Genomic DNA, 57,671 nt, shown 5'->3' with positions numbered 1-57,671 from the left:
CGTTTTACTAGTATTTTTCGGTTTTGTCAATAGCAAAAGGCGGATTCTCTTAAGAGAATCCGCCTTTTGCTATTGACATGCTTCCATGTATTTTCCCAAAACATAACTCTTTACAAATACATGAATTATGAGTTAAATATAATTATGTGGTAAATACGCAAGTTAATGCAGGAGATCAAATTGTTCGAAATTTAAGGGTACTTATGTTCGTAACTGTGGCGCAATCTACATAGATGAGCGACTCTCACTGACGAATTGTGTGAAACCTTTTTATTTTTTTTACTTTTTTCCAAATTTAGGGTTTAAGACCGCTTTGGTCTAAACTATATATTTTTTTAATCATAAAAAAAGGGGGCAATCGAATGAGCAAGGGATTTAAGCTCTCGTCGGTATTCGCAGTGTTGCTCGCGCTATCATTGGTCTTATCTGCTTGTAACTTTGGAAGCAATAGCGGATCAGATGACGGGCAAACGCTTAACTTGATCGAATTGCAAGAGCCGCCAAGCTTGGACAGTGCGAAAGCGACTGACTCCGTATCCTTTACCATTTTGGATAACGTCTTGGAAGGTTTGTACCGAGCAGATGGCAAGGATCAACCGGTGTTAGCCATGGCTGCCGAAGAACCGAAAGTAAGCGATGACCAAAAAACTTGGACCTTCAAGATCCGCGACGCGAAGTGGAGCGATGGCAAGCCAGTCACCGCCAAGGACTTCGAATATTCTTGGAAGCGTGTGCTGGATCCCAAAACGGCTTCCGAGTATGTGCAAATGATGTACGTGCTTGAAAACGCTGAAGAATACAACACCGGCAAAGCGAAAGTGGAAGATGTCGGAGTGAAAGCCCTCGACGACAAAACACTGGAAGTGAAGCTGAAAACGGCGATCCCGTACTTTAAAGCTCTCTTAACATTCCCGACCTTCCTGCCGCAACGCCAAGACATCGTTGAGAAGTATGGCGACAAATATGCGTTGGAAGCGAAGAATATGGTGTACAACGGCGCCTTTGTCCTGTCTGATTGGAAACACGAAAAGAGCTTCCAATACAAGAAAAACGATTTGTATTGGGACAAAGCAAATGTGAAGTTGAACACCGTTAACGTCAACATCGTGAAAGACAGCGCGCAAGCGATCAACTTGTATGAAACAGGCAAAACGGACTTCGCCTATTTGGGTGCAGAATTCTTAGATAAGTACAAAAGTAGCAAAGAAAAATTTGTTATTGAAGAGTCTAGCGTTTGGTATCTTGAGTTCAACCAAAGAGAAAAAGAGTTCTTCAAAAACCAAAAAATTCGCCAAGCTTTCAGCTTAGCAATTGATCGTCAAAAACTGATTGACAGCGTCTTGAAAAACGGCTCTACTTTGCCAAGTGGCTTTGTGCATTCTGCAATTTACGCCACTCCGGATAAAAAATACCGTGACATTGTGAAATACGACTTCCCGTTTGATCCGGCAAAAGCAAAACAACTCTTGGCCGAGGGATTAAAAGAAATCGGTATGGACAAAGCTCCAACGGTTGAATTGCTGACGGATGACACCACCAAGGCAAAACGCCAAGCCGAGTTCTTTAAAGAGCAGTTCCGTGTGAACTTGGGTGTAAATGTGGAAATCGCTTCCGTTACCTTCAAAGAGCGCTTAAACCGCGGTAAAAACGGTAAGTTTGACATCGTGATTGGTGGTTGGAGCGCGGACTACAACGATCCGCTCACTTACCTGACCATCATGAAATCGGATGAAAGCTACAACCGTGGTAAATGGAAAAACGATGAGTATGACAAATTGATCAGAGCGGCCACAGTTAATGAAAACTACGAAGAGCGCTTGGAACAACTGAAGCAAGCGGAAAAAATCCTGATGGATGAAACGGGTATTGCGATGTTGTACTTCCGTAACCAATTGGGATTGAAAAAAGATTATGTGAAAAACTGGCCATGGCGCGTCATTGGTGCTCAATACAGCCTCAAAGAGGTGTCCATTGAGGGCAAGAAATAATTGCGCGCTAAAGGTTTGAATGAACGAAGGTATATGTCCGCATGCGGACATATACCTTCATCCTTGCTTATTGGAGATTGACGAAAGGATGTGAGTTGCGTGCTAAGGTATACGTTAAAACGCTTAGGTTACATGGTTGTCACGTTGTGGTTAATCATTACCATCACCTTCTTTATCATGCATCTGTTGCCGGGAACTCCCCTAAAAAATGAAGAGAAAATCCCGCCGCAAGTCAGGGAGCAAATCTTGGAACAATACGGGCTAAAAGATCCACTGCCTGTGCAATATGTAAAGTTTATGGGCAATCTCCTTCAAGGGGATTTGGGCAAATCGATGACGCTTGATGGCCGTAATGTGGCCGATTTTATTGTGGAAGGGTTTCCTGTATCCGCATTTGTGGGATCACAAGCGGTGATTTTCGGCACGTTGATCGGCTTGTTGCTTGGCACGATTGCCGGACTGAACCGAGGTAAGCTGGTTGACAACGCGGCTATTATTGTTGCCGTACTCGGTGTGTCCGTCCCCAGCTTTGTTATGGGTGGATTTTTATCTTACTTTGTCGGTGTGAAGTTGCAGTGGTTGCCGACTGGCTTATGGGAATCATATGAATCGTCTATCCTCCCGTCGTTAGCGCTATCATTTGGGGTCATCGCCCAGATCTCCCGTTATGTCCGCACGGAGATGGTGGAAGTGCTGGATCAGGACTACATGAAAACGGCGAAAGCGAAAGGGCTGAACCGTTCGACCGTCATTATCCGCCATGCATTGCGCAACGCGTTGATTCCTGCGGTGACCGTACTCGGACCGCTTGCGGTGAACATCATCACCGGGTCCCTCGTCATCGAGCAAATCTTCGCCTTGCCAGGCCTGGGCAAATTCTTTGTGCAATCGATTCAGCAAAATGACTATACCATGATCATGGGTGTGACCGTTTTCTATAGTGCACTCATCATCATTGTTATTTTCTTGGTGGACCTGCTGTACGGATTGATCGATCCGCGCATTCGCATTTCTGGGGCAAAGGAGTGATTGGAAGATGGAAAAGGCAAAAAATTTAAGTCCTGATTTATTTAAACCGGCGCAGATTGAAAAAAAAGAACAAGACGCCTTATCGAGAAAGTCGGTTGGCTATTGGCAAGATGTATGGGGCCGCTTCCGCTCCAACCTCGGTGCGGTGCTGGGATTGTCCTTGATTGTCCTTACCCTGTTATTAGCTATTTTTGGTCCATTGGCCAACAACTATGACTGGCAAACGCAAATGCTGGATGTCGCGAACAAAGAAAGTTTTTCGGACCATTATTTTGGAACGGACCACTTAGGCCGCGACATGTGGCAACGCGTGTGGTACGGGGCGAAAATCTCTTTGACCATTGCTTTCCTAGCGGCATTTTTGGATGTGGTGATCGGGGTCACATTTGGAGGAATATCCGGTTACTTTGGTGGCCGCGTAGATATGGTCATGCAGCGGATTCTTGAAGTCATGTACTCCATTCCAAACCTGATTGTGATCATTCTGATGTTATTAATTTTTGATCCGGGCATTGTCCCCGTGGCGATAGCGATGGCGATTACTGGTTGGGTGCCGATGGCACGCGTGGTGCGGGCGCAGGTAATGAAACTGAAATCACAAGAATACGTGTTGGCGGCGCGTACCTTGGGAGCGAGCCATGCGCGCATCTTGCTGAAACACCTGATTCCCAACGTGATGGGCCCTATCATTATCGCTGTCACCTTTGCGATTCCATCCGCGATTTTCTTTGAAGCCTTTTTGGCCTTTATCGGATTGGGGATTCGCCCACCAGAAGCGAGTTTGGGTGTACTGATTAACGATGCGTCTACCTATCTACAGATTTTCCCATATCAATTGATCTACCCGTCGGTGGTTCTGTCCATCATCATTTTGTCGTTTAACCTATTGGGTGATGGATTGAGAGACGCACTAGATCCAAGAATGCGGAAATAGGGGGGGAATCGATGATGAGCAAAATTTTGGAAGTCAAAGACTTGCATGTGTCTTTTAAAACATATAAAGGGGAAGTCAAAGCGGTTCGCGGCGTTGATTTCCATTTGAACAAAGGGGAAACCATCGCGATTGTAGGTGAGTCAGGTTGCGGGAAGAGTGTGACGTCGCAGACGATTATGCGGCTAATCCCCAATCCGCCAGGGGTGATCAAACAGGGGGAAATCATTTTTGAAGGCACTGATTTGACCAAAGCGTCAGAAAAGCAGATGGAGAAAATCCGGGGTTCGGAGATTTCGATGATTTTCCAAGATCCGATGACCTCCTTAAATCCGACGTTGACGATCGGCACGCAGATCATGGAAGGGCTGATCAAACACCAGAAGTTAGACAAAAAGACGGCGCGGGAAAAAGCGATTGAAATGTTGCGCCTGGTAGGGATCCCTTCGCCTGAGTCGCGATTGGATCAATACCCACACCAATTTTCCGGTGGGATGAGGCAACGGGCCATGATCGCGATTGCGTTGGCTTGCCAACCGAAGGTGCTGATCGCGGACGAACCGACAACGGCGCTGGATGTGACGATTCAAGCGCAAATCATTGACTTGATGAAAGCTCTGCAAGAGAAAACAGGTACTTCCATTATTCTGATCACCCATGATCTCGGGGTGGTGGCTGATATCGCCGACCGCGTTGTTGTCATGTATGCTGGCAAAGTAGTGGAAAGCGGAAAATTGGAAGAGATTTTCTACCAACCTAAACATCCGTACACATGGGGATTGTTGGGTTCCATGCCGCGCTTGGACTTGTCCCGCGACCAAGAATTGCTGCCGATTATGGGTACGCCGCCAAACTTGCTCGACCCACCCCAAGGATGTCCTTTTGCGGCCCGGTGCCAACATGCGATGAGTATTTGTACGCAAGAAATGCCCGAGCTGGATGAGGTGTCTTCCACACACCAGGTGGCATGTTGGTTACAACATCCGATGGCGCCCGAAGTCAAACCGCCAACGGCTGCAGTAGGAGGGAAGTAAGATGAGTAAAAACAAAGAAGTGATCTTGTCCGTTAAAGAACTCAAAAAGCATTTTGATGTGGGCGGCGGCCAAATCGTCAAAGCGGTCGACGGGGTCAGCTTTGATATCTACCGTGGCGAAACGCTAGGCTTGGTGGGTGAATCGGGGTGCGGCAAATCGACCATCGGCCGAACCTTGATCAGACTGTACAATCCGACGTCTGGTAGCGTCACTTTCAAAGGTGTCAATGTAAATGACTTAAAAGGCCCAGAGCTGAAGAAATTCAACCGCGAAATGCAAATGATTTTCCAAGATCCATACGCGTCCCTCAACCCGCGGATGAACGTGTTGGACATCATCGCCGAGGGTATCGACATCCATGGTTTGGCGACAGGGGAAGAGCGCCGCAAACGGGTCGTAGAGCTGTTGGAAACAGTCGGTTTGAATGCCGATCATGCTGAACGGTTTCCGCATGAGTTTAGCGGCGGCCAGCGCCAGCGGATCGGGATCGCCCGTGCGTTGGCGGTGGAACCAGACTTCATCATCGCCGACGAACCGATCTCCGCGTTGGATGTGTCGATCCAAGCGCAAGTGGTCAATCTGATGCGCCGCTTGCAAAAAGAAAAAGGGTTAACCTACCTCTTTATCGCGCATGATTTGTCAATGGTGAAATACATTTCCGACCGAGTCGGCGTGATGTACTTGGGTAGCATGGTTGAATTGGCGGAAAGTGACGCGCTGTATGATGAACCGTTGCACCCTTACACCGAGGCATTGCTGTCGGCGGTGCCGATTCCCGATCCAGAAGTGGCCAAAACGCGGGAACGCATTATTTTGGAAGGGGATGTACCAAGCCCCATCAACCCGCCGAGCGGTTGCCGCTTCCGCACGCGTTGCCCCAAAGCGATGGACATCTGCGCCACGGCGGTACCAGAGTGGAAAGAAGCGAAACCGAACCACTTTGTCGCATGCCATTTATATAACGAATGATCTATTGAAGCCCGGACAGTTAGAGGTCCGGGCTGTTTCATTTTATGAGCTTGAGAAAATGCGCCAAATTTCTTGCGCGGCTAGCAACACAAACAGAAGCACACCAGCCAACAACATCAGATTGGTTAACCACCGGTTACGATAAGCCGCATCCAGTTGCTTGGCGTTGAGCAGGAACAAGAGCGTGATGGCTAGAAAAGGCATGAACAGGGCCCCTAGCACACCGTACAGAATGACGAGACTGACGGGTTTGCCCCAGAATAGTAGAAGCATAGGCGGAAAGGTGAGCCAAGCGACATAAAAGCGGTAAGTGGGTGAGGTGGTGCTGATCGGGGTGGTGTCCGGTTCGCGTTTAATTTGGCGCATCCAGTCGGCGAAAAGGTAGGAGACGCCATTCCACACCCCTAGCACGGATGTGAAAGAAGCGGACCAAAATCCTAGCAGGAACAACCAGCGAACGGGAGTGCCAAACTTGTCGCCCAGCATCTGGGCCAAGGTGATCAGCCCTTTTTCATCTTGGATGACGATGCCAGAGCCATAGAGGAATTCTGCACCCACGATAAGCAACGACAAGGTGAAAATGGCCGTCAACGCATAGGCTAAGCCCGAATCAAGACGCATGACTGACAGCCAAGCCGGGCTGGACCAGCGTTTTTCTTTGATCCAGTAGCCATAAGAGGCCATGGTGATGGAACCGCCTACCCCGCCGATGAGACCGAGTACAAAAATGAAAGAACCGTCGGGGGCATTAGGAATGAGACCTGAAAAGATTTTCGTCCAATGGGGGAAGACCAACACTGCCGATCCTACCACTGTTACAAACATCAATCCAGTCAAAGCGGTCATCACTCGTTCGAACAATTGGTAACGGCCTAGAAAGATGAGGGCAAACGCAAGCAAGCTGTGCACGATAGCCCACGTGTTGAGCGATAATTGTGGAAACATTGCCGTCGCTGCCAGAGCGGTGGAGGTGGGGCCAGCGGCGCCATAGATGAAGCCCCATATCATGAGGTAAGCACCGAAATACACGAGCGTCCAGCGGCCAAGGGTGCGCCAACCCTGCAAAAGCGTTTGCCCTGTGACCAAATGGTAGCGACCAACCCCTTCATTCAGCGTGTATTTCAACAGAGAACCAAGCAGAATCGCCCAGATGAAGGCAACGCCATAATTCGTTCCGGCAACGAGAGCGGCGATCAGGTCGCCCGCGCCCACACCGGTGGCGGCCGCAATCAGTCCGGGACCGAGTAGGGGCAGTTTTTCCTTCAATGAGGAAGGGGGAAGTGGTGCATGCATGGCATGTCCCTCCTAATGATCTGAGTTGTGGCGAAATGTGACCGACAATGGCTTTTGCCGTTCACAGGGACTTTTATCCTCATTGTAGCAAACGGGCACCCGCTGTTAAACGCACTATTCGGAAAAAACGTCCGATTTCAAATAATACCTATCAATTTTCTTCCTTTTTATGTAAAATAAGAAAAACCCCTCTAACGCGTAGAGGGTTTTTGGTCTTAGAGAACTTGTTCAACTTCGCGCACTTCTGGAATTTCTTCCATCAATGCGCGCTCGATGCCGGCTTTCAGCGTGATTGTCGAGCTTGGGCAGCTACCGCAAGCGCCAAGCAGACGAACGCGGACGATTCCATCATCGGAAATTTCCACCAATTCCACGTCACCGCCGTCGCGCTGAATGTACGGACGCAATTTATCTAATACTTCTTGTACACGCTCTTGTACGTTCATGGTTAATAAACAACCCCTTTCCCATATAGATGGGTTCACTCAATAAAGCAGGTGAATCACATTCATTGTAGGTTACTTTCTTAACAAAATCAATGTCCATTTGGCATGCCTTTGTCAGTCGGGGCAAAACGGGATGTTCCGAAGTCGATCTTTTTAGTTGACATGTTTCTTGTTAAGATGAGTATATCGTCCTATATATTATGAGGATGACAATGTATGGAAGAAGGGGATTGACCGGCGCGCTTGCAGCCTGGCTTCGGCTTAACAGCTGAAACGCTCCCCATGCCCAGGCTGGCCCGCGTGTCGTGATAAATCGATCCACCCTCTTTCTGTATCATTTGGTTAAAGGGGCAACTCCTATGAAAAAAATGATTGTTGACGATATTAGAGAGTTGATTGGCCACACGCCGATGATGCGTTTGCATCGCATGGGGTTGGCCAAAGGGGTCGAGCTGTATGCCAAACTGGAGTATTTCAATCCTGGAGGCAGTGTCAAAGACCGCTTGGGCATGGGCCTGATCCGGGATGGGGAACGGAGCGGACGGCTTAAGCCGGGCGGTACGATCGTTGAGCCGACAGCGGGAAACACAGGCATCGGCTTGGCCTTGGCAGCAGTTGGCACTGGTTATCGCGTGATTTTTGTCGTGCCGGAGAAGTTTTCGGAGGAGAAGCAGGAGCTGATGCGCGCGCTGGGTGCGGAAGTGGTTAACACGCCGACCGCTGAGGGCATGATCGGAGCGATGAACAAAGCGCTGGAATTAACGAAAGAGATTCCCGGGGCTTATTGCCCTCAACAATTTACCAACCCTGCCAACCCACAGACGCATTATGAAACGACAGGGCCGGAGATCTGGGAGCAGATGGACGGCAAAATCGACATCTTCGTCGCCGGGGCGGGTTCTTCGGGTACGTTTATGGGGGTGGCACGCTATCTGAAGGAGAAAAACCCGGACATTAAAACGGTGATTGTGGAGCCAGAGGGTTCAATCATCGCTGGTGGGGAGCCTGGCCCGCATAAAACCGAAGGGATTGGGATGGAGATGTTTCCTGAGTATTTCGATTGGAATATGATAGATGAAGTGGTCACTGTATCAGACGAAGACGCGTTTCGGCTGGTGAAGGAATTGGCCGCGAAAGAGGGATTGCTGGTCGGCAGCTCTTCCGGTGCGGCTTGCCATGCGGCGTTAAGTTTGGCGGCAAAGGCACCGGAAGGGACTCGGATGGTCACGGTCTTTCCTGACAGCAGTGAACGCTATCTCAGCAAAAAAATTTACCAGGGTGGTGTATGAGATGAAATTGGATACAAAAATGATTCATGGCGGCGTCTTTGGCGACCCTCACACAGGCGCGGTTAGTGTGCCGATCTATCAAGTGTCGACCTACAAACAAAAAAGAGTGGGAGAACATGCGGGTTATGAGTACTCGCGCACAGGAAACCCCACTCGAGCTGCTTTGGAGACGTTGATCGCTGATCTGGAAAACGGAGCGAGAGGCTTGGCTTTCTCGTCGGGCATGGCGGCGATCTCCACTTTCCTGTCTCTCTTTAACACCGGCGACCACTTGATTGTGGGTGACGATGTGTACGGGGGAACGTACCGGGTGATCAGCCGTGTCTTCAACCGGATGGGTCTCAATGTTACCTTCGTGGACACCAGTGATCCGGATGCAGTGCGCGCGGCGCTAAAGCCCAATACGAAGGCGATTTATATGGAAACCCCCAGTAATCCGCTCCTTAAAGTGAGCGATATTGAAGCGTTGTCGCACATTGCGCGGGAAGCAGGCGCTTTGTTGGCCGTGGACAACACATTCCTCACCCCCTATTGGCAAAACCCGCTCGACCTGGGGGCTGACGTGGTGATTCACAGTGCCACCAAGTATTTGGGTGGCCACAGCGATGTGGTAGCTGGCATCATTGTGACCAAAGACGCGCAATTGGGGGAAGAGCTGCATTTTCTGCAAAATTCGATCGGCGGCATTCTCGGCCCGCAAGATTCATGGCTATTGATGCGTGGGATTCGCACCCTTGGCTTGCGAATGAAACAGCATGAACGAAACGCCCACATGCTGGCGACATGGTTAAGCGAGCATGACCGGGTGCAAAAAGTGTACTATCCCGGCCTCGCTCAGCATCCAGGACATGAAGTGGCGGCTAAACAGGCCCGAGGCTTTGGGGGGATCGTCTCCTTTGACGTCGGCAGTGCGGAACTGGCTGACCAAGTCATGGAAAAAGCGCGTTATTTTGTGTTAGCTGAAAGCTTGGGAGCGATCGAGAGTTTGATTTCCGTGCCCGCGCGGATGACGCACGCTTCCATTCCTGCCGAACGGCGGCGTGAGCTGGGGATCACCGATGGATTGATCCGTATCTCTGTGGGAGTGGAAGACGGAGAAGATTTGTTGATGGATTTGGAACAGGCTTTATCCTAATCTTCCAGGGGAAAGAGTTGACATCAATGAAAACGATAACCGTATTTGTGTATGGCGCTGAGCAGATTTGCCCCAGTTGCGTCAATTTCCCTTCAGCCAAAGAGACATCGTCTTGGCTGGAAGCGGCTTTAAAAAGGAAATACGGTGAACAAGTGGATGTGCGCTACGTGGATATCCATGAACCGGTTGGCTCGGCGGAAACGGTGGCGTTCGCCAAGCGGGTGCTGGATGAAGATCTCTGGTATCCGGTGGTCGTCATCGAAGGAGAGATTGTAGCGGAAGGAAACCCCAAATTGAAAGAAATCTGTCAAAAAATCGAGCGTGTGGGGGTAAAGCAATTAAGTTGAACCCGGAGAAAAAGTTCTGGCATCAGGCCAGAGCTTTTTTATTGTCAACCATAGTTGGAGGCGAGCCCCTCTGTGCAAAGCGCTGAATGAACACATGCTTAACCATTTGCCTCGATTAATTATATTGTTTTAATGGTAAATATTGATGGATTCAAAATCTATTATTGCTTCGAATAAAGAAATACAGGTAGGATAGGTTGTTATTCCTTTATATAGCAGGAGATTCATGATGTAGACAAATTTTAGATGTAGCAACTCTTTTAGAATTCTTTATTATATAAGATGTTGTGGTGCAATACGGATTGATTAACTCTTGAATAGGAGATGAGAAGAATGTGGCTCATCCCCATATTTATGGGCATTCTTTTATTTTTAGGAATTTGGGAAAAGCGGAAACACCAGAAGAATATTGATTCGATTCCGCTGCGTATCAACATCAACGGGATTCGCGGTAAATCGACCGTTACGCGCCTGATCACCGGGGTGATGGTGGAGGCGGGATACCGCGCAGTCGGCAAGACGACAGGAACGGCGGCGCGCATGATTTATTGGTACAAGGATGAAGAGAAGCCGATCAAAAGACGGTTGGAAGGTCCCAATATCCGCGAACAAAAAGTGGTGGTGGCTGAAACGGCTCGGATGGGAGCCAACTGTCTGGTGAGTGAATGTATGGCGGTAAATCCTGACTATCAGATCATTTTCCAAGAAGAGATGTTACAAGCCAATGTTGGGGTGATCGTAAATGTGCTGGAGGACCACATGGATGTGATGGGACCTACCCTGCGCGAAGTGGCTGACGCTTTTACAGCTACCATCCCATACAACGGTCACTTGATCGTGTCGGACGGGCCGTATGTTCCTTTTTTCAAACGCGTGGCAAGGCAACGTAAAACACAAGTACATGTTGCCGATAACTCCCGTATTTCCGAGAAATTTTTACGTCAATTTGATTACATGGTCTTTCCTGAGAACGCCGCTTTGGCGCTAGCGGTTGCAGAAGCGGTGGGGATTGATGAAGAAACGGCATTCCGTGGCATGCTTAACGCGCATCCCGACCCGGGTGCCATGCGGATTCTGCCATTGGAACATAGTGACACACCCTCTTACTTTGTGAATGGATTCGCGGCTAATGACGCGGCTTCCACCTTGAATATTTGGGAGCGGGTCAAAATGCTGGGCTATCCGACGCAAGATCCCATTGTGGTGATGAATTGCCGTCCGGACCGGGTGGATCGCACAGAACAGTTTGCTAGGGATGTGTTGCCGCACATGCAGATAGATACGTTGGTGGTGATCGGCCAAACGACGCAACCGATCGTGGAGGCCTATCAGGCGGGTCTCATTAAATGCAACACATTGTTGGATTTGGAAGACCAACCGACGGAAGCGATCATGAAGGCCATCAAGCCGAAGCTACAAAATCGGATGGTGTACGGAGTTGGCAATATCCACGGTTCCGCCGAACCGTTGTGCGAGATTTTTGAGCACATGAATCAGCAAGCGAAAGAAGAGCGAAACCGGGCCTACAAAAAGAAAGAATCCCCCGGGAAAAAGGTCAAAGTTGCGCAAATTGTCAGCTAGGAGGAAGATTTCGTTGTTCGGTTCAGATTTATACATTTCTTTGATTATCGGCGTTGTTCTCAGCCTGCTATATGCAGAAAAAGTGGGCGTCGTGCCTGCGGGCTTGATCGTTCCGGGGTATATGGGCCTCGTGTTCGATCAGCCCATCTTCGTTGGAACGGTATTGCTCATCAGCTTTTTGACGTATTTGATTGTGACGAAAGTGGTGGCGCGGTTTACCATCTTATACGGCCGCCGCAAATTTGCTGCGATGCTCATGGTAGGGATCGGGTTGAAACTGATTTTTGACTTGTTCGCTCCGATGGTTGTTCCTTATGTACCTTTTGAAATGCAAGAGTTTCGCGGAATTGGAATCATTGTTCCGGGGCTGATCGCCAATACCATCCAAAGGCAGGGATTGGTTCCGACAGTGGGCAGCACGTTGCTACTCAGTGGATGCACGTTCCTGATCATGTTTGTTTATCAATTGTTCTAGGAAGTGAAAGAAATGTTGACCTGGAGGCAAAAACTGCAACGATACATTAAGAAACAAAAGAAAAAAGCCACCGTTCACACCGTGATCGCTACGGTCTTCACGGTGGTGTTGATCAGCGTATTGAACGCTACCGACCGGCCTCAAGAAGTGTCAGTGAAAAAAGATCCCAATAGCGTACTGACCATCTCCATGGTTGGTGACATCATGTTCGGCCGGTATGTCGGCTATGCCATCGTTCCGCGGTTTGGTTATGATCATCTGCTCAAATACGTGAAGCCGTATTTTGCGGCATCTGATTATGTGACAGGGAATTTTGAAAACCCCATCACCAACCGCGAAGGATATCCGGAAGCGGATGTGCAGATTCATCTCAACACGAAGCCAGAAGCGGTCAACGCATTGAAAAAAGCCAAATTTTCTTCAGTCAGTTTGGCCAACAACCACATCAAGGACTATGGAAAACAGGGGTTGTTGGATACGTTAAGAGCGTTTGACGGGCAAGATATTGACACGGTGGGCGCTGGACGTGACTTGAAAGAAGCGAGCCGCATTTCGTATCAAACCGTCAATGGCATCAAAGTGGCCGTATTGGGTTTTTCCGATATCATTCCTAGGGATTATCGAGCGCGAAAAGACCGTTCGGGCATTGCGCCGGCGGACCCAGATGTGTTCTTCCCTCTGGTGGCCAAGGCGAAAAGCAATGCGGATCTTGTTTTGGTGCACATGCATTGGGGCTTGGAATATGACAGTGGCTATCATCCACGTCAACAAGGCTTGGCCCGCGCTTTGGTGGATGCCGGCGCAGATGTGGTGATCGGACACCACCCTCATGTGTTGGAACCGGTGGAAGTGTATAAACAAGGCGTGATTTTGTACAGTCTTGGCAATTTTGTGTTTGACCAAGGTTGGTCCCGCACCCGAGAAAGCGTGCTGGTTCAATACAAAATCTTGCATGGTGGGAAAAAAGCCAAGTTGGAACTTCACCCCATGGTGATTCGCGAAGGGCAGCCCCGTCCGCTAACGAGTTGGTCGAATGTGTACCGGCGTGAGAAAATCTTCAACCAATTGACAGAGGAATTCATGTACAGTGATAAATGGAACCAGACATGGACACGCGAAGGGGATTACATATCCCGGATCATTCCGCTGTCTGGTAAGGGAAGACAGCCTGCAGGCAAATGAGGCAGCAGGAAAAGAGGGGAAGGGAGAGAAACGTGAGCAATAAAAACATGCATATCCTTCTTTCCATCCTAGTTGTGGTAGGAATGATATTTGCTTATGTGTATGAAGGAAATAAATATAACCCCAAGGTGTTTGAACAAACGATCCCCGCTAAAAAAAATTATAAGTATGGCGTCGCCGCTGCCCATCCTGAAGCGGTGAATGTGGGGATGAAAGTGCTTGAACAAGGGGGTAACGCCGTTGACGCTGCCATCGCCGTCGGCTACGCGTTGGGCGTGGTGGAGCCGTTTGGTTCCGGCATCGGCGGGGGCGGCACGATGTTGATTCATCCGTACAGCAAGAAACAGAAGCCGATCGTGATCGATTACCGGGAAACCGCCCCGTTCACCGGGTTGATTCCTGCTAATGGTGTAGGCGTGCCCGGGTTTGTCAAAGGGATGGAGCTGGCGCATAAAGAATACGGGTCGATGCCAATGGATCGCTTGATCCAGCCTTCTGTCGAACTGGCTGAACGCGGGTTTGAGGTGACGGCGTTGTTAAGCGGTCGGTTGCGGGATGCCCAATTTCGCATGAATGTGAAACAGATGCCCCACTTTTATCCGGACGGCAAACCGATTCAACCTAAGCAATTGTTGCAACAAAAAGAGTTAGCTGCGACATTAAAGGCGATTCAAACAAATGGTGCCAATGCTTTTTACAGTGGCATTATCGCCAAGGATATTGAACTGGCATCTAAGGGTGTCAAGGCAAGTGACTTAAAACGTTACCAAGCAACCAAAAAAGAACCGTTGAAAGTGAAGTATAATGATTTTGAAATGGTGACAACCCCACCGCCGAGCGGAGGGCTGATGTTGGCGGAAGCTCTGTTCATCGCCGATCAGATCAATGTCGAAAAGACCAAAGACCTGTCGGCTGATTTTATCCATTTGCTCGGAGAAACGGAAAAACGCGTACAAGGGGCGCGCATGAGAAACATTGGTGATCCCAATTTTATCAATGTCCCGGTGGAAGATATGTTAAGCAAAGATTATATTAAACGCTTGTCCGCCGACATCAACAATGAACGCATCTCCCTCCAATACAAACAAGTGGTCGACTCGATGGCTGATAAAGAGGATCATGACAACACGACCCATTTTGTGGTTGTTGATAAAAAAGGGATGATGGTCTCGGTCACCAACACGCTCAGTAACTTCTTCGGTTCAGGTATTTATGTGGACGGCTTTTTCCTTAACAATCAGCTGAAAAACTTCAGTATCCTGGCAGGTTCGCCCAACCGAGCCCAATTGGGCAAAAAGCCGATCAGTTATACGGCGCCGACCATCTTCACCAAGAACGATCGACCAGTGCTGGGGATCGGTAGCGCCGGGGGGAGAAGAATCACACCGGTTTTGACGGAAGTGATTTTGCGGCTGTTAGAGTATGATATGCCGATGCAAACGGCAATCAACCAACCGCGTTTCATCGTTGAAGGAAACGTCATCTATGTGGAGAGAGCCTTGCCGCCGGAAGTAGAGACGGAATTGAAACGAAAAGGGTACACGATCGTGTTGAAACCGGCTAGCCTGTTCTACGGCGGCGTGCAGGGGATTCGGGTGAACCGGAGTCAAAACACGATCGAAGGAGGATTTGATAGCCGGCGTGATGGAGCGTTCCGCTTCTCAGACTAATGGAATTTTTGTGGAGGCATGACGGAAGATGAAACGGTTAATCAGCATTCTCACCCCATTTCTTGTGATTGGGTTCATCATGTACATTTTGATTGATTTTCGGCGGGTCGAGGTGCTAAGTGCAGAAGAGAAACAGGCGATTGATCGCTATCGACAAGAGTTGGTTAAAGGAACGCTACTTAACAAGAATCAAAATGACGGGGTTTTTTTAAAGCAAGATTTTGACCAAATCGCTACATCGCTGGAATTGTTGCATGAACACTCCCATTATCATGTCTTCGGTCCGGAATGGGGGGAAAGATTGGCCAACCCCGCTCGTGAATTCAACAAGATCCAAGCGATTCTCAACAAGCCGATGTATAAAGGGGACACCGCGCACCAAGCATTTTTACAATCATTGCAGGCTGATCTGACGGAGTCGCGCAAGCAGATCGGCAAGCGGTTGGGGCACGACATCTTGGATGACTTGGCGACGCTGGTGTTCACGAATGAGATTACCGAAGAACGACAATGGAGTAATGCGAAGACAATTCAGGTGATGAAGGATCTCGGCGTGAAACTGATTAAGGAAGACGCGAAGTCCGGAGTGACCCCTCCTGGCCAGCAGCCTGCCAAGGCGCCGGCTGGCACACAATCGAACCAGCCGTAACAAGAAGCTCTCGGGTACTAAGTACTCGGGAGCTTCTTGTTATCTGCCCTTTCACGCGAGATTGTTGGGAAAGCGAAGGAAGACGTGTATAATGTTTTATATGTAGTGAAGCATATTATTGGAGTGAAGATAGATGATTCCTTTAGTGGAGTTTTGTGTAAACAACCTCACGCCGGAAGTGCTGGAAGTGAAGAATAAATTGGAGCAAGACCCAGGCATCGATGTGCTAGAATACGGTTGTTTGGGGAATTGTGGCATTTGTGCGCAAGGTCCTTATGCCTTGGTGAACGGGGAAGTGGTTGCGGCTGGGACGGGGGATGACCTGTACCGCAAGATCAAAGAAGCCATCGATGAGATGGAAGTACGTTATTAAACGCGAAAACGCAAAAGGGCACGGAGTTTAAATGCTCCGTGCCCTTTTGCGTTATTCATAGACTTTGATTTCATTGTAGAACGTATCGCGTTCCACGGCGGTGCGATTAGCTCCCTGGATAAGCCAGACGAGTTCATCGCGGGTAAGCGCTTGTTGTGTCAGTGCCCCTGCCGCATGGCTGATGCGTTCTTCCACCAGCGTGCCGTGCAAATCGGATGAGCCAAAATGCATTGACAGCTGAGCCAATTGGGTGCCGATGTTGATGAAGTACGCTTTGATATGCGGGAAGTTGTCCAGCATCAGACGGCTGATGGCGATGGTGCGCATGTCGTCCATGGCGGAAGTGCGCCGCTTGATCGATGCGTTGACACTGCGGGGTTGCATGGCCAACGGAATAAAGACCATAAATCCGCCGGTCTGATCTTGCAGATCCCGGACGCGCAGCATGTGAATCAGGCGCTCCTCCAAGGTTTCAATCGAGCCGTACAGCATCGTGGCGTGGGTTTTCAACCCCAAGCGGTGGGCGATACCGTGGATTTCCAGCCATTGGTCGGTGCTGGCTTTGTCCGGGCTCATTTTGAGCCGATAGCGCTCAGTCAAGATTTCGGCGCCGCCTCCCGGCAAGGTGTCCAATCCGGCATCGATCAGTTCTTTGAGCACATCTTCGTAAGAGCGGCCAGTCAGACGTGAGAAAAACTCGATTTCGGCAGAGGTGTATGCTTTGATCGTGACATGAGGATAGTGTTTTTTCAAAATGGAGATGGTTTCCAAGTAATAGTCAAACGGAACGGTGTGATTGTGACCGCCGACAATATGGAATTCGCGAATCCCTTGTGAGTAGCGGGTGCCTACGTATTCCAAGATTTCGTCAGCAGACATGGTGTAGGCGCCCTCAGCGCCGGGATCGCGCCGGAAGCCGCAAAATGCACATTTGGCTTCGCAGACATTGGTTGGGTTGATGTACATATTTTGAATAAAGTACACTTTGTCGCCATTCCGTTTTAAATTCACTTCATTAGCCAATTGGCCGATGGTGAGCAAATCGGGGGATTGGTACAGTGTCAACCCGTCTTCAAGGGTCAGGCGCTCTCCATGCTGTACCTTTTCCACGATGGGAATCAAGTTTTTGTCCGTAGGGGTGATCATGAGTGACATGCAATGTCCTCCTTCCGAAACCGCATCTTTTTGATTTAAGTTTTTATTGTTCCATTCAATCAGGATGATTCCACCTTATCATATCGACATATGGAAGGCATGCTGCTTTCGAGTTCTATGCGACTTTTTTGCACGGGCGCCTGTCTTAGCGCATGTCATGAGCCGAAATGCAACCGAAATGGGCAACCCTCAGCTGTGAAAAATTGCACATAAATGCGTAAAGCTTCACATGCGCTTGGCAACTCCCGTCCCCTTTATTTCGATTGCCTAAATAATTGATTGCAATTTCCCCTATCCATTCTAACACAAAGACTTTGTGCTGAAAATAAGCGGAAGAAATCGGTCATCATGTCGAAATTCCACTCATTTGATTGTCGAGCATGCCAGTTTGTGGATGAGAGTAGAAGCAAGGGATGGGGTGCGCAAGCCCCTGACCGCGACAAAGAGCGAATAAATGTTGACATTTTTTTACAAATTGGTAAAAATACCGTTTTGCCCTGTCGGTCTCCTTGACAACATGTTGTCTAAATGGTAAGTTTAATCAAACAATTTGTAAAATGAACATCTAATGTTCTGCTTTTTGTCAGTCGCTATAAAAGAGAAATTGTTTTTTCGAGGTTAGAGAGGGTTGGGTCAGATTAAGGGGAGGAGGGCTTAGCGTGGAGTTTTGTGGTTCGCTCGCTGAGCGCATGGAATGTGTCCGTAAGCGGATGGAAAAGGCTGCGCTAGACTTGGGATTGGGACATCCGCAGGTGTATCAACTCAGTCAAGAATTGGATCACCTGCACAATATGTGGGAAAAGTCGTGTTCTGGTCGAAAAAGGGAGAATGTGTACCATATTCGGTCAAGTATGGTGCAATCCAAAGAAGCGAACGAGCATATAAGATATAAGGTCATGTAGCGAGTCGCTTGGTTGTGCGTCGGGGTGATTCCTTAGTATACTGGTATCAGAAGGAGGGGACACCCGATGATTACGTTGACTGAGCAAGCCGCTTTCAAAGTAAAAGAAATGATGCAAGATCAAGAGAACCCTGAAGCCCTGTTTCTGCGCGTAAGTGTGCAACATGGCGGATGTAGCGGATTTTCTTACGGGCTGGGGTTTGATGAAGATAAACAAGACGGTGATGCGTTGCTGGAACAGCATGGGGTGCGTATACTGGTCGACAAAGATAGCCAACCCTTGCTGAAGGGCACCGTGATTGATTACAAAGAATCCATGATCGGAGGCGGGTTTAGTATTGACAATCCCAATGCTACCGCCACCTGTGGCTGCGGCTCTTCATTCCGTACTGCGACCGATGCAGGTAAACCGAGTGATTGCTGACGGCAGTTGTGAGGATCGCATAAGAATAACGCTGTAACCATGGGCTCGCCCCCATCTGCTTCGCAAAGCTGCGACGCGGTGGGGGCGGGCTTCATTCATGTGTAAAGCCAGCTTTACTGCATGCAGGGTTGTTTTCCCTGGGCAGGTGTCATGGCGCGGTCACTTTTTGCAGGTAAAACGACCGCTTTTCGCTGGTATCATGATGGATATCACTTTGCAAAAAAGGGGAGAGAAGGATGCGACTGTTTGAGCGGTTTGGCAAACAGGGCAGGGATGCGGTGGATGAGCTGCAAGAGGTCTATGAGGAAATGGTACAGTTACATAACCGGCTGGAAGCTTGTGAACGCGAGTGGGCTCGGCTACGGGATGTGGATGAGCAGTTGCGGGAAGCTGAATTTGTAAGGCATTCGGCCAAAGCAGTTTCGGACAAACTGAATGAAGTCTACCGGGATGTGCAACTGATCAGTGAAGCGATCCGGACAGATGACAGGGAAACGAGACGGTTTGTCGTTCAACAAGTTCACCAAATGGAATCGCTGGCCAATCAGACGATTGCCGAATCAAAGGAAGCTCTTGCAACCGAAGTGGCCGCATTGAAAGCGGAGTTGCAGAAGTGGATCGATGAGTCGCAAGCTGAGTGGAGGGCGGGGGTGGAAGCAGAATGGCAAGAACGCATGAACCGCCTGGAAGAAAAACAGAACCAACTCGAGTCGACGATGCAATCGTTGCAAGATCAACTTCGCGAGCAACAGAAAAAGGAACAAGCGCTGGCTGATTTGGCTACGAAGTTTGCGCAAAAAGAAGCGGACTGGGAAAACAGGTTGAAGCGAAGAGGGCGTTTGGTGATGATCGCCATACTGGTGTGCTTCGCCCTATCGGTATGGTCATTGTATGCATCGTTAATTGCCTAAAGGTGGAGTAAAGCCCACGGCGGTGATCATGGCAATGTTCCGCCGTTTTTTATTTGCTTCACTCTTTAGTGTGTCTGATGAAAAAGCAAGCGGCAGAAAAATCATTTTCTCATTTGTTTCACACGTTAATAGAGAAGAGGTTTTTTCCGCCGCTACTTCACACTTACTTGATGCCAGACATGGCTAGTACTTCTGTTCTTGAATGAGTTGGACTCCTTCATAACCGCAATGTCGGCAAGTGGTATAGTGTGGGCACTGATGGGTGCGGGCATCGATGAGCCCATCAGTCAGTTTGGCGTCGTCGATGGGACGATATGGGCTGTAATCCCCAAATAGATCCATGTATCGGCCGTTGTCCACTAGTGGTTGCCCACAGGTGGGGCATGAGGCGGCAAAAGGGCTGAATCCGTTGCAAACGGGACAAGACAATGTCGACTTGGGATGCATGGTCATCCTCCTTTGCCATTTAATTTGCCTCTAGGTGGGAAAAACATGCAACTTGTGGCCAAACGGGCGAGACGGGCTCAAATAAGTGTTTTCGGAAAGAATATGGATGCGGATGCACTTCCCCGTATCCCGCATCAGCGACCACGGAACATTACGCACAAAAGTCTGTTCTTGACAGTGATAAAGCGCAAAACTCCCGCTGGCGCGCGGGAGTTTTGTTATAATTTCAAGTTGGAGCTATGGCCGGGTTGTAGTCTTGCTTCGGGGTCTAAGTATTGTTTGGCGTTGTTTACGGCGGTGGGCGCTTCACCAAAGCCCACGGCAATCAATTTCACTTTGCCAGGATAGGTGGCGATGTCACCGGCGGCATAGATGCCCGGGATGTTGGTCTCCATGCGGGAGTTGACTTTGATAGCACCGTTTTCGATTTCCAAGCCCCACTGCGCAATCGGCCCCAGGGAAGAGACAAATCCGTAGCTTACGATTAACGCATCCGTCTCCAATGTTTCGGTCACCCCGTTCTTTTTGTCAATCAGGGTGACTCGCTCAATGCGGTCATCCCCGTGCAGGGCTTCGATTTCACGCGGGGTGATGACGCGGATGCTGGAGTTTCTCATCTGTTCCACACTGTGCTCGTGGGCACGGAATTTGTCGCGACGATGCACCACGGTGACGCTGTTGGCGATTGGTTCCAGCATGAGGGCCCAGTCTACTGCGGAATCACCGCCCCCTGCAATCAAGACGTTTTTACCGGCGAATTGCTGCTTGTCTTTGACAAAATAGAAGAGGTTAGCGTTTTCAAATCGTTCGGACCCGGCTAACCCTAGTTTGCGGGGCTCAAAAGCGCCGCAACCCGCGGTGATGATCACAGACTTGGCGCGGTGAATTTGTTTGTGCGTGACAATCTCAAACAAGCGTTCCTCTTTTTTATTTACTTCCAACACTTTCTCATCTAAGCAATAAATAGGATTGAAGTGTTTGGCCTGCTCAACCAGATTGTTGACCAATTCTTGGGCCATCACGCGGGGAAAGCCTGCTACGTCATAAATGTATTTTTCGGGATACAGTGCGGAGAGCTGGCCGCCCACTTGGGGCATGCTCTCAATCACTTTGACCGAAGCGTGGCGCATTCCGGCGTAAAAGGCCGCAAACAAACCCGCGGGACCGGCTCCGATAATAGCGATATCAGTCACCTGCGCATCCATGTGTGGTTGTGTCATGTGAACACCTCCGCAATATTCTTAATATGGCAATTAAATCTCTATGCGTTTCTATATATAATACCTTAAACCAAAAGAAGGGGACTATACGAATTGATAAAAAATTACCAAGCCAGATACACAGAGGATAATGGTGAGGGTTGTGTGACAGAATGAAAACAAAAAGCTCTTGCCAAAAGAACGTGAAAATCATATCATAAACAATGGCATGATTCAATAAGGACGATAAGGTAAGACTTCCCCAGTTTGTGAGGAATTAATCATAACAAGTAGATGGATGTGATCAATGATGAGTGTACCTAAAATTGTTATTCTGGGTGCAGGCTATGGCGGTCTCATGACAGCAAAAGGCTTGGCGAAAGAATTGAAAAGCAACGAAGCAGAGATCACGTTGGTGAACCAAAACTCTTACCATTATGTGACGACGGAGCTTCATAAGCCGGCAGCCGGTACTTCCCATCATGACCATGCGCGTCTTTCGATTCCATCCGTGATCAATACGAAACGGATTAACTTCATTCAAGACCGCGTGACGGCGATCAAGTTGGAAGAGAAGGAAGTCCAATTGGAAAGCAACGAGCCGCTCAAATACGATTATTTGGTCGTGGGCTTGGGTAGCGCACCAGAGACTTTTGGTATCAAAGGTCTGATGGAGAACGCATTCTTCATCCGCAACATTGCCAGCGTGCGCGCGATCCGCGAGCATATGGAATACATGTTTGCGCGGTATGCGCTCGAGAAGAAGGAAGAGCTGATCACCATCGTGGTGGGTGGCGCTGGCTTCACAGGGATCGAGTATGTAGGAGAATTGGTTGACCGGATGCCTGAACTGTGCCGTGAATACGACATTCCGTTGGAGAAAGTTCGTATTGTCAACGTGGAAGCTGCGCCGACCGTGTTGCCTGGATTCGACAAAGAGCTGGTTGAATATGCAGTGAAATACTTAGAAAGCAAAGGCGTCGAATTCTTGATCAGCACCCCTATCGAAGAATGCACCGAAGAGGGTGTCATTTTGAAGGGTGGACAAGAGATCAAAGCGGCCACCGTGGTATGGACCGGAGGTGTGCGCGGTAACAAATTGGTTGAGGAATCGGGTATCGAGACCATGCGCGGCCGCGTCAAGGTAGACGAAAACCTGCGCGCGCCTGGTTATGACAATGTCTTCATTATTGGGGACAGCTCTTTGGTGTTCAATGAAGATGAGCGCCCATACCCACCGACGGCGCAAATCTCTACCCAACAAGGACAATACTTGGGCAAAAACTTGGCTGTGAAGTTGCGCGGCGGAGAAATGAAGCCGTTCAAATATATGCCAAAAGGTACCGTTGCCTCTCTTGGCCGCAAAGAAGCGATCGGTGTGGTTGGCAACAAGAAATTGATGGGTGGATCAGCAGCATTCATGAAAAAGCTGATCGATTTGCGTTGGTTTTATCTTTTGGGTGGTTTGTCATTGGTATTGCGCAAAGGAAAGCTGTAATCAGTCACCGGCCCTTCAACTGAAAGGGTCGGTTTCTTTTTTGTTTGTTGATGTATTTATTTGAAAAAATGAGAAACTACTTGTTGTTATCGCTTACATCCATGTTTTTAAGAGGTTACCAATTCATTTGCGTGTTTATTTATTTATTATTATCATATATAATATTCGGAAAATAGAGTAAAAAAAGGGGGATGGATCATGCTGAGATCGAATAAAGGCAGGAAAGACACTTGCAAATACTGTGAGGGAAACGGTTATGTCACCTTGCTCCTAGGTGGTTCGGAGACGTGTTATGCCTGCAAAGGGAGCGGTAATAAAAAATCGCGTTAACATATAATATACAGAAATTTCCCAATGTTATATAAATTATGTCCAGTCCCGTAGCCCGGGACTTTTTGCTTTATAGTGTGTTTAGCGCATCGATGATGTCTGCGTGGTTAATACAGGTGAACATGGGTACGTCACGCAATGTGTAACGGCTTGCTTCGGTTTCGCGCAATTCTTGCACGAGGTTTAAGAAGTCTTTGGCGTCATCCGCTTCAAACGCGACCACAAACTCTTGGTCGTCAATACCGAAGCTGTAAGTGGTGTTCAACTTGACGGATGGATATTTGCTTCCTACTTGGATATGCTCGTCCATCATCCCTTGACGTGCAGGGAAGGAGAGCTGGTACCAGTCGCGCGTTTTGACAAAAGGATAGATGAACAGATATTTGCTTCGACCCGGAATGATGTGGGTGCGGGGATTTTGATGTTCAGGGTCCATTTTGTCTACGTAGACGCTACGCTTCGTCATGGAGAGATAAGAATATGTGATGGTTAGGTATTTGCCCAAGCCGGTTCGCATAAGTTGGCTGGTCATTTCTTGGAACGTTTCCAATTCGTTGGCGATCCGCCAGAGCATGAATTCGGCATCAGCTCGAATTCCCACCAACGAATAGGACAGAACAAACATGCCTGGTTTGTTTTGGAACTCTTTCACAACCGCGGCAAACTCTTCTTTGCCTTTTTGTTGTTCTGCGTCGCTGAGGCGGCGCCATGCTGGATCTACTTTGAAGAATGTAAAGTTGACAAATTGGGTTGGGAGATTTGGGCGTTTCGGCGCTTCTTCACCGGTTTGTGCCCCTGGTCTTCCTGAGAAGGAAGGTCTGCCTTGTGGACGCATAATGAAAGTCCTCCTTTTGCTTTATCCAACCCCTATTGTAGCGAAAGAAGAGAGAAAGAAGCAAACGGCTTCAACAAATCGCCATCATTTTCCGGTCGCATTGACCAAATGGGTTATTTTCAGTACAATGAGTGAGGATTTTTAATGATGACGGAGGCGGTTAACTTGTATCTCGCCCAGTTAATTATTTCCATTCCGCTGCTCTTTGTGCTGTTTTTTGGAATCGGATTTATTTTAAACATGATCTTAAAGACCACATGGCTTCCACTGATCATCTTTTTCGGAGTCGCCTTTTATGTGGGTAAAGATGTCAACCAAATATTTACAGCGGTCAACGCGGTTCTCTTTTTCTCGGGTTTGGCGGGCGCGATCGGTGGCATATGGACGATCAAGACGTTGCGCCAAAAAGGGTATCGCATGTTTTGATCTGGTGCACGAAGTGATCCGGAACCCAAGGTTTCGGATTTTTTTTGCGCTTCAGTCGCTCATGGGCGAAGCCGCGTGTCTTGATACGGGTCCCCTTCTTCAGGCGCGCGAAAGCGATCAGGATAAAGCAGGTGCGCCACTTGTTTGACGCCGAGCAATAGGCGCGGAGATGGCCGGCAAAACCATCCTTCTTCCAGGATGTGTATGTTCCCCTTTTCGATCAGGGGGGTTCCCTGCCAAGCGGGACGGGAGGTGAAGAAGGTGGTCTTGATTCGCTCTCGCGGAACGCCCGTCCATGTGACTAACACATAGTCAGGTTGCCGTGCGGCCACGTCGCCCCAGTCCGTTTGCACGCTTTCGGCGTCGTGATCGGCATAAATGTTGGTTGCGCCAACGAGTTGGCAAAGTTCCGTGAGCCAACTTTTCCTGCCGGGAGTGAACACGGGTTTGGGCCACCACTCAAAATAGAGCCGCGGTGTGGTTGTTTGACGTGGAATGGCGGCTTGTATGAGGGATATCTCCTGCAAAAAGCGTTGTTTGGCAGCTCGCCCTTGCGAGGGGATGCCGAGGGCGTCGCCAAGATAGACGAAATCTTCTGCAATATCTTTTAGGGTCTTGGGATTGAGAACCAAGGTGGGAATTTCTGCTTGTTTAAGTTGCGTGATGTTTTTCTCCATTCCCGGTACGCTGAGGGAGGCGATGACCAAATCTGGACGCAACGCCTTGACTTTGTCAATGTCTATGTCCAGATCTGGTCCCACCCGGGGCAGATGCTGCCATGTATGCGGCCAGTCGGAAAAGTCGTCTAGGCCGCATACTTCTTCACGCAAGCCCAAGAAGTGAAGCATTTCGGTGTTACTCGGACAGATCGATATGATGCGTTTCATTCCCTATGCCTCCTCTTGAGTTGGGCTGTTAATACCAAATGAAATACATCAAAATGGCAACCAGCGTGCCAAACCAGGCGCCAGTGAATACTTCAATTGGTTTGTGGCCCAGAATCTCTTTCAATTTGATTCGGGTTTCCGAGGACGGTTTTTCATTTAGATGGCGAATCTCGCGGAGCAAAAGCGAGAAGTCTTCTACCAGTTGGTTCAATACTTGAGCGTGCATGCCGGCTTGTCTTCTCACTCCAGTCGCATCATACATGACAATGATGCCGAAGATCGTGGCAATGGCGAATGCAGGTGAGTTCCAGCCTGAGGTCAACCCGATGGAAGTGGCCAAGGAAGTGACGGCGGAGGTATGGCCGCTGGGCATGCCGCCCGAACTATATGACCAATTCCAGTCCCACTGGCGGGTGATGGTGTAATTCCAAGGAACCTTCAGCAGTTGGGCCAGTGTGATGGCGATAAGTGATGTCCAGAGAGGAAAATTGTGTGCCAGTTGTTCCAGCATCGATCGGGGTCACCCTTTCTGAGAAGTGCGGTAAACGGATTCTACGCTTCATCGGCTCATTTTAGTTAATGTGTGTATTCGTTTTTGACGGGGGCTCGATTCCCCGGGCCACCGAGGATGGTGGTTGTGTGTGAGTGGCGGGTTTCCGCCATCTTTTGCTATTTTGTCAGAGATAAACTATTTCATTATATTATATCCTACCCTTTTTTTAAAACGACGGATCCTCTTTTTTGAAGAGGAGATTAGAAGCGGATGGGCGAATCTTTCTTATGCCTTTTTAAACATGGATGGAAGGGGGAGAAAGCGACATTCGCCATGTTTTGCGGAGGCGGATTTGAATGATTTGTTCAGGAGGCAAGCTAATGAATAATTATTTGCCGGGGTTCGCCCGACTGCTTGACCGATGTGAGTGTCCCAAATGCGGCAAGGGTTTTGGTGTGTTGCAAGGAAGTCAGTCGGACATCGTCCAATGTCCCACCTGCGGTGAAAGGGGCTCAAAACACCTTTTTTTAACGACAGACAGTCTTTTGTTTGAATTGGCCCTTTCGCGGCAGAAGATGGCCAAAGCGGTATGGCAAGCAACAAAGGATGACCAGCCCAACATGTAAAAAAATTTTTTTTAAAAAGGGTTGTCAATCGAGTAAAGCTGTGTTATATTTAATTTCGTTGTTACGAGTTGCCGAAGTGGCGGAATTGGCAGACGCGCACGACTCAAAATCGTGTTCCCGCAAGGAGTGTGGGTTCGAGTCCCACCTTCGGCACCATCTTACATACCGAAAACTCACCACATATTCATTGGGATATGTGGTTTTTATTTTTTTACAGCCGTTATCCCATTCGTTCTTGACTTAGCCACAAACGCGTGTTAGATTGAATTTCATCCACCTGCTGATATCATGCTGGGGTGGCGGAATAGGCAGACGCACAGGACTTAAAATCCTGCGGTGGGTGACCACCGTGTCGGTTCGAGTCCGACCCTCAGCACCAACCAAGCCTTGACCTGTTGCAGGTCAGGGCTTTTGTCATTTTGGCGGATCAAAAGGCAAAAACGCCCCGAAACTGTCGAGGCGTTTTTGATGATGTCAAGTGAGTGAGGCGACATAATAGGAAGAACCCGTCATGCGCAACAACTCGTTTTTGTCTGGGCCTTCGTAAACCGAGTCAAGAATATGTTTGAGCACAAGGTAAGCGGACAAGGGCTCTGCGAGGTAATTTTCCATATAGAAACGGCGCGTCTCCGGGCATAAGATGAACGCACGCAAGTCTTCCAATTGCTTTACCCGGTTTTTGATCACTTCCAAAATGTCCGGCCGATCCGCGAACAGCTCGCCTTCGCGCCATGTCAATGTGATATGGTCAAACAGCCAGCCTTTGACAGTGAATTCTCTTCTATGTTTCATGGCTTCCTCCTTTTTCCCGATTACTTTAGCGACCTATTATCCTATACGGCGTTAAGGAGGACATTCCTGCTATAGATAACGAAGAAATACTATTGAATTAAGAAATAATATTCGGATAAGTGCAGGTCAGGGCTTTATGGCGTTTAGGGCGCGAAGGCGGCATGCTTATCGCTTTTTGACCACTTGGAACTGATCGCCGATCAAGAGCCAGTTTTGGGGAAAGGCGAGACCGAGCCGCCAATAGCTGATGCCACGAAGCCCGAGCTCTTTGACCAAATTGATTTTGGCCTGGATGGAGCGGGCGTCTTCAAACCAGACGGTATGCCGGTTGCCAGCATCGTCGACATAATTGAAGTGGGGTGCTTGCGCGACAGGGTCATACTGAATCTCTACGTTTTCCCTGGCGGCGATGGCGATGGCTTGTTGTGGACTCAAGCCCCTGGCAGGCGGATTGCCTGGGCGGTATGGCAAGGTCCAATCATAACCGTATAGATTTTGACCCAAAGAGATTTTGTTTGCAGGCATTTCGCTTAGAGCGTAATCAACTACCCTGCGCACTTCGTTGATGGGGGAAACCGCCATGGGAGGGCCACCACTGTACCCCCATTCGTAGGTCATCAGTACCACAAAGTCGGCAACTCGGCCGTGAAAGCGATAATCATGGGCTTCATACCATTGCCCGCGTTGGCCTCTGCTGGTCTTGGGAGCGAGAGCCGTCGAAACCGTAAAGCCCAGCGGGCGCAGGCGGTTGACTGCTTTTTCGAGAAAGCGGTTGTATGGCTCGCGATCTGGGGGAGGCAGAAATTCAAAGTCGAAGTGGATGTCACTGTATCCTACGTTGTTAGCTGTTTCGATGATGTTGTCCAATAACCGATCCTGCACCTCGGTGTTGTTCATGATGATGTGCCCAATCTCCTCACTGAATTGATCTTCTTCTTGGTTGCTGATCACCATCGCCAATGCGACGCGGTTGCGGCGGGCGATGGCGGGCAGTTGGTTTGTTTCTGGGGCTTGTAGCGAGCCATCCCGCCGAACGCGGTAACTGGCGACAGAAAGGTAGGTCAGGTATGAAGAGACTTGTTCCGTTTCCCGGCGGAGTGCTTCGCTCAATTGGGTGTCAGGCTCAATATAAGCGTTTATTTCGGCTGGCCGTTTGGCTGCTGGTGGGATGTAAAGCCGCATACCGATACGCAAGGGGGTTTGCGGGGACAAACGGTTGATTTGAGCCAGCCTAAATGGGGGTACACCGAAGCGCCTGCCGATCTTGTAAAGGGTGTCCCCACGCTGTACCCAATAATATTGCCCTGAAATGGGAATAACCATCGCTTGCCCAGGTACCAGATCTTGCGGATTGGGCAAGCGATTGGCCTGTTCGATCACATCCGCCGAAAGGGAATAAGCTTCGGCGATGCCAGGCAGTGTTTGCCCCCTGGCCACGACATGGATTTGCATGATGAAAACTCCTTTCGCCGCAAACATTTCTTGTTTCATATGTATGAGTCGGCAGGTCAATTATTCAGATAGGAGAGATTTCGTGATGAGAGTTTTACTTGCTCCTGATTCGTTTAAAGGTTCTTTGGCCAGTGTGGAAGCAGTACGAGTGATGGACAGGGGATTGCGGCATGTTTTTCCCGATGTGGAGACGGTGCCTTTTCCCATGGCAGACGGAGGAGAAGGGACGGCTCGTGCGCTACGGGAGATCATTGGCGGACAGGATATCAATGTTCCTGTCACCGATCCTCTGGGCCGAAAGCGGTGGGCTTCGTATCTGTGGGTGGCCCAACAGCGGTTGGCTGTTATCGAGACCGCGTCTGCCTCTGGCTTGCCGCTTCTTGCCGAACAGGAGCGTGATCCGGCGAGAGCGTCGAGTTACGGGACGGGATTGTTGATTCGACATGCGTTGGATCAGGGCGCAGATAGGCTGATCCTAGGCTTGGGCGGCAGTGCTACCGTGGACGGGGGAATGGGGTTATTGAGGGCGTTGGGGGCGCGTTTCACCGACTCGAAGGGAGAAGAGCTCATGGGTGACGGTGCTTCGTTGTTGCGGGTGGCACAGGCGGATTTGACAGGACTTGATCCCCGGCTCAGACGAATCGATGTGAGTTTGGCGACCGATGTGGAGAATCCGTTGCTTGGCTCCGAGGGAGCGGTGTCAGTCTTTGGGCCCCAAAAGGGAATGCAAAGCAGGGATATCCCTGCTTATGAAGCGGGGATGAGCCGCTACGCCGAAGTGATGTGGCGGGTGACGGGCAGGGATGAGCGGCGAGCACCGGGGAGTGGAGCGGCAGGCGGGATTGGATTCGGTTTGTTGTCTTGTTTGGGATGCCGGAGGGAAAGCGGGTTTGATTTGATTGCTTCGCAGGGCGGGCTTATGGAGAAAATGGCCGAGGTGGATCTGGTTTTCACCGGGGAAGGGTGTTTTGACAGCCAATCCTTCTATGGCAAAGTGCCCGTCAGCATTGGGCGAATGGCTAAACGGCTGGACGTGCCTGTTATCGCCTTTGCTGGCCGAATCGAAGGGGAGCAGGTGACTCTGCCGGATGTGGGTATCTCATTGTTGGTACCCATAGTGGATAAGACCATGTCATTGGCAGAGGCGCTCGACCAAGCTGAACCGTTATTAGAAAAGGCAGTGTGGCGGGTGGCTACAGCCATCAAGCTGGGAAGTGGACGAGATCAACAATCTAGAAGATAAAACTAATCCAATATATAAAAGATATATTGAATATTTTAATGATGAGAGATATGATATTTCTTGTTGTACACATATAGCGAAGGGGTTCATCACATGAAAAGAATAGCCATTGTTCTTGTTATTAGTATATTGTCACTGGTAGGTTGTTCAATCATGGACCAAGCTGACGCTGAAAAAGTGGTGCTGGAAATCAGCAAGCTCGTTGATAAAGGTAATGCTCTCAGCAATCGCTTGTCCGCCTCTGTTGACAATGTAGCGATGGACACGGCGGTCAACACGTTGAATATCAGTTTGCAAAAGGGAAATGTGGATAAAGAGGCGCTGAATAAGGTATTGGAGTTGCTGAAAAAACAAAAGGAAAGCTCCGAAAAGGAGCGCAAAGGTTTGCAGGAGATCAAGGCGCAAATTCCGGCAGTTCAAGCCAAAACAGCCAACTTGTCTGAGAACCGCAAAAAAATGGCTGACCAAACATTGGCTGATTTGCAAACCTTGACAGAGAATGAGCTCAAAATGAAAGACATCGAGATCGAAATGTTTGAGCTGAACCTGAAGTACTATGAGGCGATCGGCCAAGGCAAAGAACCTGCCGAAGACAACTATGAGCAATTGGAAGGCGAAAGCAAGAAATTGCAGACCCAATTGGAAAGCGATCTGAAGAAATTTAATGATTCTTGGAACGCGTTCCACAAAGATGTGCGCGGCACAGATACAAAAAAGCCGATTGGTGAATAATCCGCTAATATCACGCCAACCCTTGACAATAAATGGGTTGGTTTTTTCTATGGGAAAAATGGAATACATTTTCCTTGCAGTATGATATGATGAGTATTCATTCTTACATTTCTTCAAACGGCTCATCCGCTGAATGAGGAAGTCAGGGATGGGTTATCAAGATTTTATTTGGAAATCACGCTAATGAGACATCAGCTCCATCAATCGAATGGGGTGGATGATTTCGGTGATGGAAGCTGAAAGGGGCTTTATTGATATTGAAAACATTTCATGACTTCGGGCTTAGCCCGGATGTGTTAAAAGCGGTCGAGGGGATGGGCTTTGACCAGCCGACTCCGATCCAAGAAAAAACGATTCCTCTCGCATTGGATGGCCAAGATGTATTGGGCCAGGCGCAGACCGGGACGGGGAAGACAGCGGCATTCGGCATCCCGCTCGTGGAAAAGGTTTCCCTCGATTCGGACGGGATTCAAGGTCTGGTCATCACGCCGACCCGAGAGTTGGCGATGCAAGTGGCTGCGGCGTTGCACCGGTTGGGCAAGGTCAAGCGGGTGCGGACATTGGCGGTGTACGGAGGCCAGGAGATTGACAAGCAAATCCGCTCATTGAAGAAACGCCCGCATATTGTCGTGGGCACGCCAGGACGATTGCAGGATCATTTGCGCCGGCGAACCATCCGCTTAAACGATCTTCGGATGGTGGCGATTGATGAAGCCGACGAAATGTTGCAGATGGGCTTTATCGAGGAGATTGAAGCGATTTTGGCACAAGCGCCTGACATCAGGCAAACGTTGTTGTTCTCGGCGACAATGCCGCCGGCGATCAAAACGTTGGCTGAAAAATTTATGACCCAACCAGTTCATGTTAAAGTAAAAGCCAAAGAAGAGACGATTCCTAGCATTGAACAATATTACATTGAATTGCACCCGAAACAGAAGTTTGACGCCCTTTGCCGGTTGATCGAAACGCAAGCACCGGAATTGGCGATGATCTTCGCGCGCACCAAAAAACGGGTGGATGAGGTTGCGGAAGGGCTAAACAAGCGGGGATACCTTGCTGAAGGATTGCACGGTGACCTTTCGCAAGCGCGTCGGACGGCCGTCATGCAACGGTTTAAACAAGGGATGATCTCCATTCTTGTGGCTACGGATGTGGCGGCTCGCGGATTGGATATCAGCGGTGTGACCCATGTTTACAACTTTGACATCCCACAGGAAGCGGAAAACTATGTACACCGGATCGGCCGCACCGGCAGAGCGGGGAAATCGGGTGTGGCAACCACCTTTGTCACCCGCCGTGAAATGGATCATCTGCGGATGATCGAACAGATGATTCGCCGCAAAATGACACGGACGGAAATTCCGACCATCAAAGACGCGTTGCTGGAACAGCAGCGCATCGCTGTCGAGCAGTTAGCAAAAGTGGTCGATGGGCAAACGGATAGCGATTATGCGGCTTGGGCGAACCACTTGCTAGACAAGTACGACCCCGTGACTGTCGTTGCCGCGGCATTGAAACTGTTGACGAAAGAGCCTAACACCACGCCTGTGCAAATCTCGGAGGATGGTGGCGGCTTTTTCCCAAAAAAGAAAGGGATCAGAGGCAAAGGCGGCTCGCGTGGCGGTGTCTGGAGCAAAGGCAAACCCCATCACCAGAACCGCTCTGCCGGCAAAGGTAAGCCGTTTGTAGCCAACAAAAAGAAGGGTAAAAACCATCGTGTTGATGTGTGAAGAAACCGCCGCCCCAAACGGGTGGCGTTTTTTCATTCCCGTCCGTTTGCCATTGACCCGGTCAAACGTCAAGATGTAGCATTAGCAGTGTGATATAAACAAAGAAACGGGGAGCGGACGGATGACGATGGGACAGATTCCGGCATATCCAGAGTGGTCTTGGTCGCAATCACGGCACCATCTGTTGACGGAATGCAAGCGTAAGTATTATTACCACTACTACGGTTCCTATCCGGGTTGGCTGGCGGAGGCCTCCGATGAAGCGAAACGTTTGTATCGGCTGAAACAATTGCGTACATTGAACCTTGTGTTCGGTGAAGTGATGCACCGCCTTGCTCATGTGGCCTTGCAGCGTTGGGAGCGGGAACGCGCTTTGCCGGGGGAGGAGGAATTGCAACATATCGCGCGCATGTTGTTAAACCAAGCCGTGCGGGATTCGCGGGACCCAGTGGAATGGTGGGAAACGCCAACGCGGCGGACCATGTTGCATGAACTTTATTATGGAGGGACGCTCCCGGCGGAACTGGTTGCCGAATTGAAAGAGAGGTTGCCGCTGTGCATCCGCCATCTTTTGCAAAGCACCAGCCTGCGTGAGCGCTGCGGCTCTGCTACCGCGGAAACGGTAGAGGCAGAACATTTGAGCAAGTGGTTTTTGGAAGAGACGAAGGTGTACGTCAAAGTGGATTGGATTTATCGGGTTGGGGAGAAATGGGTGGTCGTCGATTGGAAGACGGGCGAAAAAGAGGATGCCCATGCTACGCAACTCAAGTGGTATGGTTTGTATCTACACCAATGCTACCATGTTCCTTTGTCACAGATAGAATTACGCGCTGAATACTTATTGACGGGGGAGTGCGAACAGTTTGGTGTCACTGAACAAGATATGGATGAGGCCTTAGGGCGGATGCATGCCAGTGTGCGAGAGATGAGAGAGTTACTCGCTGATCCAGAACGGAACGCCCCTTTGCCGGAGGAGTCTTTCCCCGCCACTTCTGACGAGCGGACATGCCTGTGGTGCAATTTTCAAGAGGCTTGTAGTGCGCGCCGATGATGGCGCTTTTTTGTCATGATGGTAAGTGGAGAATGTTTTGCGGCCATGTTTATTCAAAATGATAAGACCGGAAGATGAAATAGCCGAAAGAGGAGAAAAGGTCTCCTTTTTCGGCTATGCTTTATTCTTGCCGCGCTTGTTTGCGCAACACATATTTCAATACTTTGCCCATGCCGTTTTTGGGTAATTGATCGATAAATTGCACTTGGGTAAGTTTGTACTTGGCCAAACGGGAGTGGCAATGCTCGAGGACATCGGTTTCGGTGAGATCCGACTCGGGCGCTTTTACCACATAAGCCCGAGCGAGCTCGCTCCAAACCGGGTCTGGCACCCCGATCACTGCCGCTTCTACCACGCCGTCGAGCTGATTGATCACAGCTTCCACTTCCGCGGGAAACACCTTTTCGCCGCTCGTCGCGATCATGTCCTTATACCGATCAACAATGTACAAAAATCCTTCCTCATCGATCTTGCCCGCGTCTCCGGTGTGAAACCATCCTTTTTTTAGCACGTTGCGGGTTGCTTCAAAGTCGTTCCAATATCCTTTGAACACAAAAGGTCCTTTCACCACGATCTCACCGATTTGCCCTGGCGGCAGCTCTTGGTTTGTTTCGGGATCGATGATTTTGATTTCGCCCACGAGAAGTTTGCCGACCGAACCGATGTGATCCATGTCGCGTGATTGCCAGAAAGTCACACCCCCGGTGCATTCGGTTGCTCCATATCCCACATTGAGCGGATAACCCAAGGAGTCAAATTGTTTGATCAGCGATGCGGGAACGGGAGAGCCGCCGCTGTATATTTCTTTCAATGAGGGGAAGTCCTGGCCGGACTTCAGCAAGCGAGGCAACATCAGGTGAAGCAGGGAAGGTGCTGCGAACAGCGTGTTGATGTTTTCTTTTTCCACCATATCCAAGATATAGGCCGGATGGATGTGGGGGATGAAGACCAGCGTGGAGGCGAATAGCGGTGCTGCCGAAATTGTGCACACCCCGCTGATGTGAAACAAAGGGGCCGAGGCCAATTGCCGGTTGCCATAAGCGGGTTGCGTAGCCAACATGGAGGCCATCGTGGCGTGGTACAGATTGGCGTGGGTGGTACACACCCCTTTCGGTTTGCCAGTTGTGCCGGAAGTAAACGTGATCACACAAGTTTCTTCCATATCTATCTCTATGTAAGGTTCCGTGTCGGGATAAAAGGTGAAGATTTGCCCAAACGAAGGATCGAGTTCATCCCCGATGCTGACTTTGATTTTCTTTTCTATATCGGTGGACAGTGAATCAACGATGTTGGAGAACGCCTCGTCATAGAACAGGAAACGGGGCTTGCTGGATTCCACCATCCAATCGATTTCAGTAGACGTTAACCGATAGTTGATTGGAACGAGGATGGCCCCTACTTTGGCAATCGCGTAAAACAGGGTGCAAAAAGGGTGGTCAGTCGCGCATAACACGGCGATGCGCTCTCCTTTTTCCACTCCTTCCGACAACAGGTAGTGGGCCACTTGATTGACACGGTGGTTATATTCACGGTAGGTGATGCGGGTTTCATTGGAAACCAATGCCTCAAGATTGGGTGAAAAGTCTGCCCTTCTTCTAAGAAACTCCCCCACTGGATACATGCAATCACCCCAGTCTGATAAAAATTCAGATTTCACACAATATATATTAAACTAGCAGGTGACGAGTGGCAATCATCAGCAGGTTTCCGTTTGTGTCGGTTTTTTTCGATAGAGAGCCTTGATTGGAAGCGATTGTTGAGAGGATTGGGCTCAGTTAAAATTGGGAAAAGGATGCGAGATGTGTTCAATTTTTTATAGAAATGAGAGGGAGCGGCGCAAATGAAAAAGAGAAGTTTGCGCATCTGGCTGGGCACAGCGGCTGTTGTAGTCGGAGTGGTGTTGATTGTCGTTTGTTGGCGGGTGCTGACGGCACAGTACTCGGTGGCTGGTTTGCATCCCCAAGTGGCCCAGGCCAAGGAGCAATTGATCGAGAATTGCAGGAAGCGAGGGATTCACATCCAGATCACAGAAGGGTTCCGCTCATTTGCGAAACAAGATCAACTTTATGCCAAAGGCCGGACGGAGCCGGGGCGGGTAGTGACCTACGCTCAAGGGGGCGAGTCCTACCACAATTACGGACTGGCAGTGGATTTTGCGTTATATGATCCCAAACGGAAGCGTCTAAGTTGGGATGTGGAGAAAGACGGCAATGGGAACGGGGTGCCCGATTGGGAAGAAGTCGTGCAAGAAGCCAAAGCGCTGGGCTTTGCATGGGGCGGGGATTGGAAGGGATTTAAGGATTACCCGCATTTGGAAATGACCTTCGGGCAGTCAATCGTCGAATTGATGCTTGCTAAGAGATGGAGAGAGTGGATGGGTTGGTGGTAAGCCCATCCTCCATGTTCACTCACGGCGGCGGAAAATCTTTGCCTCATATCCTGTTTTTTCATTTGCCTCTAGCGGTTTTTGATATAGTCGGGACTTCAACTTTTTGGTAAACTCGTCTTTGTAACGAAAAGATCAGGGGTGAGGGGATGACGGGGCAAGAGGCGTTAGTGAATTTGTTTAAGGAAGTCCAATTGCCGACAGAATGGTTAGACCAACAATTCAAAGAAGGAACGATAACTGAAGTCCTGGTCGACCGGGCTGCACAAGCCTGGAAAATCCGAATCCGCTTGCCAGAACCGATTGATGCGGGGATCTGGCAGGAGTTCCAAGTTCGGATTAAAAAACATTTTCAACCACACATCCAAGTCAACGTGTTGTTTGACTATGATCACATAGATCATGACACCGTATTGAACATGTACAAGGGTTTTATCCAGCGGTGGATTCAGGAGAGAGTTGCCCCGGCCGCTTCCACATGGTTTGGGCAGACAGAGTGGCGGATTCAAGATGGGGTGATCTGCATCGATTTCCCCAACCCGGCCACACTGCAAATGGCGGAGCAACGTGGGTTGGAACGGCACATCGCCCGTTGTTACCAGCGTATCACTGGAGCGGAGTTGCGGGTGCGTTTCGTATGTGAAAAGCCCGAGTTAGAGGTTTCGCCAGCCGCCTATTTTCAGGAGAAGAAGCAACAAGAAGAGCGGCAGCTAGTGGCGCAAGCGCTGGCTGAACAGAAAGAAAGGGCGGAGAAGGCCAAATCGGGAGAAAAGCCTGACGCACCTGGCCCAGCGCTGGAGAAGAAGATCGGTTATGCGATCCAGGATGAACCGGTTTCGATCGCTTCCATTACTGAAGAAGAGCGGAAAGTGACGATCAAAGGGAAAGTGTTCAAAGCGGAAGTCAAGGAATTGAAGAGCGGAAGGAAGCTGTTGACGTTTAACATCACCGACTACACCAATTCCATCGCTTGTAAATTTTTCGCTTCTCCCCGTGAAAAAGAGCAAGAACAGATCATTGCCATGATCAAGGACGGGGACTGGCTGAAGGTGCGCGGTTCGGTTCAGTTTGACACGTTTTCCCGTGAGTTGGTCATGATGGTTAGCGATCTGATGGAGGTTCATGTCCCTGAGCGGATGGATACGGCTGAAGAAAAGCGGGTGGAGTTGCACTTGCACACCTCCATGTCCACCATGGACGGCATCACCGACGTAGGCAAGGTGATTGAGCGTGTGGCGAAGTGGGGACACCGCGCGGTGGCAGTCACCGACCATGGTGGGGCACAAGCGTTTCCTGACGCCTATGACGCCAGCAAAAAACACGGGGTTAAAGTGTTGTACGGATTGGAAGCCAATGTGGTCGACGACGGGGTGCCGATGGTGATGAATGCGGCCGACCGGGTGCTCGCTGACGACACCTATGTGGTGTTTGACGTGGAGACCACCGGGTTGTCGGCGGTGCATGACGTCATTATCGAATTGGCTGCTGTCAAGTTAAAGAATGGGGAGATTATCGACACGTTCTCCGAATTCGCCAATCCCCACAGAAAACTATCGCAACAGATTATCGAGCTGACCCACATCACGGATGATATGCTGACAGACGCCCCAGAGATCGATGATGTGATTGCCCGTTTTCTGTCCTTTATCGAAGATAGTGTCTTAGTCGCTCACAATGCTCGCTTTGACATGGGCTTTTTGCAAGAAGCAGTGAAACGCATCGGTGAAAAGCCGGTAACCAACCCGGTTTTGGACACGCTTGAGTTGGCTCGTTTTCTGTTTCCGACCTTGCGTAACCATCGCTTAAACACATTGGCTGATAAGCTGGGAGTCAAGTTGGAGCAACACCACCGGGCCATCTACGATGCGGAGGCGACGGGGCACATCTTGTGGAAGATGCTTCTCATGGCCAAAGAAAAAGGCATTACCAATCTGGCTGAATTGAATGAGCAACGAAACGATACCGATTATACGCGGATGAGGCCATTTCATGCCATCTTGTTGGTGAAAAACCAGGAAGGCATGAAAAATTTGTACAAACTGATCTCGATGTCGCATTTGAAGTATTTCTACCGGGTGCCACGCATTCCGCGTAGCGAATTGGTGAAACACCGGGAAGGGCTGATCATCGGTTCCGGCTGTGAGCGAGGAGAATTATATGAAGCGGCGCTTAACAAGGCGCCAAGCGAGGTCGAAGAGATCGCCCGCTTTTATGATTACCTTGAAATCCAACCAGTCGAATACAACATGCATCTGGTTGAGAAAGGGTTGGTGGAAAGCCCGGAGCGCCTCCGTGAAGCCAACCGGCTGTTGGTCGAAATTGGGGAGCGGTTGGGCAAGCCCGTTGTCGCCACTTCCAACAGCCATTACTTGGACGAGCATGAAGCCATCTTCCGTGAGATCATCGCGATGAACCAGACCGGTGCTAAGCCGCAATTACCGTTGCCAAAGGCGCATTTGCGGACGACCGATGAGATGTTGGAGGAGTTTTCCTATCTGGGGGCGGAGAAAGCGAAGGAAGTGGTGGTCACCAACACCCAGCTAATCGCTGATCAGATCGACGATGGTATCAAGCCGTTCCCAGATGAAACATTTACCCCTGAGTTGGAAGGGGCAGAAGAAGAATTAACGGAGATTTGTTACCGCACCGCCAAAGAATGGTATGGGGACCCGTTGCCAGAAATCGTCAAAAGCCGGTTGGAGCGGGAGCTGGGTTCGATCATTAAACACGGGTTTAGCGTGTTGTACATGATTTCGCAAAAAATCGTGTACAAATCGCTCCAAGACGGGTTTTTGGTCGGCTCACGGGGATCGGTTGGCTCTTCATTGGTCGCGGCCTTGAGCTTCATTTCAGAAGTGAATCCGTTGCCTCCGCACTATCGTTGCGAGAGTTGCCAGTACAGTGAGTTCATCACCGATGGCTCTTATGAGAGCGGATTTGACTTGCCTGACAAGAAATGTCCGAAATGCGGGACTAACCTGTGGAAAGACGGACACGACATTCCCTTTGAAACCTTCCTGGGTTTTGAAGGGGACAAGGCGCCCGATATCGATCTCAACTTTGACGGCGAGTATCAACTCCGAGCTCACCAATACACCGAGGAATTGTTCGGCAAAGCCTATATTTACCGCGCGGGGACGGTGGGCACCGTCCAAGAAAAGACCGGATATGGGTACGCCAAAAAATATGCGGAGCAAAAAGAGATCACATTGCGGCAAGCGGAGCTGGATCGGCTGGCGCAAGGATGCGTTGGGGTCAAACGTTCGTCGGGTCAACATCCAGGGGGACTGATGGTTGTGCCCCAAAACAAAGAAGTCTTCGACTTTACCCCGATTCAGCATCCAGCCGATGATATGAAGTCGGGCACGATCACGACGCACTTTGATTACAACGCGATTAGCGGGAAAATCTTAAAGTTGGACCTGTTGGGGCATACCGGTCCGACGATCCAGCGTTATCTGCACGAAATGACGGGAATCGACCCGACCAAAGTGCCGCTCGGTGATCCCAAGGTGATTGAACTGTTCCGTAGCACCAAAAGTTTGGGGATCAGTCCTGAAGATATCAATGGCATTGAACACGGTACCCTTGGCATTCCCGAGTTTGGCACTTACTTTGCCCGTGGGATTCTCAAAGATGCCAAACCCAAACGCTTTAGTGAACTGGTGCGCATTTCCGGGCTGTCACACGGAACGGACGTATGGCAAGGAAACGTGCAGGATTTGATCAATGAGGGTGTCTGTACCCTGTCAGAAGCGATCTGTTGCCGCGACGATATCATGTTGTATCTGATCCGCATGGGCCTGCCAGCCAAAGCGGCCTTCAAAATCATGGAGAAGGTGCGTAAAGGGAAAGGCGTGACAGAGGAAGAAGCGGACTTGATGCGGCAACACAATGTACCGGAGTGGTACATCGGTTCCTGCCAGAAGATCAAGTACATGTTTCCGCGGGCTCACGCTGCCGCTTATGTGACTGCGGCGGTGCGGATTGGTTGGTACAAGGTGTATTATCCAGCAGAGTTTTATGCGGCTTTGTTCTCCACCAAAACGAAAGACTTTGACATCGAAGAGGTGCTCAAAGGATATAATCATGTGTCTCGCTTGATCAAAGAGATCAATGAGAAAGGATTCCAAGCGTCAGCCAAGGAGAAGGCTTTCTTGACGGTGTTGGAATTGGTGCAGGAAATGTATGCGCGTGGCGTCAAGATCAAATCGGTGGATCTCTATCGTTCGCCAGCGGAGAAATTTACGGTGATCGATGGAGAGCTTGTGCCGCCCTTCGCTTCAATTTCCGGCGTGGGCGAGAGCGCCGCACAAAATATCGTGGAAGCGCGCAAAGAGGGCGAGTTCCTCTCAAAAGATGACTTGCAAAAGCGGGCGCGCCTGTCCAGTACCGTGATAGAAGTGCTTGATCGCTTGGGGTGTCTGGAAGGTTTGCCGCAAAGCAATCAATTGGCGTTGTTTTAAATGAAAAGATAAAGCCCCCTTCTCTTGAAGAGGGGGCTTTTTTGCGTATATGGTGCCTGAGCATCATCGCTGTTTTGTGCTTTAGACGGCCAACGCGACGAACCCCGCCTTCGGTTGAAAGCGGGATTGGTTGTTAAGAAGGTGGGGATTATCTGTATCTACGCGCCACAAAAAATTGGACCAAAGGGTGTAGAACCAGTACGAAACATAAGGCTGCAAACAAAGTGATGTTGCCGAAATCCCCTTTTCGTATAAACACAATCCGATCGACAATCCAAAAGACAAACAAACCGAGAGCGGAAATATGGTAACTGATGGTGGCGCTGTGATGGGTGATTTGTTTCCCCATCTCATCTTTTGCCATTTTGAAATCGGTTCCCCAAGTGAACAGGTGCAGCGCCAGCACAAATAGCATGACGAGTGTCATGACATCCCCTTGATCAAACGGTTCGCCACGCAAATATTCAACCGTGTTCAATCCGATGACCAACAGACATAACAACCCTACCAATGTGATGAGAATGGGCGAACGTGATAATCGCTTTTTCATCTTATCCCTCCAAGATGTCAACTTTTTTTGAACTGGAATAATTGGTCCACAGTCACACCTAGCACGGCCGCCAATTGGAACGCCAAGGCCAAGCTGGGGTCATACTTGTTGTTTTCAATCGCATTAATGGTTTGGCGTGAGACATTGCATGCTTTGGCCAACTCATCTTGCGACAGGCCATGTATTTTTCGCAAAGCTTTGATTTGATTTTCCATAGGCTTCCTCTGTTTCAATTATGTAAAATATATTTTACATTTCGAGTGTACCGCCTCGTCGACTCGATGTCAAATGTTTTTTACATATGAAAGCAAAAAAGCCCGCCACAAGGGCGGACCTGTAGGAAATGGGGTACTGACGATTAGCACCAGCCTAGATCGCAATGCTCGACATATGAATCAGCGGTGGAAGTAGCTGGCTTGGTTGATAATTGATACAGCTGTCCGTTTTCCAGTTGGTACGTTGGCGAGAGCGCAAGCCTTTCACCTGAAACACGCATTTCGCCGATCACTTGGCTCCCGAGGGAAAATACCAATTTTCCATTGTCCAATTTGATTTTCACTTGGTCAGTCACATTTGTTTTTTTTTGCATGTTTGTCATCCTCCTCATTTTTTGTTTGGTTTCCAATTAGCCGCACATTGCCCGCCTGATTGCAACGCTTGTAGGACACGCAACACTTCTTCCGCATTGCGACCGACATCCCCGTCAGTGGTCATCTGAAAACGAATAAGCCCGTCTGGATCAATAATGAACAAACCGCGTTGCGCGACGCCCTGTTCTTCTTCCAAAACGCCGTAAGCTCTGCTGACTTCATGGGTTGTGTCCGCTCCGAGCGGAAAGGCGATCGCTCCCAAACCGCCGTCACTTTGAGGGGTGTGGAGCCAGGCTCGGTGTGTGTAGACAGAATCGGTGCTCACACCCAATACATCACAGTCCAAGCTTTGCAATTCTTCATGGCGGTCGCTTAAGGCAGTGATTTCCGTGGGGCAGACAAAAGTGAAGTCCATCGGGTAAAAGAACAGAATCAACCAGCGTCCTCGGTAATCCTCAAGAGAATGTTTTTTTATGTTATCGTCATATGACACACTTTCTAGTGTGAATGATGGTGCCGGGAGTCCCACTTGCCGTTGAATCATGGCGATGCCTCCTTGTTTACCGGTGTAATATCAAGATAACAAACAGTGATAATTATTGTCAATATCAAATTAGAATTATTATCGTTAAATAACTATTATTGTTCAGTGATCAGAGAGCTGAAATGTGCGAAAAACGGCGTGTTTCATCAGTGTCATTCCCGCTATATTTTGTCACAAATTTTTGGTGAAACAGTGTCCCAAATTGAAATGAACATGCGAATGAATATAGTGGATGCAGTTTATGATTGACTGGAAAGGGGATTTTCGCTTGAAGAAAAAGTTTTTTACAGGCGTCCTAGCCACAGCTGTAATCGGTTCCTTGCTTGTGCAACCGGCGTTGACTGATGCCGCACCAAGCAAAAAGGTGAACCTGGCTGATGAAATGGTAAATTCTTTGCGTCTCAAAACCATTCATAAACTAGAAACTTATAAACAGGAAAAAACGAGTTCTTTCTCTCAGAAAACCGTGCGCGCCATGACGGCCGTAACGCAAGTCACGGTGGCTAACACCCTGAAGCCGAGCAATTTTCACTCTTACAAAATGCAGGTGACGAAAGGCGGTACCTTAAACGTCACCGAGCCGGCATCGGATGATTACGGATATGTTGTCGTGAACGAAGAGACCGGCAATGAATTCTTCTCTGGAGATACATTGACGGCGGGCACCTACCACTTTGTAGTCTTCAGCATGTCCGATGCGCCGGTTAGCTACAGCTTGAGCGTCAGCGGTGTCACCATGGAGATGGACACCCAGTTGCCAACGCTGAATGTGACCAGCCCAAAAACCATCGATCATCGTTTGCCGAAGAATACCACGGCTTTGACACTGAGCGGAAGCGCTACGAATGCCAGCAACACTTTTTATGCGCTAGACGGTTCGGATGACATCTTGTTCAACAGCACCAGCTTCAACAAGCAAATTACGGTTTCCACCGGTTACCACGGGGTGGATTTGGGGGCAACCACGGCGACAGGCAACATGGTGGTGCAAAGCCATACGGTGACTGCTCCAGGGTTGAAGCGTATTGCCGGTGCTGATCGCTATGCGGTGTCGGCTAACGTGAGCAAGGAGGCATTCCCTTATGGTGCGGATACGATTGTGCTCGCGCGTGGGGATTTGTATACGGATGCCTTGGCAGGTGGGCCGCTGGCGGCGTTGAACTTTGCGCCGATGCTCCTTACCACCACAAATGCCTTGCCTGCACCAATTACTGCGGAGATCAAACGGTTGCAACCGTCCCGCGCCATCATCTTGGGCGGAACTGGGTCGGTGTCCACTGCAGTGGAAAACACATTGAGAAACATGGGTATGACTGTGGAACGGATCGCTGGTGCAGACCGCTTCGTGGTTTCCGCCAACATCGCGTCCCGGATCAAAGCAGATGGTTTTGAAACCGATACAGCTATCATTGCCAGCGGGTTGAACTATCCTGACGCCTTGTCCGCATCCAGCCCGGCCGGCCAAATTCCTTTGCCGATCTTGGAAGTGTCGACCAACTCCATTCCGGCTTCTATCGAGACTTACATCAAAGCCAACGGCATTAAAAACTTCATCATTGTCGGCGGACCGAGTACCGTGTCCGACACAGTGAAAAATAAACTCCAGTCCTTCGGCGGCGTGGTTGATCGCATCAGCGGAGCCAACCGTTTTGAAGTGGGTGTGAACATCGCCAACTACTTCTATGATGAACAATACGGCTTGATGGATCCCAGCAACATCGTCTTTGCCACCGGACTGGATTTCCCAGACGCCATCTCCGGAAGCCCGATGGCGGCTAGCATCTATTCCCCGATGTTGCTCACCTATCGGGACAAATTGGATCCCATGGTGAAATCTTATCTGGAGAAGACGGTGCCAAGCATCACCAAGCGTGATGTGTTCTACTTGATCGGCAACACCACAACGGTGAATGCCACGGTGGAATCGTATCTGAAAAGCTTGATTGACTGATAAGCTTACCTTAGGAAGAAGAAATCGAAAAAAGGCTGTTGACTCTGAACCGGGTCGACAGCCTTACTTTTTGGAGTGAGGAGGTTGTCGGCACTTTATATGATATTGGGGGTGCTCGGGCTTAGCCTAAACCAGCTTGAAGGGCAACAAGTGATGCCAAGGGCGTGCTTTTGTCAAATTAGTAGAAACGTATAATAACAGCAAAGAATATTTATAAAAAACGAAATATATTTGTGGTATAAATGAAAAAGTAAGTGCTTAACTTCTAAGAGGAGGTTCACATCATGAAAAAGCGCTTGCCCGTGCTTTTCGGTATCATTGCGATTGCTATTGGAGCGAGTATTTCAGTCTTTGCCCCCTCATCGAAGGCGGCCACGTACACTGCGACAGTGGACCGTGTGGTGGATGGGGATACGGTTTATTTGAAAGAGACCATCAAGGGCACGAATAAGGTGCGCATGTTGTCCATCGATACCCCGGAAACCAACTATCAAGGCGCGTCCCAAGAACCCTGGGGCACCAACGCCAAGAATTACTTGGCCCAACTCCTTCCCAGCGGAACCAAAGTGACAGTGGAGACGGACGTGGAAGAAACAGATGCTTATGGGCGCTTGTTGGCTCATCTCCACAAAGGTAGCTTAGACGTGAACAAAGAGATGGTGCGTCAAGGACATGCCGTTACTTATTATATTTGGCCCAACCTGTTGCACTTCAGCGAATACCAAAATGCGTATCTCGAAGCGAAGCAGAATGGGCGCGGGATGTGGAGCACCGCCAACCCGATCAAGGAACTGCCGTTTGAATTCCGCGATCGGATCTCTGGGCAACCTCAAGACAAATTCGTGGGTGATTACAGCACGAAGAAGTATGTAGCGCCGGCCGACTATAAGCAAGTGCCCATTGAGAAGCGGGTGTTTTTCTTCAGTGAAGCGGATGCGAAAGCAGCGGGTTACACCAAGTCGAACAACGGAGGGACACCTGCGGGCAACTTAGTTATCAACGAAGTGTTGCCTGCTCCTTCCAGCACATTTACCAACGAGTTTGTGGAGATATACAATCCCACTTCTTCTACAATCGACCTGTCCGGTTATGTGATTGACGATGTGGTTGACGGCGGTGGAGCTCCGTATGTGATCCCGAGTGGCACGTCCATTCCCGCCAAAGGTTATTTTGTATGGGAAACAAATAACTACTTCAACAATAGCGGTGGAGATGATGTTACGTTGAGAGCACCCAATGGGGCAATCATCGATCGGTACCACTATGGTTCCACCGGTTATGATCGCTCATGGTACCGCTCGCCGGATGGTGGGGATTGGGCCGCAACCCAAGACGCAACCCCAACCAAAGGGGCGGCCAATCGCTAAGTGAATAAATGAACACACAAGCGCGTCCCAGATGCATGCTGGGACGCGCTTGTGTATGTTGAGGGGAAATCGGGTTGCGGTCGGGAGCTTTATGCTATCGTGCGCCAAGGTATACGAATGAACCTGCCTCAGGAGTCGTGATGTAACCCCCGGGTGACTTTCTGCAAGCGGTCGAATAAATGTCGTGCTTCCTGCATCAATTGGGACAGTTCTTCAGGAGAGATTTCGTTTTGTTGGACAAGCTGTTCTGGAATCCGGCAGGCGTCTTCTTTGAGTTTCCTCCCCGCATCGGTCAGGTGGATCAATACTTTCCGCTCATCTTCAGTTGAACGTTTTCGTGTGACCAATCCCATGGTCTCCAACTTTTTCATGAGCGGGGTTAAGGTGCCGGAATCGAGGTACAACCGCTGCCCCAGCTCTTTCAGCGTTAATCCGTCTTGTTCCCATAAAACCAGCAACGCCAAATACTGAGTGTATGTGATGCCCAAGGGATCGAGAATGTGGCGGTACAATCGGCTGATCTCGCGAAAACAGGCATAAATGGTGAAACACAGATGATTATCCAAATTCAATACCCTTTCCACCTCGTCATGGTCGATGATAGGATAGCTATTTCGTTTATATAAATCATTCTACATTCTGTCAAATGTTATTTGTGTTTAGCTGATGTGGATGAAAGGAGGGCAACAAAGAAGCCCCCTACATTGAGGGGGCGTGCTAGATATGATCATTCGCTTACGACCGTCGTAGCGCTGTTTGCTTTGTACATTCGCTGCGCAAGAAGGTGTTGAAAGATCAGAAACAACCCGCTCACGGACCAGTACAAAGGCAATACCGCCGGGGCGTTAAAGGAGATTAGCCCGATGAATACAGGAGAGAGATAACTCAGCATGGTCAACGTCTTTTGCTGACGAGGCAATGAGCCGATCTCAGATACCTTGACGTTCAATAAGGAGACCAGTATGGCAATGATCGGCATGACGGTATCGCTTTGTCCCAAGTTGAACCAAAGAAAGGAATGTGTAGCGATGTCAGGTGAGCCGATGATCGCATAGTAAAAACCCATCAGAATAGGCAATTGGACAAGGATGGGCAAACAGCCAAACGCCGCCACGGGATTGAAATCGTGCTTTTTGTACAGTTGCATCATTTCCTGTTGCATCTGTTGTTGCGCTTTGGCATCGTGTGGCTTGTCACCGTACTTTTCCTGAAGTTTTTGCAGTTCAGGTTGTATGAGACGCATCTTTTCGTTCATCGCTAGCTGGTCGCGGCGCTGTTTCAGCATGATTGGCAATAGCGCCAGTCTGATCAAGAGAGTGATCACGATGATGGACAAGTCGTAATTGTCACCAAACAACCCGGCAACCATCTTGATCAAGTCGGAAAAAGGCCCGGCCAAGAGGCCCGCGAACCAACCCGGCTCGTGGGCGTCAGGCGCTTGGCATCCGCCCAACAACAGCAGCGCCGCGGCTAGGAGTAGCATGGCGCCAAAGCGCCTGATGAACGTGAATGCAGATGATTTTTTCATAAGGTGTTCCCCCTCGGTTTTCATATAGCATGGTCATGCTGAAAACGGGGGGAACATGATCCTCATCATCTTCAGGCCCTTCTCGCCTTTTTATGCTACGCGTCAGCCATTGCCGTTTGCGCTTTGTTTCGCGTGGGGGCGTCGGCGCGGTGAAGAGGATTCGCTTCACCATTTGGTCCCGGCCAGCCCGGATCAGTTTGAATGCGCATAAAAGGGTCAAGATGATGCTGATGGATACCAGCATCGGGATCATCTCGTGGAACTCAAACCACATCCGCATTCACCTCCTCATCGGCTTTTATGTTTCTTCTAATTATCTAGCATCGTTCGGCGGATGTCAAAAGAATAGATGCATCATAACTGCCGAGCTTGCTAGGGGCAACAACAAAAGGGGTTGGCCAGATGCCAACCCCTTGTTTAGGATGGATGCCCGTTAGGACAGGATCCCTACAGGTTTTTGCGACAGGGCTTTATCAAATGCTTCGGGAATGGGGGCCGGTTGCGGTTTGCCCTGTTCATCCCGCGTCATCCAAGCAATTTCTTGCTCTCCGTATGCCAGCTTATGTCTTTGGCCGTTTTCGTCTAGCCTGTAGTATTCAAAAAACAGGCTCAATCCGGATTGATATCGTTTGACCAAGGACATGTGCACTTCAATCGTGTCAAACGGCATCGCTTCCCGCAAGTGGTGCACTTTGTTGTTCAGCGGCACCCACTCTCCATGTTCTCCCGTCCCTTGGAATAATTCCGGTGCTAGGGAGTGGAAGAAGCGGTCGCGCACCCGGTTTTGCCACACGGTATAGTTAGAGAAGTACACATTGCCGACAAGATTGGACTCTTCTAAGCAAGTTTCAAAGGTGCCCGTTTGCAACACCCAGCGATTAGCCGGCCCTGACTGAGCGGTGAACACCACTGGTCCCAACAATTCCTTGGACAAAAGCGTTTCTGTGCGGGTGGCTGGGCCGTTATGCCCCATGACCGTCAATTTCTCCCGCAAGAATTGCGCGTAGTAGTCAGGGAACGGAGCGGGGCGAACCACGCCGTGGCCGATGATTTCCACCCACGTCAACCCTTGTCGGCTGGTCGCGATCAGTTCTAATGCTCCATTCGGAGACACTTTGTACCAGTAGTACACCAACTCCATGTATTGGTTGTCCTGGATATGATCGATTTGCAAGTGAACTTCAATCACATCATCGGATGAGGCCTCGCCCACAATTTCTGTTTGGGCGAAATTGGTCACCATGCCCCATTTACCGGAGGCAAACTGCTCCGTGATCCGACTCTGGACAGTAGAGAGGGATAACTCCCTGACTTTGCCCATCCATTCGGCGAAGCGGGTGAGGCTCACTTTCCGGCTCAACGTGGCCGCATCTTTGAATGTGAGCGGGAAGCGATAGACAAAGCCATGTTCGGGATGAAACTCACCGAAGGATGGTGCGGTGTCTTTTTCCTCCCGCTGACAGACGATGACGACGGCCACCATTCGCTTCGCCGGTAGTGACAATTGGACCGGCAAAGTGAGGACAGTCAGCTCGGCGGTGTCTGTGATCGCGCGCAACAATACCGCTTCGTCGGCTCGCTGTCCGATTTCAACATGTCGCACTTTTTCCCCGCTGGCCTTTTCGGCTGCCTCTCGGGCGCTCCAGATGCGGCTGCCAGCCAGTGAGACTGAATCACCGTGCGCTATCAGCGCTTGTAATAGCGGATGGTGATTGCTTGTCAGCAGGCGGTGCCATTCTTCTTCGCCCCGTTTGTCGTCGATCGGCAGAATGTCACAACCTTGCTCCCCTTGACCGACGGTGCAGATGGAGATTTCGTCGTCATGGGAGAACGAAACATGGAAACGGACAGCTGACCCGTTTTGCCCTGTCACATGAGGTTTGCCGTTTTCATCCCAAGTAAGCGGATATGCTTCGTCTCCACCGGCCAAGGCGATTGCTCGTTTATACAACGGCAGGAGCTTCTCATGGCGCATTTCGCGCGGTTGTTGATGAATGCCGGGACAATGGGTGAGCGTGATGACCGGAACATCCACCTCCAGCGTGTCCGCATGAGACTGAATCGCCTTCGCTAACCGCTGTTCATCGATGTAAGCCGGTGAGCAAAGCTCATTTGCCGTCGGCAGTTCTGGGAAGCGCTCCATCAAGTGCACTTGGTAGCCGTTCAGGCGCTGGATGACTCGGTTGTGTTCATCCAATACATCTACCATGTAGGTGTAGGAAGTGTCTGTTTGCTGTTGTAGCTTTGTTACCGCGCGTCGTATTCCTGACCCGGCCAGACTCTGTCCCAGGTGTTGGAAGGAATCGATTTTCACAGGCAAGCACAAGTCTTGCGGCGTGATGATTCGCGCAGATTGCAACAAGGCATCGTGGAAGTAAGGATCACCGAGCACATATTCCCCGTCGCTAGTTTGAGCGGTGAACAAGCAATGACCGGTTTTTTGCTCCGGATCGTGCGCCGCTTCGTATACATCCGCCAACCGATGGAAGGAGGGACCTTGGAACAGGAGCGGCCCGTATAGATCGGTTTTTGGATCGATGGGCAATGCCTGCGCTGGGAAGGTGATGGGTTCCATGATCGCCTCGCGCTCAGCAGGGAACGCAAATGTCGCCGTGAAGTAAGGTTTAGCAAACCCATTCTTTTCCGTACGAATTTCCGTTTTAACCCGCCCGTCTTCCAATACTTCCGCGCGGATTTCTATCAGCGCCCCGGTGCGCGGATCGAGCGTGATCGGCAAGGAGAAGCGAATGTCCTCAATTTGGGCATGGCTGAAATCAACGATGCCAGTGACATAAGAGACGGCTTGAGCCATCGCTTCCAGGCCGAATACGGCAGGGAACAGATAGGTGCCGTTGTACACGTGATCTTTCACATACGGGTCTTGCTCCAACGTTAAGCGAACCCGGGTGATGAGCTCCACTTCGGGATGATCGTAAAGAATGTCCCCGATGTATCGGTAGGAGCGCTCTCTTGGCACGGGACGAGGATGCCAAGTGTCCAACCCGCCCAGCTTGGCTGTGATGATCACTTGTTTGGCGGATGGATCGTGCAAGAACAAATGGACAAACCGACCCACCCCTTCCGCGACAGGAATGGCGTAGGTTCCCTTCTTCTCCAAGAAGTCGATGCTACCGGCCCGCACACCCATACCGACTTCATCCCACACGCTGAAAGCCACGGATAACACTTCGGTTTCTGGATGCTCCATGCCAAATCTGCGCAAGATCAATTGCAACGCTTCGTTGGAGAATCCATAGGAAGTGTTTCCGGCCATACCGGTGACACCCGCTAAGGAGGAGATGCCTACAAATAGCTTGGGCGGTTGATATTGGAGTGCTTTCACCAGGTGCAACGCGCCCAACACTTTGGGGCCGATCTCTTCCATGAATCCAGCCAGAGTGATTTGTTCAGCCCGTCGCGGTTTCATTAAGGCAGCCCCATGGATGACGCCCGTCACTTGCCCCAGCTCTTCGCGCACGCGGTTGATCAGTAGCTCGACTGCGGCTTGATCGGCCATGTCGCACGCATAATACCGGCAAATCAACCCTGATTGCTGGAATCGCGCCAGGGTTCGCCGCACATCCGGATGGTCTGCGCCCGAACGGCCCACCAATGCCATCTTCACGCCGGTTGCCCGGGCTACCGCCAATGCACACTCCGCCGTAATTCCTTTGGCCCCACCGGTTACCAGCACCACATCCTCACCAGTCCAGGTGATAGCGCGGGCAGGGTAGGTATGAGGCTGTTGAACGACAGATTGCGGAACGCGTCTGATTCCGTTTTGATCATAACCGACGGAAACAAACGTTTCAGCTGCCATGATTTCTTCCAAAATCGGTTTCGCCATGGTCACAGGAGATAACGCCGGGCTCAAGTCAATCACTCGAATGGCGGCGTGTGGGCGTTCCATGTGAAGGCTGGCGGCAAAAGAGTTAGCGGTGCAGGTAGCCAACTGAATCGGTTCCGTGCCGCTTCCAAACAGGCCACCGCCGTATTGGATATAGCTGATCGATGTCCGGTAGCTTAGTCCGTTGCCGGGGGTGATCACGCATTGCAACCGTTTGACCATCTCCGTCAATTCTTCTTTGCCATCCGCTTGCGGCAAAATGACCACGGCATGGCTGATTTCTTCCTGCCGCGCTTGCTTTTGCGCGGACAATTCTGCCAAGGTGGACAGCTCTACTGGCACCTGGTGGCTGGACAATTCCGCGGCCAGTGCTTGCGCCCAAGCTTGCTCCGATGGTTCTGCGACAATCAAGAAGCGTGTCGTCTCCGAGAAGGAGAGAGGAGCTGAATTGTGGCGCGGTGCTTCGACATAATTGATAACAAAGTTGCGCACCCAAGCGCGCTCCCCATGCTCTGATTGAACCGGTGCCGGAACAGGGGAAGCAACAGGTTGCTGAACTGGCGCCGGAGTGAGAGCTTGTTCGATCTCTCTCAAGGTAGCGTTAGCGAAATCGCTCGGGTCCACTTTTTCCTCTACGCCCATTTCTTTAGCCACATGGCTCACTAATTCGGCCGATTTGATGGAGTCTAAATTCAAATCATCCAACAAGCGCATATCCATGTGAATGGAATCAGCCGGATATCCGGTCAGTTGGGCAGCCCAGTGCAACAAAGAATGGGCGGCGTCAAGCTTCCCGGTTTCTTGGCCACTCGGCGCGACATGTGGTTCCAGTGCTTGGCACACTTCTGCCAAAGTGGCATTGGCAAAATCGCTGGGATCCACTTTGTCGGCGACCGCAAATTGTTGTGCTAGGGAGGAGACGAGCTCCGCCGACTTGATCGAATCCAAGTTCAAATCATCCAACAAGCGCATGTCCATGTGAATGGAATCAGCCGGATATCCAGTCAGTTGGGCGGCCATTTGCAACACGGTTTGCGAGACGTCCGGTAGCCCGTTTCGGTTTGCGGCTGGGGCGATGTGCGTCTCCAGCGCTTGGCACACTTCCGCTAACGTGGCATTGGCGAAATCGCTAGGATCGATTTTATCAGCGACCGCAAATTGTTGTGCTAGGGAAGAGACGAGCTCCGCCGATTTGATCGAATCCAGGTTCAAATCATCCAACAAACGCATGTCCATGCGAATCGAATCAGCCGGATAACCGGTCAGTTGGGCGGCCAACTGCAACAAAGTTTGGGATACGTCCGGTAGCCCGTTTCGGTTCGCGGCTGGAGCGATGTGCGTTTCCAGCGCTTGGCACACTTCCGCCAAGGTGGCATTGGCGAAATCGCCGGGATCGATTTTGTCAGCGACCGCAAACTGTTGCGCCAGGGAAGAGACGAATTCCGCTGATTTGATTGAATCTAGGTTCAAATCATCCAACAGCCGATGATTGAGAGTGATCGATGCGGACGGATACCCCGTTTGTTTTGCGGCCAATTGGATTGCCGCTTGAGTGACAGATGGGGCGTTTGTCGATGGTGCCGCGGGCTGTGCGGATGATGGCGTCGGCCGAACGATGGACGGCGTCGGCGCATGCCCGGTTTGTTGCCCAGAAGAGGGCGTCAGGCGCATATGTTTGAGATCAGCTTGAATCACATCGTACAAAAAGGCCCCTCGTTCTTCCAGATATCTTTCCCACACCCCTGGAGGCAGGTCGGATGGCTCCGGCAGAGATACGTTAGCCGTTCCGCTGAATGGGGACTCGGGAATGGTTAATGGATTTTCACAAGGATTCACAATAAATGCTTTCTCAGCAACTGGTACAAACGGACGGATCAGGCGATTGGCATACAACCATGCCCATTGCACGTCTCCGCCGTGTGTAAAATACGCCGCCAAAAAGCGATGCAGATCTTGCAGTTTGCCCGGCGCTGATTCGACAGGGAAGCAGGGCAGGTTGATGGAACTCTCAGCCACCAATCCCGTCAGCACCCGTCCAGGACCCACTTCCACCAACAAATCGCATTGGTTTTTTACTGCGGAAAGCAGGGAGACAAAATTCACTTTTTCCACGATCTGCTTGGCGAAATAATCGTTTCCGTCTGCAAGCGTGTCCATCCGCTCGCCGTCAATGCCAGAAATGAATGGAACAGACAACGCCACCGGATCCGCAGGCAACGGAGCTTGTTTACGCAACGAGAGAGACGCTTGTCCGACCAATTTGGAATGGAAAGCATTGGACACGGACAGTGGGATCGCTTGAATCTGGCGTGCTTGCGCCCGAGCCACCACTTCGGCGACAGCTTCTTTTTCACCGGATATCACAGTTTGCGACGGGCTGTTGAGGTTGGCGATTACCACGTAACCCGGCACATCAGCCAACAGCGCCTCCGCTTCTTGCCGACCACAACGCAGGCTGGCCATCGTTCCTGCCTCTTCCGCCGGAGCGGACATCGCTTTGCCCCGGGCTGCTGCTAGGCGGAACAGCGTCGCTTCATCATAAGCTCCCGCAGTGTTTAAGGCTGTCAGCTCGCCTAAGCTGTGTCCGGCAGTGAATTGGGGCTGGATGCCCAACTTCTCCAAAAATGCGCGCCACAGTGTAGATGCCAAGCAAATGGCTGGTTGAGCCACTTCTGTCTGGCTTAGTTCTTTGAACCATGTGTTCAGTTCCTCGCGATCCCGCGCCCGGTCGAGGGGACGGAACATCGTTTTCTGCGCCTTTGGAGCGGCTTCCCATGCCCGCTCGGCGATTTCTCGCGCCCAAGGGAAGCGTTCTACCAGCAGTCGGGCCATGTTCAGTTTTTGCGAACCCTGGCCTGGGAACAAGAATCCGACGCGGTGCCGACTTACTTGATTGCTGATCCAGACCTGCTTATCCATGTCAGTGAACACTTCCCCTTTTGCAGGGAAAGCGTGTTCCAGCTTATCCGACACAAAGGCCAGTTGTTCTGCTAGACGGTCGGGATGGTCGGCGATCAGTGCAGCACGAACCTTGGCATTCGGCTTGACCCGCTCGGCAAGCAGATGGGCCAAATCGGCCAACTCTGCGATACTGATGCCAGCCGCAAGCTGTTGGGCCTCTTTGATTTGAGACAGCAAGTCCTCTTTGTCGTCAGCGGCAAATACAAACAGCTCCGTGTCCTGATTGGAAACGAGCAATGCTCTCTCGTCAAGCTCCGGTTTGAGCTCTGGCTTGGGCAAATCGGCCGACTCCAATGTGACATGGCAATTGATGCCGCCAAAGCCCATCGCTGAAACCCCGGCGCGAAGGCGTTCTTCTGGCGCGCGGATTTCCCCCTGCAGGATAGGATAGATACTCTGCGCAGAGGTTTGGAAAATGTCATTTGGTTCATGGCAAGCGGCCGTCGGTGCGAGTACGCGTTGGTTCACGCACAAAACGGCCTTAATCAGTCCGCCGATGCCGGCAGCCGCTTTGGTGTGGCCGACCAAAGATTTGAAGGAGGTGACACCACAAGAGCGCGCCTGCGGTTCTCCATATGCTTCTCGTGCCTGGTTGATTGCTTGCAATTCAATGCGGTCGCCAAGTACGGTACCGGTGCCGTGTCCTTCCACGAAATCCAGTTCATGCGGAGAATAACCGGCCATCTCGTATGCGCGAAGCAGAGCTAGGGCTTGTCCTTCCGCTTTGGGGGCAGTGATGCCGCCTTTGCCGTCGGAAGAGATGCCCCACCCTTGGATGACCGCGTAAATATAATCGCCATCCCGCTTGGCGTCTTCCAACCGTTTCATCATGATGAAGCCACAGCCTTCACCTGGAATGAAACCGCTGGATCGGCGGTCATACACATTCATATCGTTTTTGGTCAATGCGCCAGCTTTGGCGAAACCTACCACTTCCAATGGGTCTAGGCTGATGTCCACTCCGCCGGCCAATGCCAGATCCAGCTCGCCGTTCGCCAATTTTCCGGCAGCCGTGGCCACAGCCAGCAAGGAAGAGGAGCATGCGCCGTCAACTACATAACCGCCGCCGTGCAGATCGTAATAGTTGCATATTCTTCCGGCGATGGTGTTGGACAATCCGCCAGCCAGTGTATCTTCCGTGACAGGCGGGAAAGCCGACTTATAGATGCTCTCCATCTGTTGTTCCAATTGTTTAATCATCGCGTCGGATAAACCTTGGGACTTGCCGGCAGCCCGAAGGGTCTTGCGGACATACGGCCAGCGGAGCCGCAAGGTGTTGGCGCGGGTGAACTCGCCGGTCAAGGTGTTGCCCACGATGACCCCCGTCTTGTCTTTGGGGATCTTGTCTCGGGTGTACCCTGCGTCGGCCAATGCCTGTGAGGCTACCTCTAATGCCAGCCAATGTACAATATCGGAACCTTCGTAAGTGGTCTTAGGAATGCGTCGCTTAGCCCAATCAAATGAAAAGCCGTCAATCACTGCGGCAAAACGGCCGTATGTTTTGTCAGGGGCGTCAGCTCGTTGATCATAATACTCATCGAGCGGCAACCGTTGTTTAGGCATTTCACGAAATTGCCTGCGTCGGGATAGGATGTTTTCCCAAAGTTCTTTTAAATCGGATGCTCCTGGATAATGACTTCCAATTCCGACAATAGCAATAGAACTCGGCTTCACGATGAATGCTCACCTCTATGTATAGGTATTGAATATTTTAATTATACTATTTTAGAACGTAAGTAAGCCAATTTTTTAATCAGAAATACATATAATTATAAATTCAAATTAATATTTTTTGGATTTGTTTATTGTAATTAATTAATAAATTCTATGAATGGGTGAGATTGGAAATGGGGAGAAAAGCGCAAAAAGAAGCAACCTTCGCCGCCGTATGCGAAGGTTGCTCAATATGATATAGATCAGACCATTGTTCTATTTGTAAGAAATAAGTGCGGAACCAAGGTATGGCTTTCAGTCATAGGTATTAAACGTTTTCCGGCGTATAGTCAACAATGCAGGAAATATACAAATCGGTGTATTCGGACGCTTTCACGATTTCATCCACAAGATAAGCGTTATTGAAGGAATTCATCGCTTGCTGGAAGTCGATGACACTATCATAATAAATGTCCATTTGCAGCACATGTTGTGGCTCCGTTTGGGCGCCATCCTGTGTCATCGCAAAGGTAAACGGGGCCAAATGGCAAAGCTCGACGTGAGAGACTCCATCAACTTCTAAGATGTTGGGAATGATGTTGTTTTGTAAGAATAAGGTGTATCGGTCAGTATCTCTTGTTTCTTCATGGTTCCGAAACAGAAAAGAGAACTTCATCTTCATGGCAAATCCCTCCTTTGTGAAGAAAATGATAGGTTGGATCATATTTTTCATCCCATCAATCTATAGATTACACTGTTTTTTCTAATAAAAGAAGAGTGATTTCTGATATTTCAAGATGAATTAAAGCGCTTAACCGATGGAAAACAGACTTTTCCTTTAATTAGGGCTGAATTGGTAATTTTCTTGGGCTAAGTCATGACCGCGATTTTCATGGCTGAGTGAGCAGTTGCTAGGATGTGTCTGGCAAATCGAGTTGGTGGGGAAGAAGCGGCGGAAAAACCTTTTCTCGAGGAGCGCCGATGCACAAGTGAAGCGAATGAGAGAGTCACTGGCCTATTCATCAGACACGCCCTAGAAGATCGTTTGGTTGCATCTTTTACCTTTTCCTGGCACGTAGTTCACTGAATTGTCGATAAATGGACGGGTGCCGTGTACGGGAGCAACGCTGAAACGGACGCATCAACCGAAATTTTGACGGGTGAAACAGACATAGGCGGTCATATGTTATTCATTTCAAAATACATCCATCGCCCTGTACCGCCATGATGGCATTGGCGTGTTTGGCGCACAACTTCATGAGCTTGTTTGGACAAGAAAGTAAACACAGCTGATCGAAGGAAGGGTGAATATGGATAAGAAAAAAAGTGCTGTTGTTTGCCGATGTCGGCATTGATGATGCAGTCGCATTGATCTATGCCCTTTTGCATCCCCGCATCCGCGTATTGGGGGTTGTCGCCAGCTTCGGAAACACTCCCAGAAAACTTTTGTTGATCGTTCCGTGGCAGTCGTGCAATCTGCTACATCGGTGACCAGAGGAGCAAGTGTGGCCGATTTCAGAGAAATCCCCACCCCTAGCGAACCAGGGAAAATCATACACCGGATCGCCATCAGCATGCAGAAGAAGGCATTCAAGCGGGACTTCTTGCAGGTCATGACCAAATGAAGCAAACGCCCTTCCGCTTTTTTCTTTGCATAAAACCAATTCGTGTGTTAATAATACAAAGGGAATTGGAACAGAAAAAAAGTGGAGGGAACAGGGTTATGCCTCAAACAAGCACACTCTACGAAAAGCTTGGCGGAGAAGAAACCATCGCCAAAGTAGTTGACTACTTTTATGAATTGGTATTAGCTGATGATACAGTAAACCATTTTTTTGAGAACACCGACATGGAGAAACAGCGCCGCCATCAGACCAAATTTATCAGTTTCGCATTGGGCGGCCCAAACCAATACAGCGGTCTGTCCATGGCGAAAGCGCATGAAGGCATGAACCTGCAACCAGAGCATTTTGACGCGATTGTAAAGCACTTGCATGATGCCCTCGCTCACTTCGGTGTGGCTGAGTCGGATATCGACACAGCATTGAATAAAGTGGCGACTTTAAGAGATGACGTTTTGTACAAATAAGCAAGCGACCAACCCGATGCGAGTTTGTCATCGGGTTGTTTGATGTGCGGAGATGGCTATTGATATGGACTGAAATAAGATTGGGTTTCAATGGAACTGCGCATATCCAGCACTGAAATAAAGATAAAAGAAAAAAATCTTGGGTAATTTTATCATTATTTTTATATAATAAATAATTAATAAATTATAGTGCCTAACTATATTAAAATGTAGAC

52 protein-coding genes, 2 tRNA genes and 1 pseudogene are annotated in these 57,671 nt (G+C 50.0%); 35 read left to right on the top strand and 20 right to left on the bottom strand.

What is annotated here, in order from left to right:
* Positions 1-362 precede the first annotated feature (362 nt).
* From CLV36_RS09975 to CLV36_RS09955, 5 genes are all read left to right on the top strand, one after another.
* A complete protein-coding gene (locus CLV36_RS09975) occupies positions 363-1,988 on the top strand; it encodes a peptide ABC transporter substrate-binding protein (protein ID WP_106342581.1) in 1,626 nt (541 codons plus the stop codon).
* A gap of 99 nt (positions 1,989-2,087) precedes the next feature.
* Positions 2,088-3,017 (top strand): ABC transporter permease, encoded by a 930-nt coding sequence (locus tag CLV36_RS09970; protein ID WP_102991569.1) that lies wholly within the window; start codon positions 2,088-2,090, stop codon positions 3,015-3,017.
* Between the two features lie 7 nt (positions 3,018-3,024).
* Entirely contained in the window at positions 3,025-3,951 is a 927-nt protein-coding gene (locus tag CLV36_RS09965; RefSeq protein ID WP_106342580.1) for an ABC transporter permease, read from the top strand.
* Between the two features lie 14 nt (positions 3,952-3,965).
* Positions 3,966-4,982, top strand: a complete 1,017-nt coding sequence (locus CLV36_RS09960) for an ABC transporter ATP-binding protein (protein ID WP_106342632.1) — start codon at positions 3,966-3,968, stop codon at positions 4,980-4,982.
* A 1-nt stretch (position 4,983) separates the two neighbouring features.
* On the top strand, positions 4,984-5,952 hold the full coding sequence (locus CLV36_RS09955; protein WP_106342579.1) for an ABC transporter ATP-binding protein: 969 nt from the start codon (positions 4,984-4,986) through the stop codon (positions 5,950-5,952).
* A gap of 42 nt (positions 5,953-5,994) precedes the next feature.
* On the opposite strand, the gene CLV36_RS09950 is transcribed toward CLV36_RS09955, so the two are convergent.
* Entirely contained in the window at positions 5,995-7,245 is a 1,251-nt protein-coding gene (locus tag CLV36_RS09950) for an Nramp family divalent metal transporter (RefSeq protein ID WP_106342578.1), read from the bottom strand.
* 215 nt (positions 7,246-7,460) lie between these two features.
* Positions 7,461-7,691 (bottom strand): NifU family protein, encoded by a 231-nt coding sequence (locus CLV36_RS09945; RefSeq protein WP_022737806.1) that lies wholly within the window; start codon positions 7,689-7,691, stop codon positions 7,461-7,463.
* A gap of 368 nt (positions 7,692-8,059) precedes the next feature.
* Between CLV36_RS09945 and cysK the strand changes: the two genes are divergently transcribed.
* The 9 genes and pseudogenes from cysK (at position 8,060) to CLV36_RS09900 (ending at position 16,392) form a co-directional block, all read left to right on the top strand.
* Positions 8,060-8,980 carry a cysteine synthase A gene (cysK, locus tag CLV36_RS09940; protein WP_106342631.1) on the top strand — a complete coding sequence of 307 codons (921 nt, stop codon included), beginning with the start codon at positions 8,060-8,062 and terminating at the stop codon, positions 8,978-8,980.
* A gap of 1 nt (position 8,981) precedes the next feature.
* Positions 8,982-10,115: a bifunctional cystathionine gamma-lyase/homocysteine desulfhydrase gene (locus CLV36_RS09935; protein WP_022737808.1), complete on the top strand. Its 1,134-nt coding sequence runs from the start codon at positions 8,982-8,984 to the stop codon at positions 10,113-10,115.
* A 26-nt stretch (positions 10,116-10,141) separates the two neighbouring features.
* Positions 10,142-10,462, top strand: coding sequence for a YuzD family protein (locus CLV36_RS09930; RefSeq protein WP_106342577.1), 321 nt, complete (start codon positions 10,142-10,144; stop codon positions 10,460-10,462).
* Positions 10,463-10,795: 333 nt separating this feature from the next.
* Positions 10,796-11,938, top strand: a pseudogene (pgsB, locus tag CLV36_RS09925) (poly-gamma-glutamate synthase PgsB); the annotation flags it as partial.
* A 118-nt stretch (positions 11,939-12,056) separates the two neighbouring features.
* Entirely contained in the window at positions 12,057-12,518 is a 462-nt protein-coding gene (gene pgsC, locus CLV36_RS09920; protein WP_022737811.1) for a poly-gamma-glutamate biosynthesis protein PgsC, read from the top strand.
* Between the two features lie 12 nt (positions 12,519-12,530).
* Complete coding sequence (locus CLV36_RS09915) at positions 12,531-13,700, top strand: CapA family protein (protein ID WP_106342576.1); 1,170 nt, start codon at positions 12,531-12,533, stop codon at positions 13,698-13,700.
* A 32-nt stretch (positions 13,701-13,732) separates the two neighbouring features.
* The gene (gene ggt, locus CLV36_RS09910; protein WP_181352971.1) at positions 13,733-15,370 is read left to right on the top strand and encodes a gamma-glutamyltransferase; all 1,638 of its coding nucleotides are present in this window, start codon (positions 13,733-13,735) and stop codon (positions 15,368-15,370) included.
* A gap of 28 nt (positions 15,371-15,398) precedes the next feature.
* On the top strand, positions 15,399-16,019 hold the full coding sequence (locus tag CLV36_RS09905; RefSeq protein WP_106342575.1) for a hypothetical protein: 621 nt from the start codon (positions 15,399-15,401) through the stop codon (positions 16,017-16,019).
* A 133-nt stretch (positions 16,020-16,152) separates the two neighbouring features.
* Positions 16,153-16,392: a YuzB family protein gene (locus CLV36_RS09900; protein WP_102991579.1), complete on the top strand. Its 240-nt coding sequence runs from the start codon at positions 16,153-16,155 to the stop codon at positions 16,390-16,392.
* Between the two features lie 51 nt (positions 16,393-16,443).
* On the opposite strand, the gene mqnE is transcribed toward CLV36_RS09900, so the two are convergent.
* On the bottom strand, positions 16,444-17,547 hold the full coding sequence (mqnE, locus tag CLV36_RS09895; RefSeq protein ID WP_106342574.1) for an aminofutalosine synthase MqnE: 1,104 nt from the start codon (positions 17,545-17,547) through the stop codon (positions 16,444-16,446).
* Positions 17,548-18,206: 659 nt separating this feature from the next.
* On the opposite strand from mqnE, the gene CLV36_RS09890 reads away from it, so the two are divergent.
* The 4 genes from CLV36_RS09890 (at position 18,207) to CLV36_RS17315 (ending at position 19,970) form a co-directional block, all read left to right on the top strand.
* Positions 18,207-18,449, top strand: a complete 243-nt coding sequence (locus tag CLV36_RS09890; RefSeq protein ID WP_022737816.1) for an aspartyl-phosphate phosphatase Spo0E family protein — start codon at positions 18,207-18,209, stop codon at positions 18,447-18,449.
* A gap of 66 nt (positions 18,450-18,515) precedes the next feature.
* Positions 18,516-18,872, top strand: a complete 357-nt coding sequence (gene erpA / locus CLV36_RS09885; RefSeq protein WP_106342573.1) for an iron-sulfur cluster insertion protein ErpA — start codon at positions 18,516-18,518, stop codon at positions 18,870-18,872.
* Between the two features lie 236 nt (positions 18,873-19,108).
* Positions 19,109-19,783, top strand: a complete 675-nt coding sequence (locus CLV36_RS09880; RefSeq protein ID WP_106342572.1) for a hypothetical protein — start codon at positions 19,109-19,111, stop codon at positions 19,781-19,783.
* Between the two features lie 28 nt (positions 19,784-19,811).
* The gene (locus CLV36_RS17315) at positions 19,812-19,970 is read left to right on the top strand and encodes a hypothetical protein (RefSeq protein ID WP_181352970.1); all 159 of its coding nucleotides are present in this window, start codon (positions 19,812-19,814) and stop codon (positions 19,968-19,970) included.
* Here CLV36_RS17315 and CLV36_RS09875 read toward each other — a convergent pair.
* Together CLV36_RS09875 and CLV36_RS09870 are read right to left on the bottom strand one after the other, a co-directional pair.
* Complete coding sequence (locus CLV36_RS09875) at positions 19,967-20,230, bottom strand: hypothetical protein (protein ID WP_102991583.1); 264 nt, start codon at positions 20,228-20,230, stop codon at positions 19,967-19,969. The genes CLV36_RS17315 and CLV36_RS09875 overlap by 4 nt on opposite strands.
* Positions 20,231-20,448: 218 nt before the next feature.
* The gene (locus CLV36_RS09870; RefSeq protein WP_106342630.1) at positions 20,449-21,435 is read right to left on the bottom strand and encodes an NAD(P)/FAD-dependent oxidoreductase; all 987 of its coding nucleotides are present in this window, start codon (positions 21,433-21,435) and stop codon (positions 20,449-20,451) included.
* Between the two features lie 304 nt (positions 21,436-21,739).
* Between CLV36_RS09870 and CLV36_RS09865 the strand changes: the two genes are divergently transcribed.
* Both CLV36_RS09865 and CLV36_RS17310 read left to right on the top strand, forming a co-directional pair.
* Positions 21,740-22,927 carry an NAD(P)/FAD-dependent oxidoreductase gene (locus tag CLV36_RS09865; RefSeq protein ID WP_181352969.1) on the top strand — a complete coding sequence of 396 codons (1,188 nt, stop codon included), beginning with the start codon at positions 21,740-21,742 and terminating at the stop codon, positions 22,925-22,927.
* Between the two features lie 198 nt (positions 22,928-23,125).
* Complete coding sequence (locus tag CLV36_RS17310; protein WP_181352968.1) at positions 23,126-23,257, top strand: YuiA family protein; 132 nt, start codon at positions 23,126-23,128, stop codon at positions 23,255-23,257.
* A gap of 70 nt (positions 23,258-23,327) precedes the next feature.
* Here the strand turns inward: CLV36_RS17310 and CLV36_RS09860 are convergent, their stop codons facing one another.
* Positions 23,328-24,092 carry a chlorite dismutase family protein gene (locus CLV36_RS09860; RefSeq protein WP_102991585.1) on the bottom strand — a complete coding sequence of 255 codons (765 nt, stop codon included), beginning with the start codon at positions 24,090-24,092 and terminating at the stop codon, positions 23,328-23,330.
* A gap of 147 nt (positions 24,093-24,239) precedes the next feature.
* Between CLV36_RS09860 and CLV36_RS09855 the strand changes: the two genes are divergently transcribed.
* Positions 24,240-24,518, top strand: a complete 279-nt coding sequence (locus CLV36_RS09855) for a YuiB family protein (protein WP_245888339.1) — start codon at positions 24,240-24,242, stop codon at positions 24,516-24,518.
* Between the two features lie 59 nt (positions 24,519-24,577).
* On the opposite strand, the gene CLV36_RS09850 is transcribed toward CLV36_RS09855, so the two are convergent.
* Together CLV36_RS09850 and CLV36_RS09845 are read right to left on the bottom strand one after the other, a co-directional pair.
* Positions 24,578-25,405 (bottom strand): ABC transporter substrate-binding protein, encoded by an 828-nt coding sequence (locus CLV36_RS09850; protein WP_106342571.1) that lies wholly within the window; start codon positions 25,403-25,405, stop codon positions 24,578-24,580.
* 28 nt (positions 25,406-25,433) lie between these two features.
* Positions 25,434-25,916: a divergent PAP2 family protein gene (locus CLV36_RS09845; RefSeq protein WP_106342570.1), complete on the bottom strand. Its 483-nt coding sequence runs from the start codon at positions 25,914-25,916 to the stop codon at positions 25,434-25,436.
* Between the two features lie 362 nt (positions 25,917-26,278).
* Here CLV36_RS09845 and CLV36_RS09840 point away from each other — a divergent pair, with 362 nt between their 5' ends.
* The 3 genes from CLV36_RS09840 (at position 26,279) to CLV36_RS09830 (ending at position 26,903) form a co-directional block, all read left to right on the top strand.
* Positions 26,279-26,524 (top strand): FmdB family zinc ribbon protein, encoded by a 246-nt coding sequence (locus CLV36_RS09840; protein ID WP_106342569.1) that lies wholly within the window; start codon positions 26,279-26,281, stop codon positions 26,522-26,524.
* Between the two features lie 70 nt (positions 26,525-26,594).
* Positions 26,595-26,680, top strand: a tRNA-Leu gene (locus tag CLV36_RS09835).
* 134 nt (positions 26,681-26,814) lie between these two features.
* A tRNA-Leu gene (locus tag CLV36_RS09830) sits at positions 26,815-26,903 on the top strand.
* 95 nt (positions 26,904-26,998) lie between these two features.
* Here the strand turns inward: CLV36_RS09830 and CLV36_RS09825 are convergent.
* Together CLV36_RS09825 and CLV36_RS09820 are read right to left on the bottom strand one after the other, a co-directional pair.
* On the bottom strand, positions 26,999-27,316 hold the full coding sequence (locus CLV36_RS09825) for a hypothetical protein (RefSeq protein ID WP_106342568.1): 318 nt from the start codon (positions 27,314-27,316) through the stop codon (positions 26,999-27,001).
* A gap of 165 nt (positions 27,317-27,481) precedes the next feature.
* The gene (locus CLV36_RS09820; protein WP_106342567.1) at positions 27,482-28,768 is read right to left on the bottom strand and encodes a glycoside hydrolase family 18 protein; all 1,287 of its coding nucleotides are present in this window, start codon (positions 28,766-28,768) and stop codon (positions 27,482-27,484) included.
* Between the two features lie 85 nt (positions 28,769-28,853).
* On the opposite strand from CLV36_RS09820, the gene CLV36_RS09815 reads away from it, so the two are divergent.
* From CLV36_RS09815 to CLV36_RS09800, 4 genes are all read left to right on the top strand, one after another.
* Complete coding sequence (locus tag CLV36_RS09815) at positions 28,854-30,011, top strand: glycerate kinase (RefSeq protein WP_181352967.1); 1,158 nt, start codon at positions 28,854-28,856, stop codon at positions 30,009-30,011.
* 153 nt (positions 30,012-30,164) lie between these two features.
* Positions 30,165-30,743 carry a hypothetical protein gene (locus CLV36_RS09810; RefSeq protein ID WP_102991592.1) on the top strand — a complete coding sequence of 193 codons (579 nt, stop codon included), beginning with the start codon at positions 30,165-30,167 and terminating at the stop codon, positions 30,741-30,743.
* A 257-nt stretch (positions 30,744-31,000) separates the two neighbouring features.
* The gene (gene cshA / locus CLV36_RS09805; RefSeq protein ID WP_106342566.1) at positions 31,001-32,473 is read left to right on the top strand and encodes a degradosome RNA helicase CshA; all 1,473 of its coding nucleotides are present in this window, start codon (positions 31,001-31,003) and stop codon (positions 32,471-32,473) included.
* A 121-nt stretch (positions 32,474-32,594) separates the two neighbouring features.
* Positions 32,595-33,524, top strand: a complete 930-nt coding sequence (locus CLV36_RS09800) for a PD-(D/E)XK nuclease family protein (RefSeq protein ID WP_106342565.1) — start codon at positions 32,595-32,597, stop codon at positions 33,522-33,524.
* Positions 33,525-33,645: 121 nt separating this feature from the next.
* Here CLV36_RS09800 and CLV36_RS09795 read toward each other — a convergent pair whose 3' ends face one another.
* On the bottom strand, positions 33,646-35,145 hold the full coding sequence (locus CLV36_RS09795) for a class I adenylate-forming enzyme family protein (RefSeq protein ID WP_106342564.1): 1,500 nt from the start codon (positions 35,143-35,145) through the stop codon (positions 33,646-33,648).
* Between the two features lie 219 nt (positions 35,146-35,364).
* On the opposite strand from CLV36_RS09795, the gene CLV36_RS09790 reads away from it, so the two are divergent.
* Both CLV36_RS09790 and CLV36_RS09785 read left to right on the top strand, forming a co-directional pair.
* Positions 35,365-35,913, top strand: a complete 549-nt coding sequence (locus tag CLV36_RS09790) for a M15 family metallopeptidase (protein ID WP_106342563.1) — start codon at positions 35,365-35,367, stop codon at positions 35,911-35,913.
* Between the two features lie 146 nt (positions 35,914-36,059).
* Complete coding sequence (locus CLV36_RS09785; RefSeq protein WP_106342562.1) at positions 36,060-40,376, top strand: PolC-type DNA polymerase III; 4,317 nt, start codon at positions 36,060-36,062, stop codon at positions 40,374-40,376.
* 148 nt (positions 40,377-40,524) lie between these two features.
* Here the strand turns inward: CLV36_RS09785 and CLV36_RS09780 are convergent, their stop codons facing one another.
* The 4 genes from CLV36_RS09780 to CLV36_RS09765 all read right to left on the bottom strand — a co-directional run bounded on the left by CLV36_RS09780 (position 40,525) and on the right by CLV36_RS09765 (position 42,060).
* A complete protein-coding gene (locus CLV36_RS09780) occupies positions 40,525-40,926 on the bottom strand; it encodes a hypothetical protein (RefSeq protein WP_106342561.1) in 402 nt (133 codons plus the stop codon).
* Positions 40,927-40,943: 17 nt separating this feature from the next.
* The gene (locus CLV36_RS09775) at positions 40,944-41,141 is read right to left on the bottom strand and encodes a helix-turn-helix transcriptional regulator (protein WP_102991599.1); all 198 of its coding nucleotides are present in this window, start codon (positions 41,139-41,141) and stop codon (positions 40,944-40,946) included.
* A gap of 143 nt (positions 41,142-41,284) precedes the next feature.
* Complete coding sequence (locus CLV36_RS09770; RefSeq protein ID WP_181352965.1) at positions 41,285-41,515, bottom strand: DUF2553 family protein; 231 nt, start codon at positions 41,513-41,515, stop codon at positions 41,285-41,287.
* A gap of 14 nt (positions 41,516-41,529) precedes the next feature.
* Complete coding sequence (locus tag CLV36_RS09765) at positions 41,530-42,060, bottom strand: peroxiredoxin (protein ID WP_106342559.1); 531 nt, start codon at positions 42,058-42,060, stop codon at positions 41,530-41,532.
* 268 nt (positions 42,061-42,328) lie between these two features.
* Between CLV36_RS09765 and CLV36_RS09760 the strand changes: the two genes are divergently transcribed.
* The gene (locus CLV36_RS09760; protein WP_181352964.1) at positions 42,329-44,011 is read left to right on the top strand and encodes a cell wall-binding repeat-containing protein; all 1,683 of its coding nucleotides are present in this window, start codon (positions 42,329-42,331) and stop codon (positions 44,009-44,011) included.
* A gap of 284 nt (positions 44,012-44,295) precedes the next feature.
* Positions 44,296-45,378 (top strand): lamin tail domain-containing protein, encoded by a 1,083-nt coding sequence (locus CLV36_RS09755; protein WP_106342557.1) that lies wholly within the window; start codon positions 44,296-44,298, stop codon positions 45,376-45,378.
* 128 nt (positions 45,379-45,506) lie between these two features.
* Here the strand turns inward: CLV36_RS09755 and CLV36_RS09750 are convergent, their stop codons facing one another.
* The 5 genes from CLV36_RS09750 to CLV36_RS09730 all read right to left on the bottom strand — a co-directional run bounded on the left by CLV36_RS09750 (position 45,507) and on the right by CLV36_RS09730 (position 56,049).
* Positions 45,507-45,962: a MarR family winged helix-turn-helix transcriptional regulator gene (locus CLV36_RS09750; RefSeq protein WP_102991603.1), complete on the bottom strand. Its 456-nt coding sequence runs from the start codon at positions 45,960-45,962 to the stop codon at positions 45,507-45,509.
* Positions 45,963-46,105: 143 nt separating this feature from the next.
* The gene (gene yidC, locus CLV36_RS09745) at positions 46,106-46,906 is read right to left on the bottom strand and encodes a membrane protein insertase YidC (RefSeq protein WP_106342556.1); all 801 of its coding nucleotides are present in this window, start codon (positions 46,904-46,906) and stop codon (positions 46,106-46,108) included.
* A complete protein-coding gene (locus CLV36_RS16990) occupies positions 46,809-47,180 on the bottom strand; it encodes a hypothetical protein (protein WP_146130622.1) in 372 nt (123 codons plus the stop codon). Before CLV36_RS16990 ends, yidC begins: the two co-directional genes overlap by 98 nt.
* Before the next feature lie 159 nt (positions 47,181-47,339).
* Entirely contained in the window at positions 47,340-55,388 is an 8,049-nt protein-coding gene (locus tag CLV36_RS09735) for a type I polyketide synthase (protein ID WP_106342554.1), read from the bottom strand.
* Between the two features lie 307 nt (positions 55,389-55,695).
* Positions 55,696-56,049: a hypothetical protein gene (locus CLV36_RS09730; protein WP_102991607.1), complete on the bottom strand. Its 354-nt coding sequence runs from the start codon at positions 56,047-56,049 to the stop codon at positions 55,696-55,698.
* A 644-nt stretch (positions 56,050-56,693) separates the two neighbouring features.
* Between CLV36_RS09730 and CLV36_RS09725 the strand changes: the two genes are divergently transcribed.
* From CLV36_RS09725 to CLV36_RS09720, 3 genes are all read left to right on the top strand, one after another.
* The gene (locus CLV36_RS09725) at positions 56,694-56,858 is read left to right on the top strand and encodes a nucleoside hydrolase (RefSeq protein ID WP_245888338.1); all 165 of its coding nucleotides are present in this window, start codon (positions 56,694-56,696) and stop codon (positions 56,856-56,858) included.
* Positions 56,828-56,992: a hypothetical protein gene (locus CLV36_RS17305; protein ID WP_181352963.1), complete on the top strand. Its 165-nt coding sequence runs from the start codon at positions 56,828-56,830 to the stop codon at positions 56,990-56,992. The genes CLV36_RS09725 and CLV36_RS17305 overlap by 31 nt, the downstream gene beginning before the upstream one ends.
* Before the next feature lie 98 nt (positions 56,993-57,090).
* Positions 57,091-57,456 (top strand): group I truncated hemoglobin, encoded by a 366-nt coding sequence (locus CLV36_RS09720; protein WP_106342552.1) that lies wholly within the window; start codon positions 57,091-57,093, stop codon positions 57,454-57,456.
* The last annotated feature ends 215 nt before the right edge of the window (positions 57,457-57,671 follow it).

Source organism: Laceyella sediminis (assembly GCF_003003125.1).
GTDB lineage: Bacteria > Bacillota > Bacilli > Thermoactinomycetales > Thermoactinomycetaceae > Laceyella > Laceyella tengchongensis.
This window is presented reverse-complemented; position numbering and strand designations above follow the sequence as displayed.

Coding starts and splice junctions, on each gene's coding strand:
- CLV36_RS09780 (WP_106342561.1), bottom strand. CDS start 40,926: ATGAAAAAGCGATTATCACGTTCGCCCATTCTCATCACATTGGTAGGG.
- CLV36_RS09720 (WP_106342552.1), top strand. CDS start 57,091: ATGCCTCAAACAAGCACACTCTACGAAAAGCTTGGCGGAGAAGAAACC.
- cysK (WP_106342631.1), top strand. CDS start 8,060: ATGATTGTTGACGATATTAGAGAGTTGATTGGCCACACGCCGATGATG.
- CLV36_RS09795 (WP_106342564.1), bottom strand. CDS start 35,145: ATGTATCCAGTGGGGGAGTTTCTTAGAAGAAGGGCAGACTTTTCACCC.
- CLV36_RS09905 (WP_106342575.1), top strand. CDS start 15,399: ATGAAACGGTTAATCAGCATTCTCACCCCATTTCTTGTGATTGGGTTC.
- yidC (WP_106342556.1), bottom strand. CDS start 46,906: ATGAAAAAATCATCTGCATTCACGTTCATCAGGCGCTTTGGCGCCATG.
- CLV36_RS09875 (WP_102991583.1), bottom strand. CDS start 20,230: ATGCATCCCAAGTCGACATTGTCTTGTCCCGTTTGCAACGGATTCAGC.
- CLV36_RS09860 (WP_102991585.1), bottom strand. CDS start 24,092: ATGCGTCCACAAGGCAGACCTTCCTTCTCAGGAAGACCAGGGGCACAA.
- mqnE (WP_106342574.1), bottom strand. CDS start 17,547: ATGTCACTCATGATCACCCCTACGGACAAAAACTTGATTCCCATCGTG.
- CLV36_RS09775 (WP_102991599.1), bottom strand. CDS start 41,141: ATGGAAAATCAAATCAAAGCTTTGCGAAAAATACATGGCCTGTCGCAA.
- CLV36_RS09915 (WP_106342576.1), top strand. CDS start 12,531: ATGTTGACCTGGAGGCAAAAACTGCAACGATACATTAAGAAACAAAAG.
- CLV36_RS09960 (WP_106342632.1), top strand. CDS start 3,966: ATGAGCAAAATTTTGGAAGTCAAAGACTTGCATGTGTCTTTTAAAACA.
- CLV36_RS09840 (WP_106342569.1), top strand. CDS start 26,279: ATGAATAATTATTTGCCGGGGTTCGCCCGACTGCTTGACCGATGTGAG.
- CLV36_RS09900 (WP_102991579.1), top strand. CDS start 16,153: ATGATTCCTTTAGTGGAGTTTTGTGTAAACAACCTCACGCCGGAAGTG.
- CLV36_RS09880 (WP_106342572.1), top strand. CDS start 19,109: ATGCGACTGTTTGAGCGGTTTGGCAAACAGGGCAGGGATGCGGTGGAT.
- CLV36_RS17310 (WP_181352968.1), top strand. CDS start 23,126: ATGCTGAGATCGAATAAAGGCAGGAAAGACACTTGCAAATACTGTGAG.
- CLV36_RS09770 (WP_181352965.1), bottom strand. CDS start 41,515: ATGCAAAAAAAAACAAATGTGACTGACCAAGTGAAAATCAAATTGGAC.
- CLV36_RS09845 (WP_106342570.1), bottom strand. CDS start 25,916: ATGCTGGAACAACTGGCACACAATTTTCCTCTCTGGACATCACTTATC.
- CLV36_RS09935 (WP_022737808.1), top strand. CDS start 8,982: ATGAAATTGGATACAAAAATGATTCATGGCGGCGTCTTTGGCGACCCT.
- CLV36_RS09950 (WP_106342578.1), bottom strand. CDS start 7,245: ATGCATGCACCACTTCCCCCTTCCTCATTGAAGGAAAAACTGCCCCTA.
- CLV36_RS09930 (WP_106342577.1), top strand. CDS start 10,142: ATGAAAACGATAACCGTATTTGTGTATGGCGCTGAGCAGATTTGCCCC.
- CLV36_RS09825 (WP_106342568.1), bottom strand. CDS start 27,316: ATGAAACATAGAAGAGAATTCACTGTCAAAGGCTGGCTGTTTGACCAT.
- CLV36_RS09785 (WP_106342562.1), top strand. CDS start 36,060: ATGACGGGGCAAGAGGCGTTAGTGAATTTGTTTAAGGAAGTCCAATTG.
- CLV36_RS09800 (WP_106342565.1), top strand. CDS start 32,595: ATGACGATGGGACAGATTCCGGCATATCCAGAGTGGTCTTGGTCGCAA.
- CLV36_RS17315 (WP_181352970.1), top strand. CDS start 19,812: ATGGCAATGTTCCGCCGTTTTTTATTTGCTTCACTCTTTAGTGTGTCT.
- CLV36_RS09945 (WP_022737806.1), bottom strand. CDS start 7,691: ATGAACGTACAAGAGCGTGTACAAGAAGTATTAGATAAATTGCGTCCG.
- CLV36_RS09730 (WP_102991607.1), bottom strand. CDS start 56,049: ATGAAGATGAAGTTCTCTTTTCTGTTTCGGAACCATGAAGAAACAAGA.
- CLV36_RS09765 (WP_106342559.1), bottom strand. CDS start 42,060: ATGATTCAACGGCAAGTGGGACTCCCGGCACCATCATTCACACTAGAA.
- CLV36_RS16990 (WP_146130622.1), bottom strand. CDS start 47,180: ATGTGGTTTGAGTTCCACGAGATGATCCCGATGCTGGTATCCATCAGC.
- CLV36_RS09755 (WP_106342557.1), top strand. CDS start 44,296: ATGAAAAAGCGCTTGCCCGTGCTTTTCGGTATCATTGCGATTGCTATT.
- CLV36_RS09820 (WP_106342567.1), bottom strand. CDS start 28,768: ATGCAAATCCATGTCGTGGCCAGGGGGCAAACACTGCCTGGCATCGCC.
- CLV36_RS09790 (WP_106342563.1), top strand. CDS start 35,365: ATGAAAAAGAGAAGTTTGCGCATCTGGCTGGGCACAGCGGCTGTTGTA.
- CLV36_RS09855 (WP_245888339.1), top strand. CDS start 24,240: ATGACGGAGGCGGTTAACTTGTATCTCGCCCAGTTAATTATTTCCATT.
- CLV36_RS09955 (WP_106342579.1), top strand. CDS start 4,984: ATGAGTAAAAACAAAGAAGTGATCTTGTCCGTTAAAGAACTCAAAAAG.
- CLV36_RS09815 (WP_181352967.1), top strand. CDS start 28,854: ATGAGAGTTTTACTTGCTCCTGATTCGTTTAAAGGTTCTTTGGCCAGT.
- CLV36_RS09965 (WP_106342580.1), top strand. CDS start 3,025: ATGGAAAAGGCAAAAAATTTAAGTCCTGATTTATTTAAACCGGCGCAG.
- CLV36_RS09870 (WP_106342630.1), bottom strand. CDS start 21,435: ATGGATGCGCAGGTGACTGATATCGCTATTATCGGAGCCGGTCCCGCG.
- CLV36_RS09865 (WP_181352969.1), top strand. CDS start 21,740: ATGAGTGTACCTAAAATTGTTATTCTGGGTGCAGGCTATGGCGGTCTC.
- CLV36_RS09810 (WP_102991592.1), top strand. CDS start 30,165: ATGGACCAAGCTGACGCTGAAAAAGTGGTGCTGGAAATCAGCAAGCTC.
- erpA (WP_106342573.1), top strand. CDS start 18,516: ATGATTACGTTGACTGAGCAAGCCGCTTTCAAAGTAAAAGAAATGATG.
- CLV36_RS09975 (WP_106342581.1), top strand. CDS start 363: ATGAGCAAGGGATTTAAGCTCTCGTCGGTATTCGCAGTGTTGCTCGCG.
- CLV36_RS09850 (WP_106342571.1), bottom strand. CDS start 25,405: ATGAAACGCATCATATCGATCTGTCCGAGTAACACCGAAATGCTTCAC.